Source organism: Klebsiella sp. CD33 (assembly GCF_051992865.1).
GTDB classification, from domain to species: domain Bacteria; phylum Pseudomonadota; class Gammaproteobacteria; order Enterobacterales; family Enterobacteriaceae; genus Klebsiella; species Klebsiella pneumoniae.
The window spans coordinates 4,201,694-4,258,508 of the sequence record NZ_CP197023.1 but is presented as its reverse complement, the minus strand read 5'-3'; the positions used below and the strand labels follow the sequence as shown (position 1 = coordinate 4,258,508).

Here is a 56,815-nt window from a genome sequence, read left to right as displayed (position 1 = left end):
GCATGAATATACGCTGTGGCTGGATGGCGAAGAGGTGATGATCCGCGCCAATCAGCTGGAGTTTTCCGGCGACGAAATCGAGGAGGGGATGAGCTACTACGACGAAGAAAGTCTCTCTCTGTGCGGTGTTGAGGATTTCCTGCAGGTGGTCGCCGCCTATCGTGAGTTTATGCAGCAGCGTTAATGACGCCTTTTATGTCGGGTGGCGCAGAACCGTAGCCCTGCAAAGTGTAGCGTGAGCAGGGGAAATCCCGGGAGCGGCTAGCGCCTGACCCGGTCTACCAGGCGGCGCAGAACTACAGGCCCGGCAAGCAAAAGCGCCGCCGGGCATTTCATAGATTACACGGCAGGAATATTGCGGCCGTAGTAAATCTCGCGCATCTCTTTCCATAGCAGGTCGGTAATGACCTTGCGCTCTTCGGCAGTCAACTCTTCCGGTCGGGTATGGAACATATAGTGCTTAAGGTCGAACTCCTTGAGCAACATTTTGGTATGGAAGATATTTTCCTGATAAACGTTGACGTCGACCATGTCATACAACGACTTCATATCGTCGGACATAAAGTTCTGAATCGAATTGATTTCATGATCGATAAAATGCTTCATCCCATTGATATCGCGGGTAAAGCCGCGCACACGGTAGTCAATGGTCACAATGTCCGATTCCAGCTGGTGAATCAGATAGTTCAGCGCTTTAAGCGGGGAAATGACGCCGCACGTTGAAACTTCGATATCGGCGCGGAAGGTGCACAGGCCGCCCTCCGGATGGCTCTCCGGGTAGGTATGCACGCAGATATGGCTCTTATCGAGATGGGCGACCACGGTTTCCGGTAGCGGGCCAGGATGTTCGGTCTGGTCAATCAGCTTGGGATCGACAGGCTCTTCGCTGACCAGAATGGTCACGCTGGCGCCCTGGGGTTCATAATCCTGACGGGCGATATTCAGGATATTGGCGCCAATAATAGAACAGGTTTCTGTCAGGATCTCCGTCAGGCGATTGGCATTATAGAGTTCGTCGATATAGGCGATGTAGCCGTCGCGCTCTTCTGCCGTTTTGGCGTAACAGATATCGTAGATACAAAAACTCAGGCTTTTGGTCAGGTTGTTAAAGCCGTGCAGCTTCAATTTTTTCAATTTAGTTCACCCCCTTATTTCGCGTCACGGTGCGGACAGAGCATCATGCAGATATTGTGGTAAGGCGAAGGCCGCCGTATGGATTGCCGGATTGTAGTAACGGCAGGTCAGGTTGGCTTTGTGAAAGCGCGCCTGAATGATTTCGCTGGAGAGATGGCGCAGCGCCTCATTGTCGCTCGCCCAGGCAAAGGTCATGATCCCGCCGTAATAGGTTGGAATTGCCGCCTGGTAGAAGCTGACGTCGCGAAAATAGTGGCTTAGCTTGCGATGGCTGCCTACCGCTTCATCCTGTTGCAGGAAGCAGACGCCATTCTGGGCAACAAAGATCCCACCCGGGTTCAGGCAGCGTTTGCAGCCTTCATAAAAAGCCGAGGTGAACAGGCTTTCTCCCGGGCCGATAGGGTCGGTACAGTCCGAAATGATCACGTCAAACGTTTGCGTCGTCTGATTAACAAAATTGACGCCATCATCAATCACCAGCGTAAAGCGCGGATCGTCATAGGCGCCGGCGTTATGGTTCGGCAGGTACTGGCGGCAGAATGAAACTACCCCGGCGTCGATTTCCACCATGGTGATGGTTTCGATGCTACGGTGACGAGAGACTTCGCGCAGCATCGCGCCATCGCCGCCGCCAATGATTAACACATGCTTCGCGTTGCCGTGAGCCAGCAGCGGCACATGGGTCATCATTTCGTGATAGATGAACTCGTCGCGTTCGGTGGTTTGTACGACGCCATCCAGCGCCATCACCCGGCCAAAAGCGCGGTTATCAAAGATGATCAGATCCTGATGATCGGTTTTTTCGTGGTACAGCACGTTATCAACGCTAAAATACTGACCAAAATGGTCATGCAGCGTTTCATGCCACAGTGGATTATCGGCCACGATAAGGCTCCTCCTTCGTTAACATCTGTTACACCCGTAAAACGAGTGCAACATCATAGACAACTATAGATGAGGATGCACGGCGGTTATTGCAGCAATGAGGCAGGAATAACAGCCACCGCCCCGGAAGGGCGGTGGAGAGGATGAGGCTATTTTGCCGGCTCGGGTTGGCTATCTACTATCCGCACGGAATAAACCATGGTGGCGCCTGGCGGGATTTTTGGCGGTAATCCTTTACTGCCATAGGCCTTTTCAGGCGGGACGACGAGCGTCACGGAGCCGTGGTTCTGTAGACGCTTCAGCGGTTCGCGAAACACCGGGGGATAGGCATCCAGCTTTTGCGTAAGCGCCTGATCTTTCGCTTCCATATCGTTGATCACCGTCCCGTCCGTCAGCATCTCTTTGATCACCACGGTAACCAGGTCATTACCGCTTATTTTTCCTTTACCCAGGTAATCGACGCGGCTGTAGACGCCCTCTTTAAAGACCACATCTTTTTTGCGCGCAAACGCCTGCTGATATTTCTTGCCGGCACTGATGTTTTTCTGCTCTATTTTATTCAGGTTCTGATAAACCTGCTGCGACACATCAAACAGCGCTTTGTTACGTTCCTGCTCTCCGAGACGAAGCTGGCCGCGAAAGGCATCTTCGATGCCCTGCAACACCAGGCCTGCGTCGACGGTAACTCCCTGAGTGCGACGGGTGGTAAGGACGTTGAGCGCCTCGCTTCCCATCGAGGCGCCGATCGCATAAGCCTGCTGTTCTCCCGATGCGCTGAGTTTGGCAGCGGCGCTCTCGCCGCTGCGCGTTTTGGACTGTACAGAAAGCTGCGTTCTCAGCAGTTCGATTTCATCTTCTTTCATCCGTAGCTGGGCGTTGTCTTTATCCGCCTGCAGGCGATAGGCTGCCACTATGGCCGCCATCTCTGGTTGCTCATTTTTTGGCGCAGCGGCGTCGTTAGCGGGGCCATGCGGCGCTTTATCCGCGGCGGCCAGCCGGGTGGACAGTGATTGTTTATCGGCGTTAAGGGCTTTGACCTGATCGAGGGCAGCCTGCTGCGTCTTTTCCGCAGCGGCGAGGCGAATAGTCAGCGACTGCTTATCGGCGTTAAGGGCCTTAACCTGCTCGAGGACGGCCTGTTTCTCTTTTTCCGCGGCGGCCAGCCGGGTAGCCAGCGGCTGTTTGTCAGCGTTAAGCTGGTCAAGAGCGGCCTGCTGCGCCTTCTCCGCAGCGGCGAGGCGAATAGTCAGCGACTGCTTATCGGCGTTAAGGGCCTTAACCTGCTCGAGGACGGCCTGTTTCTCTTTTTCCGCGGCGGCCAGCCGGGTCGTCAGCGGCTGTTTGTCAGCGTTAAGCGCTTTGACCTGCTCAAGAGCGGCATGTTTCTCTTTTTCCGTTGCGGCCAGTTGGGTCATTAGCGCGTGTTTATCTTTATTAAGCGTGGTAAAGCTGGCGCTGAGGCGTTTATTTTCAGCTTCGGCTTGCTGAATCTGCGTCGTTAATTGCTGGATCTGCTGACGCGCCGCGGCCTGGCTTTGCTGTAGATTATTATTCTGCACAACGCCTGCTTTTTTTATTAATGCCTCTTTTTCTGCAGTAGCGGCGCTTAAGGCGACCTGTAATTCATTAATTCTCTTATTCAACGCCGCTTGCTCATTCGCTCCGGCAGTATCCGTTTGCGGCGTAGCGGCAAGCTGTTTTTTTAATTGCTGTATAAGCTTATCTTTTTGTGCAATCGCCGCCTGCTGGCTGGTGATTCTTTTTTGTAATTGTGAGGTGTTGGTACCGGTTTTTTTATTATCTGCGCTCTGGCGGCTTTCTTGTGTTTGTTTTGCGCTTGCGGCATCGTTTTTTTCTTGCGCCTGAGATTGCTGGGTTTGCTGTTGGGCGTAATCAAGAAAGGCCGGCGCGGCGCCGGCGGTGAAGGGGGTTGAAAGCGCCAGCGCAGCGACGAGCATCAGCAGGGGCGCGTTGAGGGTCAGCGTGGCGGCTCTGTTCATGGCTGTTTGCTTTCACCACGCTGTACCAGGCTATCGATCAGCGTTTTCTGGATATCGGCGCACAGTTTGATGGATTTAAACTGATACATGGAGTCAATGCCAAGCCGGGTAGGATCCGCCACTTTCTCGCGCACGCTATTGTATTGTGACGCCGCGCGCACTAAAGCGTTAAAGTCATTGCTGAGTTTAGTGGCTTGCTGTGGGTTAACCTCTTTTAGCGAATCCAGCGCCTGGCGACAGGATTCAATGCGCGCTTGTTCGCTGGCCGCCCGCTCCTGCTCTGCCTGCTGCTGTGACGTCAGCGGCGTGGCGATCGGTTTAACCGGCTGGCGGGAAGAGGTATTGCTACAGCCGGCTACTAACAGCGCGGCGAGTGGGATAACACGAAGAGTCAGCGAGATATTCACAATTTCAGTCCATGAAGTAGGTATATTTTTACCGGATTCTAGAAGGGTGCTTTTTATTTTGCAATATATGAATAATGATATTTTATTAGTTTTTTAGTCATTCTTCATTATTATGGGTTTACTTTATTTGGCAAATTGATAGGTTCGCAATTAAATAAGGTTTGTTTATATACAATAATAAATATAAATATTTAAAGGGGGAAGTTGAAATGCTAAAGGCGCGGAGCGTTGCCGCCCGCGCAGGGAATTATTTAACGTAAGCCAGCAGGCTGAGCGAATCGCGGGCCAGCGCTTTACATTTTTTCGCCGTCGGAATGTTAATGCCGCTAAGATCGCGATAGCTGTCTTCGCCAAGCGCTTTCATGTTGTAGCTGTCATAGTTGCTCAGGTCCCACTGGTTCTGTTGGGCAAAGAACACCAGCGCGCGACGGATCTGCGTGTTGGGCAGGTTCTGGTAGCCACAGTCGTTTTTCAGAAACACAAAAACCGCGGTTAAATCAGCCATATCTTCCGCTTCGGATTCGCTGAGCGCGTAGCTGTTGGCGGAGAGAGCAAGCAGGCTGCCGAGTACCATTGTTCTGAAAAGCGTCTTCATTTTTTCTACCATTAGATCACCGACGCTTCAAATTAGCATACTTCTTTACACAGCGCCGATCTTTATTCTTACTCTTCTGCTTGACCTTCCCGTTACGGTAGGGTTTAAGCTCAAATATTCGCCCGCAGAATAAAAGGATGTGAATATGCAACGTAGAGACTTCCTCAAACTGACCGCCGCGGTCGGCATGGCCAGCGCATTGCCGTTATGGAGCCGGGCGGTCTTTGCCGCCAGTCGCCCGGCTCTGCCGATACCGTCGCTGTTAGCCGCCGATGCGCGCAACCGCATCGCGCTCAGGATCCAGGCGGGCAAAACGCGGTTTGGCGCCCTGAATGCCACTACCTGGGGCTACAACGGGTCGCTGCTGGGCCCTGCGCTGCAGCTCACGCAGGGGAAGACCGTCACGGTGGATATTACTAACCAGCTGGCGGAAGAGACCACGCTGCACTGGCATGGTCTGGAGGTACCGGGCGAGGTCGACGGGGGGCCACAGGGGGTTATCGCGCCGGGCGCCACCCGCACGGTAAGCTTCACGCCAACGCAGCGGGCGGCGACCTGCTGGTTTCATCCGCATCAGCATGGGAGCACCGGCCGGCAGGTGGCGATGGGGCTGGCCGGCCTGGTGCTGATCGAGGATGAAGAGAGCGGGCGCCTGCTGCTGCCTAAGCAGTGGGGAATCGATGATGTGCCGGTGATCGTCCAGGATAAGAAGTTCACCGCCGCCGGCGAGATCGACTATCAGCTGGATGTGATGAGCGCCGCCGTCGGCTGGTTTGGCGATACGCTACTGACCAATGGGGCCCTCTATCCCGAACATGCCGCGCCGCGCGGCTGGCTGCGCCTGCGCTTGCTGAACGGCTGTAATGCCCGTTCCCTCAATTTTGCCACCAGCGATAAGCGCCCGCTGTACGTAGTGGCCAGCGATGGCGGTCTGTTGGCCGAGCCGGTCAAGGTCGATGAATTGCCGGTCTTGATGGGGGAACGCTTTGAGGTGCTGGTGGACACCAGCGACGGTAAACCTTTCGATCTGGTGACCCTGCCGGTGAGCCAGATGGGCATGGCGATTGCGCCTTTTGATAAACCACAGCCGGTACTGCGCGTCCAGCCGCTGGTCATTCCCGCCTCCGGCAAGCTGCTGGATACTCTGGCCGCTCTCCCGGCGTTACCGTCCCTGACGGGGCTGACGCAGCGTCAGCTCCAGCTGTCGATGGATCCGATGCTCGACCGGATGGGCATGCAGGCGCTGATGGAGAAGTATGGCGACCAGGCGATGGCCGGAATGGATCACGGCATGATGGGGCATGGCGACATGAGCGACATGGGGAATATGCATCACGGCGACATGAGCATGAACCACGGATCCGGCATGGAGCATGGCATGTCGTCAGGCAAGGGCTTTGATTTCCATAACGCCAACCGCATCAACGGCAAAGCCTTCGACATGAATGAGCCGATGTTTGCCGCCGCCAGAGGCCAGTATGAGCGCTGGGTGATTTCAGGTAAAGGCGACATGATGTTGCATCCGTTCCATATCCACGGCACCCAGTTCCGTATCCTCTGCGAAAACGGCAAGCCGCCAGCGGCGCATCGTCGCGGCTGGAAAGACACCGTTCGTGTGGAAGGGGACGTGAGTGAAGTATTAGTGAAGTTTGATCATCCGGCGCCGAAGGAGTTTGCCTATATGGCCCACTGCCACCTGCTGGAACATGAAGACACCGGGATGATGTTGGGGTTCACGGTTTAAGTCTCTGCGACCTGCTGCCATCCCCTACGGGAAGAAGGACGGAACACCAAAAAAAACGGCAACTTTCGTTGCCGTTTTGCGTTTTATTTGGCGTCATCCGGGAGCGCATAGGCGACAATATAATCGCCCATTTTGGTACCGAACGAGCCGTGACCGCCGGCAGAGATGACAACATACTGTTTGCCATTCACTTCGTAGGTCATCGGAGTCGCCTGACCGCCGGCTGGCAGACGGGCTTCCCACAGCTTCTCGCCGTTGCTCATATTATACGCGCGCAGGTAGTTATCTGCAGTCGCGCCGATGAACAGGACGTTACCGGCCGTGGAGATCGGACCGCCCAGCATCGGTATCCCCATGGTAAACGGCAGTTTAACCGGCATCGGGAACGGCAGGCTGTCCTGCGGAGTACCGATACGTTTTTTCCATACCACTTCGTTGGTTTTCAGATCCAGGGCGGAGATATACCCCCAGGCCGGCTGTTTGCACGGCAGGCCGAACGGCGACAGGAACGGGTTCAGCGTTACGCCGTACGGGACGCCGTACTGCGGCTGCACGCCGGACTCGGTACCAGAGCCTTTCGCATCTTTCGGCGGCTCCATCGGATTGCCTGGCCCGCGCGGGATCAGTTTTGAGACGAAAGGCAGCGCCATCGGGTTGGCGATAGCCACCTGACGGTTCGGATCGACGGAGATACCGCCCCATTCAAACATCCCCAGGTTACCCGGGAACACCAGCGTGCCCTGCTCAGACGGCGGGGTGAAGATACCTTCATAGCGCAGCTGGTGGAAGATCACGCGGCACACCAGCTGGTCGAACATAGTGGCGCCCCACATGTCCGCGCCGGTCAGATCTTTCTTCGGACGGAAGCTCAGATCGGAGAAGGGCTGGGTTTTGGTAACGTAATCACCTTTGGCAGCGCCCTGCGGTACTGGTTTTTCCGGCGCCGGGACCACCAGCTCGCCGTTACGACGATCCAGCACGAAGATGTTGCCGGTTTTCGCCGGGGCATAGATGACCGGTACGGTTTTGCCGTTGACCTCAATATCAGCCAGCGTCGGCTGGGAAGGCATGTCCATATCCCACAGATCGTGATGGACGGTCTGATAGCTCCAGGCCAGCTTACCGGTGGTGGCGTTCAGTGCCACAATCGAGCTGGCATAACGCTCTTGCTCCGGCGTACGGTTGCCGCCCCAGATGTCCGGAGTGGTCACGCCCATCGGCAGATAGACCAGATCCAGCTTAGCGTCGTAGGCGGCAGGCGCCCATGAGTTCGGCGAGTTGAGCGTGAAGTGATGTTCATCGCTCGGGATGGCGTTCGGATCTTTCGCACCCGGATCGAAGGCCCACAGCAGTTTACCGGTATTCACATCAAAGCCGCGGATCACGCCTGACGGCTCGCGGGTAGAGAAGTTATCGGTGACCGCGCCGGCAATCACGATGGTTTTATCGGTGATGATCGGCGGTGAAGTGGGTTCATACATGCCCGGCGTGGTGACCGGCATGTTGGTCTGCAGATTGAGAATACCTTTATTAGCAAAGGTTTCGCACAGCTTACCGTTGTCGGCGTTTACCGCGAACAGGCGACCATCGTTCACCGGCAGGATAATGCGGCGCGGACAGTCGGCGACGACGTCGGCAGGGGCGTTATCCGCTTTCGCTTCGTGATAAGAAACACCGCGGCAGGTGACGTGCTGGAACGACGGATCGGCGTTCAGCTGCGGGTCAAAATGCCACTTCTCTTTACCGGTGGCGGCGTCCAGCGCAAACAGGCGCTGGTGAGCGGTACACAGGAAGAGCGTATCGCCGACTTTAATCGGCGTCACTTCGTTAGTGATTTCACCCGGATCGTTCGGCTGTTTCAGGTCGCCGGTGCGGAACACCCAGGCTTCCTTCAGGTTCTTCACGTTATCGGCGTTAATCTGCTTCAGCGGGGAGAAGCGCTGGCCTTCCTGGTTACGGCCATAGGCCGGCCAGTCGCCGTCGGCGACGGTGGAAATCGGTGCGGCCGGCGTAGCGTCGGCGCTCAGGGTGCCGTTGACTTCCTGCGGGTCGTTAAAACCAGCCCAGGTCAGCATGCCGCCGCTGATCAGCAGGGCGACGACCAGCGCGCCAACGGCGCCAGCGGAAGGCACCGGCAGACGACGCCAGACAAAGGGCAGGATCAGCCAGATGCCAAAGAAGACGAGGATATCGCTACGCGGCGTCAACGCCCAGAAGTCGAAACCAACTTCCCAGACGCCCCAGATCATGGTCGCCAGAAGCAGCGCGGCGTACAGCCACAGAGCAGCGCGCTTGCCGCGGAACAGCATTACGGTCACGCCCAGCATCACCAGCCCGGCGATAGGGTAGTACCAGGAGCCGCCAAGCACGACCAGCCATGCCCCGCCGATTAATAGATAGAGGCCGCAGAACGCTGCAAATAGCGCAGTCAGCGTCACCAGGAGCCTTGATTGTTGAGACTTTGTTTCAGCCATAAAAAGTTACTCATGTGTTTGTTAAATTTTTTAACTGCAATTAATTATAGGATTTAACAAGTGTGATCGGAATCACAAATATGGCTTTATTAATCCCTGCACCGAAGATTTCTTTTTGCTGGTATACTGGATGGCTTGCCGGTCATCGTCGGGGCGAAAGCAGCGGCTTTGATGATTTATATTTAGAATCAAATGGTTAGTATTATGAAACATACTGTAGAAGTGATGATCCCGGAATCCGAGATCAAAGCGCGTATCGCGGAACTGGGTCGTCAAATCAACGAACATTATCAGAACAGCGGCAGCGAAATGGTGCTGGTGGGGCTGCTGCGCGGCTCGTTTATGTTCATGGCCGACCTGTGCCGTGAAGTGCAGGTGCCGCATGAAGTCGATTTTATGACCGCCTCCAGCTACGGCAGCGGCATGTCCACCACTCGTGATGTGAAAATCCTTAAAGATCTGGATGAAGACATCCGTGGTAAAGACGTTCTGATCGTGGAAGACATCATCGATTCCGGCAATACCCTGTCTAAAGTTCGCGAAATCCTCAGCCTGCGCGAGCCGAAATCGCTGGCCATTTGTACGCTACTTGATAAACCCAGCCGCCGCGAAGTGAACGTCCCGGTTGAATACGTCGGTTTCGCGATTCCGGATGAGTTCGTGGTGGGCTACGGTATCGACTATGCTCAGCGCTACCGCCATCTGCCGTATATCGGCAAAGTCACCCTGCTGGACGAGTAAGGGGATATCCCACTCTGGACAGCGCGCGCCGCGCTCTCCAGGGTGGCGAAGTCTGAAGGCTATCTGTGGTTGATGTGCTTGATCTTGAGGTTGGAGATCCCGTGGCGATAGCGCTGTTCGAGGGTTTCCCTGCTCACAGCGGTGACATCCAGATCGCGCAGCAGTCCGTCGTGAATCCCGTAAGCCCAGCCGTGGATGGTCACCTTCTGTCCGCGCTTCCACGCGGATTGCATAATCGTCGAATGTCCCAGATTGTACACCTGTTCCATCACGTTCAGTTCACAAAGGGTATCCAGACGGCGCTCCTCTGGCATTTCACCGAGCAGCGAGCTGTGCTTAAACCAGATATCGCGGATATGCAGCAGCCAGTTGTCGATAAGCCCCAGCTCCGGGTTCTCCACCGCCGCCTGCACGCCGCCGCAGCCGTAGTGGCCGCAGATAATAATGTGCTCGACTTCCAGGACATCGACGGCATACTGCACCACCGACAGACAATTGAGATCGGTGTGGATCACCAGGTTCGCTACGTTACGATGCACGAACAGTTCGCCAGGCTCCAGGCCGGTGAGTCGCTCAGCGGGAACGCGGCTGTCCGAACAGCCAATCCACAGGAAGCGTGGTTTCTGCGTCTGCGACAGTTTCTCAAAAAAGCCGGGGTCCTCTTCCACCAGCATTTTTGACCATAGTGCATTGTTGCTGATGAGTGTATCTATATCATTCATGGACGTTATCGGCCTGTAACCAAGTAAGTGCGTTGCGCTAATATAGGGTAAGCTCACCTTTTTTAAAACCATCTTAACCCGTGATACTTCAGGCTGCAGATGCGTTGGCGGCGTCAGCGCCGGTCCAGCGCAAACGTGAGTCAGGCGGGTTAATGACGTGTCACGACACGAGAAGAGATATTTAATGACCATTGCTCTGGAATTAAAACAGCTCAAAAAAACCTATCCCGGCGGGGTTCAGGCGCTGCGGGGGATCGACCTGCAGGTCGAAGCGGGGGATTTTTATGCCCTGCTGGGCCCGAACGGGGCCGGAAAATCCACGACCATCGGCATCATCAGCTCGCTGGTGAACAAAACCTCTGGTCAGGTCAATGTCTTTGGCTACGATCTGGAGAAAGACGTCGTCAATGCCAAGCGCCAGCTTGGCCTGGTGCCGCAGGAGTTTAACTTCAACCCGTTCGAAACCGTGCAGCAGATCGTCGTTAACCAGGCGGGCTACTACGGCGTTGAGCGTAAAGAAGCCCTTTCCCGCAGTGAAAAGTATTTAAAACAGCTCGACCTGTGGGAAAAACGCAACGAACGCGCGAGAATGCTCTCCGGCGGGATGAAGCGCCGTCTGATGATCGCCCGCGCGTTGATGCATGAGCCGAAGCTGCTGATCCTCGACGAACCGACCGCCGGCGTCGATATTGAACTGCGTCGCTCGATGTGGGGCTTTCTCAAGGATCTCAACGATCGCGGAACCACCATTATCCTGACCACCCACTATCTCGAAGAGGCCGAAATGCTATGTCGCAACATCGGCATCATCCAGCACGGCGAGCTGGTGGAAAACACCTCGATGAAAGCGCTGCTGTCGAAGCTGAAGTCAGAGACCTTTATTCTTGACCTCGCGCCAAAAAGCCCGGTGCCGAAGCTCGAAGGCTACCAGTACCAGCTGGTCGATACCTCGACGCTGGAAGTGGAGGTTCTGCGTGAGCAGGGAATTAACAGCGTCTTCGCGCAGCTGAGCGCCCAGGGGGTGCAGGTACTGAGTATGCGTAACAAAGCTAACCGTCTGGAAGAGCTGTTTGTCACGCTGGTGCATGAGCGAAAAGGAGAATCAGCATGATGCAGCTTTATTGGGTCGCGCTGAAAAGCATCTGGACCAAAGAGATCCACCGTTTTATGCGCATCTGGGTACAGACGCTGGTGCCGCCGGTGATCACCATGACCCTGTATTTCGTGATTTTTGGCAACCTGATCGGCTCGCGCATTGGTGAGATGCATGGTTTTACCTATATGCAGTTTATCGTCCCGGGCCTGATCATGATGGCGGTGATCACTAACGCTTACGCCAACGTCGCCTCATCCTTCTTCAGCGCCAAGTTTCAGCGCAATATTGAAGAGCTGCTGGTGGCGCCAGTGCCGACGCATGTGATTATCGCCGGCTACGTGGGCGGCGGGGTAGCGCGAGGACTGTGCGTAGGTATCCTGGTGACCGCGGTGTCGCTATTCTTTGTGCCGTTCCAGGTTCACTCCTGGCTGTTTGTCGCCCTGACGCTGCTCCTCACCGCGGTGCTGTTCTCGCTGGCCGGGCTGCTGAACGCAGTGTTTGCCAAGACCTTCGATGACATTAGCCTGATCCCGACCTTTGTGCTGACGCCGCTGACCTATCTCGGCGGGGTGTTCTACTCGCTGACCCTGCTGCCGCCGTTCTGGCAGGGGCTGTCGCATCTGAACCCCATCGTCTACATGATCAGCGGTTTTCGCTTCGGCTTCCTCGGTATCAACGACGTCCCGCTGGCGACCACCTTCGCCGTGCTGGTGGTGTTCATTGTCGCCTTCTATCTGCTGTGCTGGTCGTTAATTCAGCGCGGTCGCGGCCTGCGTAGCTGATACTCATCATGGTTAGCGCTTCCTGAAGTAAATATGCGAAGCGCTAACCGCTTATCTTTGACTCCCATCACCGATACGTCATCTTCACCTTGCTACATTATTCGCTGGCTAAGGAGGGAAGCATGCTCGGATGGGTCATTACCTGTCACGATGAGCTGGCGCAGGAGATGCTGGATCGTCTTGAACAAAAGTTTGGTCCGCTGGCCCAGTGCCGGGCGGTCAATTACTGGCGCAATCTCAGCAGCAATATGTTGAGCCGGATGATGTGCGATGCGCTGCATGCCACCGACTCCGGGGACGGGGTCATTTTTCTCACTGACAAAACCGGTGCGGCGCCTTATCGGGCCGCGGCGCTGATGAGCCACAAACATACCCACTGCGAAGTGATCTCCGGCGTCAGCTATCCACTCCTTGAGCGAATGTATCTCCTGCGAGGCACGTTAAGCAGCGTGGCGTTTCGCCAGGCGATCGTCAGCGCGGGCGGGCCGATGGTGAGCAGCCTGTGGCATCAGCAGCAGAAGAACCCCCCGTTCCGGTTGCGCCATGATGCCTGGGGAAATTAAGCAGCGGGACAGATACCGCTTTTGTTACAATAACCGCCGTTGATGGTATAACGGTTTGATGCGTATGCTTGCCCGATTTTTGACCCTGCTTCTTTTCCTGACCTCACTCAGCGCCTCCGCCAGCCTGCTTAGCCAGCAGGGCAAGGCTGTGCGCTATATGCAAACCACCGAAGACGCGGTCATCTGGGCGCAGGTGGGAAACCATGTGGTCAGCGTCGGCAATGTTCGTGCCGGGCAGATCCTCGCAGTCGTCCCGACGGCGGCTGACTACTATGAGTTTCGTTTCGGCTTTGGCACCGGGTTTATTGATAAAGGGCATCTCGAGCCGGTGCAGGGCAAGCAGCGGGTGGAGGACCGTTTGGGGGATCTTAATAAACCGCTGAGTAACCAAAATTTACTCACCTGGAAAGATACACCGCTCTATGACGCTCCCTCGGTAAGCAGCGCGCCGTTCGGCACGCTGGCCAACAATCTGCGCTATCCGATCCTCAGCAAGCTGAAGGACCGGCTCAATCAGACCTGGTTTCAGATCCGCATTGGCGACCGGCTGGCGTGGGTCAGTAGTCTGGACGCGCAGGAGGATCACGGTATTCCCGTGCTGACCTATCACCATATTCTGCGCGATGAAGAGAACACCCGTTTTCGTCATACGTCGACCACCACCTCGGTTCGCGCCTTCACGAATCAGATGACCTGGCTGCGCGATCAGGGCTATACCACGCTGACCCTGTATCAGCTGGAAGGCTATGTGCGTAATAAAATCAATCTCCCGGCGCGGGCGGTGGCGATCACTTTCGATGATGGCTTGAAATCGGTGAACCGCTACGCCTATCCGGTGCTGAAACAGTACGGTTTCCATGCCACCGCGTTTATTATCTCCTCGCGTATTAAGCGCCATCCGCAGAAGTGGGATCCGAAATCCCTGCAGTTTATGAGCATTTCCGAGCTACGCCAGATCCAGGACGTCTTTGATATTCAGTCGCATACTCACTTCTTGCATCGGGTTGACGCCGGCCGGCGGCCGATTTTATTCAGTCGCAATTACCATAATATTCTGTTTGATTTCGCCCGCTCGCGCCGGGCGCTGAGCCAGTTTAATCCGCACGTTCTCTACCTTTCCTATCCCTTCGGCGGCTATAACGCTACGGCGGTGCAGGCGGCGAATGACGCCGGGTTTCATATGGCGGTAACGACGGTGCGTGGGAAGGTGAAGCCGGGGGACAATCCGTTTCTGTTAAAGCGGTTATATATCTTACGCACGGATTCGCTGGAGACGATGTCGCGGCTGATCAGTAACCAGCCGCAGGGGTAATACCGACGCTGCGCCTGAGCGCAGCGTCGCGGCCATCAGGCGACCTGTACCGGAATAGCTTTTGCCTGGCGCTTCATTTCGTTGTCGCCTTCGAAGTAGGCGATGTTAGGCTGCCAGCTGCGCGCCTCTTCGTCCGACATGGTAACGAAGCTGGCGATGATCAAAATATCGCCGACGCTGGCGCAGTGCGCGGCGGCGCCGTTAACGGAGATGATCCGGGAGCCCCGCTCGGCGGCAATGGCGTAGGTGGAGAAACGGTTGCCGTTGGTGACGTTCCAGAGGTGAATAGTTTCATTCTCCAGAATACCGGCCGCATCCAGGAAGTCCTGGTCAATGGCGCAAGAACCTTCATAGTGCAGGTCCGCCTGCGTGACTTTTACGCGGTGGAGCTTGCCCTGCAGCATATTACGCATCATAACTTCTACCCTTCAACCTTAATGTAGCAGAGCGGACACGGCGCCCGCCCTGAGAAAAGCCCGGGCAGTATTGCCCGATTTTTACCCGCTGTCTACTGAGCGAGCGTGACGATCCGGTTGTCGATCAGGCGGGCCTGCCCCAGCCAGGCGGCCATCAGGATCACCGCGCGCTGGCTGGCATCGGTCAGCTCAAGCAGGGTGTCGGCATCGCGGATCTGAATGTCGTCGGCGCGGAAGCCTTTCTCATTCAGCTCTTGTTCAGCGATAGCGATGATCTCATCGAGCTGCCGATCGCCGGCGGCCAGCTTTTCCGCCACCGCGCTCAGCACTTTATACAGACCAGGCGCGATTTTGCGCTGGTCGGCGGTCAGGTAGCCGTTACGCGAACTCAGCGCCAGGCCATCTTTCGCGCGGACGATCGGCACGCCGATGATCTCAATGTCGTAGCCCATGTCGGCGACCATCTTGCGGATCAGCGCCAACTGCTGGAAGTCTTTCTCGCCGAAGCAGGCGACGTCTGGTTGAACAAGGTTGAACAGCTTACTGACGATGGTCGACACGCCGCGGAAATGGCCCGGGCGGCTGGCGCCTTCGAGCATGGTGGATAATCCCGGAACGTCGACGTAGGTCTGGCCTTCAGTACCCTGGGGGTACACTTCCGCCGGCGTCGGCGCGAAGACAAAGTCGACATGACGTTTGTTCAGCTTTTCGCAATCATCCTGTAAGGTGCGCGGGTAGCGCGCCAGGTCGTCGACGCGGTCAAACTGCATCGGATTGACGAAAATACTGACCACCACCACGTCCGCACTGGCTTTGGCTTCATCAACCAGCTTCATATGACCATCATGCAGGTTGCCCATCGTCGGGACCAACGCGATACGCTTACCTTCCTGACGCAGACGGCGGATATGCTGCCGCAGCAGCAGTACGGATTCAATAATCAGCACAACAAGACTCCTTAATGGAAACTGTGTTCTTCGCCCGGATAGACTCCGGATTCGACTTCGGCAATATACTGCCGCACCGCGGCGCGGATGTCGCCCGCTTCGGCAAGGAAATTCTTGGCAAATTTAGGAATGTGGCCGCCGGTAATGCCGAAAGCGTCATGCATCACGAGGATTTGCCCGTCGGTGACGTTGCCCGCGCCGATGCCGATCACTGGAATGGTCAGAGCGTCGGTGATGCGCTTCGCCAGTTCAACCGGCACGCACTCCAGGACCAACAGCTGCGCACCCGCCGCCTCCAGCGCTAACGCGTCTTCAAACAGGGTCTGCGCCGCATCGCCGCGACCCTGCACTTTATACCCACCGAATACGTTCACCGACTGCGGCGTCAGGCCAAGATGGCCGCAAACCGGCACCGCGCGCTCCGCCAGCATCCTCACGGTGTCGGCCAGCCAGGCGCCGCCCTCGAGTTTGACCATATTGGCGCCAGCGCGCATCACGATGGCGGCATTTGCAAAGGTCTGCTCGGGGGTGGCATAGGCCATGAACGGCAGGTCGGCAAGCAGCAGGCTGTTTGGCGCGCCGCGGCGGACGGCGCGGGTGTGATAGGCGATATCTTCCACGGTAACCGGCAGGGTGGAGTCGTGACCCTGCACCGTCATTCCCAGCGAGTCGCCTACCAGCAGCACATTTATGCCTTCATCGGCGAACAGCTTCGCGAAGCTGTGATCGTAGGCGGTAATGGTGGCAAAGCGCTTCTTTTCCTGTTTGCATTTCTGCAGCAGGGCAATGGTGGTCGGTTTCATAACATTTCCTGATGATGAAAGTCATATTAACCGGCATTCTAACAGCAGCATTCAGAGGGGCAATGATTTTGGGCAACCGATTACGACGATCGCCGCAAATGCTAAAAAAGGAAGAGGGGATTACCAGCTGGCGGGCTTTTCCGCGCCGAGATTATCCAGCACGGCGCGCAGCGCCGGTCCGTCAGGAAAGTGAAGGTCCGGGGCGATCTCGAACAGCGGCCAGAGCATAAAGCCGCGGTTTTTCATATCGTAGTGCGGAACGGTCAGGCGCTCGCTGTTAATGACAGCATCGCCAAACAGCATGATATCGAGGTCCAGCGTGCGCGGCCCCCAGCGTTCGGCTTTGCGCACTCGCCCCTGCTGCAGTTCGATGCGCTGAGTATGATCGAGCAGCGTCTCGGGGGGCAGGGCGGTTTCCAGCGCAACGGCGGCGTTGAGATAGTCCGGCTGATCCTGCGGGCCCAGCGGCGGCGTGCGGTAGAACGAAGAGACGGCGACCACGCGGCTGTGCGGAATTTCGCCCAGGGCGCGGATAGCCGCCTGCGCCTGCTCCAGTGGAGAAGCAAGGTTGCTGCCAAGAGCGATATAGACCAGAGTCATGCGCTACCCTGGCGCGGCGCGCGCTTGCGCGGACGACGGTGACGACGGCGCGGCGCCGGATCGTCCCCGAGGTCGTTGAGCATATCTTTTTGCGCCGGCGGCGCGGCGACCTGGAATTCGCCCCACCATTTGGTCAGGCGCTGCAGTTCGTGGTTGTTCTCGGCGCCGGCGCGTAGCTCCAGCAGGTCATAGGCGGCGCGGAATTTCGGATGCTCCATCAGCTTCCAGGCGCGTTTGCCCTGACGACGGGACATGCGCAGCTGCAGCTGCCAGATATCACGAATAAGGGTGGTGATGCGCTTAGGGATCGCCAGCGTACGGCAGGCTTCGTCCAGCACATCGTTCATCGCCAGGGCGAAGGCGTCGTAGTACGCCAGGCCGCTCTCCTGAGCGATTTTTTGCGCCGTCTCCAGCAGCGGATACCAGAACATCACCGCGAAGAGGAAGGCCGGATTGACGCGCATATCGTTATGAATGCGGGTATCGGTATTCTTCAGCACCTGGCTGATGATCCGCTCCATCGGGCTGTCGCCGCGCTCGGTAAAGTAGCGGGTGATGGTCGGGAACAGCGGCTGGAACAGGCTGTATTCCCGCAGCAGCATGTAGGTCTGGTAGCCATACCCGGCCTGCAGCAGCTTGAGCACTTCTTCGAACAGACGCGCCGGCGGCACATCGTGGAGCAGGGCGGCCAGGCGCGGCAGCGGTTCAGCCGTTTCCGGGCTGATGGTCATATTGAGCTTGGCAGCAAAGCGCACCGCGCGCAGCATGCGCACTGGATCCTCGCGATAGCGGGTTTCCGGATTGCCGATCAGGCGGATCACGCCGTCCTGCAGATCCTTCATGCCGCCGACGTAGTCGCGAACGGTAAAGTCCGCCACGCTGTAATAGAGGCTGTTGATAGTGAAGTCGCGACGCTGGGCATCCTCCTCGATCGAGCCGAAGATGTTATCGCGCAGCAGCATGCCGTTCTGGCCCCGCTGGGAGGTGACGCGATCGGTGGTATGCCCTTCGTGATGGCCACGGAAGGTGGCGACCTCAATGATTTCCGGCCCGAACATCACATGCGCCAGGCGGAAACGTCGCCCAACCAGACGGCAGTTGCGGAACAGCTTGCGTACCTGATCCGGCGTGGCGTTGGTGGTAACGTCAAAATCTTTTGGCTTTTTGCCAAGCAGCAGGTCGCGGACGCCGCCGCCGACCAGCCAGGATTCGTAGCCCGCCTTGTTGAGGCGGTACATGACCTTGAGGGCGTTTTCACTGATATCTTTGCGGGAAATAGCATGCTGCTCACGCGGGATCACCGTCATAGGCGTTGGTTCGACGGCGGCTTCTGCCTCGCGCTCCTCACGGCTTAGCACCTTACGGCAAAAATTAGCGACTCGGGTAAAAATGGTGCACCTCGTAGTGTCAGACGGACTTCAGATCAACTGTACAGTGTAAAAATAGCGGCTAATCATAGCTCAGCGGGAGCCATTTGAGAATGCTCGATTTTCGCCGGCTGCCAGTTGGCGACGGCCTGGACGAGTAAATCATCGATGCTCAGGGCCTGCCACTCCTCGGGGATCGCCTGATTCAGAAAGCGGAGCGCCCGGACGATTTCGGGGCGCGGATCGCCTTCCGGCAGCGCCGGCGCGTGGTTTTGTTTAGAGAGTTTATTGCCGTCGCCATTGAGAGCCAGCGGCAGATGGAGGTAATCCGGCGCCTGCCAGCCAAAATGCTGATACAGCGAAATCTGCCGCACCGTCGGCTCAATCAGGTCTGCGCCGCGGACAATCTCGGTGATCCCCTGAAAGTGGTCGTCGACCACCACCGCCAGGTTGTAGGCGAACAGCCCGTCGCGACGGTGGATAATAAAATCCTCACACGCCAGCGGCTCATTGGCGATGAGCGTGCCGCGCAGACGGTCGCTAAACTGCAGCACCGGACGGGTTTGGCGCAGGCGCAGCGCGGCGTTTTCCGCCCCCAGCCCGAGATCGCGGCAGTGGCCGTCGTAGATCCCGCCCACGGCGTGGATCCGCGCGCGGGTGCAAGTGCAGTAATAGCTCAGCCCTTGCTCGCCCAGCCACGTCAGCGCCTCGCGGTAGGCTTCGTGCCGTTGCGACTGCCACAGCACGTCGCCATCCCAGTGCAGACCGTAGTGGTCAAGCTGGCGCAGGATGGTATCGGCAGCACCGGGGACTTCGCGCGGCGGGTCGATATCTTCAATACGAACACGCCAGATGCCCTGGTTCGCGCGGGCTTGCAGGTAGCTGCCGAGCGCGGCGATCAGAGAGCCGAAGTGGAGTTCGCCGGAGGGGGAGGGGGCGAAGCGCCCTATATAGCGTGAGTCAGTCATGGTACGGACAACAGAACCAGGCGGGAGAGACTCCCGCCAGAGAGTGAGGCAGCAGGGGATTAGCCCGCCATCTGTTTTTCGCGAATTTCCGCCAGGGTTTTGCAGTCAATGCACAGATCCGCTGTCGGACGCGCTTCCAGACGGCGAATGCCGATCTCCACGCCGCAGGATTCGCAGTAGCCGAAGTCTTCGTCTTCAACTTTTTTCAGCGTTTTCTCGATCTTTTTGATCAGTTTACGTTCGCGGTCGCGGTTACGCAGCTCCAGGCTGAACTCTTCTTCCTGGGCGGCACGGTCTACCGGGTCCGGGAAGTTAGCTGCTTCATCCTGCATGTGCGATACGGTGCGATCCACTTCATCCCTGAGTTGATTACGCCATGCTTCAAGAATACGCTTGAAGTGCGCCAGCTGGGCTTCGTTCATATACTCTTCGCCCTGTTTCTCTTGGTACGGCTCCACCCCAGCGATGGCGAGAATACTCAGGGACGATGTTTTACGGTTTTGCCCTTCTTGCATGTTGCTTCTCCTTAACACGCACTATCGATCCCCATGTGGGGGAAAATCAGGCCGCTATAAATAGCAGATGCTTTTCCGGATAGCAATTATCTAAACGTTACACTTGACAACCCTGTGAAGAAAAGCGTATTCGCGCTTGCGACCCGAACACTATTTAGCCACTTATTTACCGGGGTTTAACACCACGGCGATCGGCTTATTCAGAGTCATCCTCGTCGTAGAAAGTTCCGCTTTCCAGGCGAGAATTTCCACCCCCTTGTCCTGGGCTTCTGTTAACAGCTGTGCGTATCTGGCATCAATATGATGCGCGGGAGAAAAACGGTCAATTGCCGAATGCAGGACGGCAAATAAAATCACCGCGCGGTCGCCATTTGCCGCGACGGCCATCAGTTCCCGCAGGTGCTTCTGACCGCGCGTGGTCACCGCATCGGGAAAATAACCGTATTCTTTCTCCGCCAACGTAACCGATTTCACTTCAATATAGCAGTTTTGTCGGTCATCTGCCTGTAACATAATATCGATACGGCTATTCTCTTCGCCATATTTCACTTCGCTTTTCAGCTGGTTATAGCCTGAAAGTTCAGGAATTATTCCGGCGGAAATCGCCTCTTTCGCCAAAGAATTCGCGCGCAGCGTATTGACGCAAATAACTGCGCCCTGCTGGGTTTCAGTTAATTCCCAGGTGTGGGCATATTTGCGCTTCGCATTGTCTGAGGTGGAATACCAGACGGTGTCGCCCGGGGCGGCGCAGCCGGTCATCGCCCCGGTATTCGGGCAGTGGAGCGTCAGCTCGCGGCCATCGGGGGTGACCACGTCAGCAAGAAATCGTTTGTAACGTTTAAGCAAAATGGCGGGCTGCAACGGCGGATCAAACTGCATCAACTTTCCTTATCAAACGGATAACGTTCCAGCGCCGTGTAGCGCGTGCGCCCCCGGCTAAAGCTGGACTCATAGAGCACGAACTCGTTCACCGGAAACGTCCAGCGAAAGCCGGGGGCCGGGATCGGCACCGCCTGGCGAGCATCGCGCCACAGGGTAATATGCGGGTGAAACGGCTGCGGGCTCTGATAGCAGCCGCTGCGCGCCGCCTGAGCGCGCAACATGCTGGCGAGCTGCAGCAGGCCGCGCGGCGGCTGGCGGGTTCCGAGCCACACCACTCGCGAACGTAGCCACTGTCCGGCATCGTCCAGAGTCAGGGTAAAGCCCGGCTGGCGCAGGCGACCAGCGAGAGCGGCCAGCGCCCGCTGTTTTTCCGCGCTCACCTCGCCGAGAAACGCCAGCGTCAGATGAAGATTATCCGCCGCGACGGGCCTGCCGGCATCTTCGGGGAAGTGCGTTGCCCGCCACTGGACAATCTGCTTCTGGACGGCAGACGGCAGTTCAAGCGCAAAAAACAGCCTTTTCGGCTCAGACATGATAGAGACTCGGTAATGAATTAGGGGGATGCTACAATGCGAACCCCTGAATGTTAACCCCCGGAGCCTTTTGTGTCCTCATTGCCGGTTGCCGCTGTCCTTCCAGAACTGTTATCCGCCCTGCAGCATGCGCCGCAGGTTTTGCTCAACGCGCCGACCGGCGCCGGGAAGTCGACCTGGCTGCCGCTGCAGATCCTCGCCGAGGGCAACATCGCGGGACGCATTATCCTGCTCGAGCCGAGGCGCCTGGCGGCGCGTAATGTCGCGCAGCGGCTGGCTGAACTGCTTGGCGAAAAGCCGGGGGAGACCGTGGGTTTCCGCATGCGCGCCGAAACCTGCGTCGGACCGCAGACCCGCCTGGAGGTGGTTACGGAGGGGATCCTGACGCGCATGATCCAGCGCGATCCGGAGCTGACGGGCGTGGGGCTGGTGATCCTCGATGAGTTTCACGAGCGCAGCCTGCAGGCGGATCTGGCCCTGGCCCTGCTGCTCGACGTCCAGCAGGGGTTACGTGACGATCTCAAGCTGCTGATTATGTCGGCGACCCTCGATAACGATCGCCTGCAGCGTCTGCTGCCGGAGGCGCCGGTGGTGGTCTCGGAGGGGCGCGCTTATCCGGTGGAGCGTCGCTTCAGCCCGCTCTCCGCGCACCAGCGTTTTGATGAGGCGGTGGTGGTAGCGGCGGCGGAGCTCCTGCGGCATGAACAGGGATCGATGCTGCTGTTTCTGCCCGGCGTCGGCGAGATCCAGCGCGTTCAGGAACAGCTGACGGAGCGCGTGGCGGAGGATGTCATTCTCTGCCCGCTGTATGGCGCGTTGCCCTTAAGCGAACAGCGCAAAGCGATCCTCCCGGCGCCGGCCGGGAAGCGCAAAGTGGTGCTGGCCACCAATATTGCCGAGACCAGTTTGACCATCGAGGGGATCCGCCTGGTGGTCGACAGCGCCCAGGAGCGGGTCGCCCGCTTTGACCCGCGTACCGGCCTGACCCGGCTGGTGACGCAGCGCATCAGCCAGGCATCGATGACGCAGCGTGCCGGACGCGCCGGTCGTCTCTCCCCGGGGATCTGCCTGCATTTGCTCGGCAAAGAACAGGCGGAACGGGCGGCGGCGCAGAGCGAGCCGGAGATCCTGCACAGCGATCTGTCGGCGCTGTTGCTGGAGCTGCTGCAGTGGGGCTGCCACGATCCGGCCGCGCTGGCCTGGCTGGATCAGCCGCCCGCGGTCAATCTGGCCGCCGCGCGTCGCCTGCTGGAGGCGCTGTCGGCGCTGGACGGCGAGCGGCTGTCGGCGTTTGGCCGCAAAATGGCAGCGCTTGGCAACGAGCCGCGGCTGGCGGCGATGCTGGCCGCCGCGCAGACCGATGACGAGGCGGCGACAGCGGCAAAGCTGGCGGCGATCCTCGAGGAGCCGCCGCGCGGCGGACTGGTGGATTTGGGGGCCGTCTTTTCCCGTCAGCAGGCCAACTGGCAGCAGCGAGCGCAGCAGCTGATGAAACGCCTGGCCCGCCGAGGCGGCCAGCCCGATGCCGGGCTAATGGCGGGGCTGCTGGCGTCGGCCTTCGCCGATCGCATCGCCCGCCGCCGCGGTCAGGAGGGGCGCTACCAGCTGGCGAACGGCATGGGCGCGATGCTGGACGCCGACGACGCGCTGGGCCGTCATGAATGGCTTATCGCTCCGCTGCTGCTGCAGGGTAGCGCTTCGCCGGATGCCCGCATGCTGTTGGCTCTGCCAGTGGAAATCGGCGAGCTGATCGCCGCCCGCCCTGAACTGGCGAAAAGTTCCGACACGGTGGAGTGGGATGAAGCGCAGGGGACGCTAAAAGCCTGGCGGCGGACGGTGATCGGCCAGTTGGTGATCAAGACCCAGCCGCTGGCGAAGCCCTCTGAGGCAGAGCTGCATCAGGCGATGCTCAACGGTATTCGTGAGAAAGGCCTCGGGGTGCTCAACTGGACGCCAGAGGCTGAGCAGCTGCGCCTGCGGCTGCACTGTGCGGCGCAGTGGCTGCCGGAAGAGGCATGGCCCGCAGTGGATGACGCTTCGCTGCTGGCCTCGCTGGAGACATGGCTGCTGCCGCAGATGAACGGCGTTCATTCCCTGCGGGCGCTGAAGGCGCTGGATCTGCGTCAGGCGCTACAGGACTGGCTGCCATGGCCGCTGCGCCAGAAGCTGGATCGCGAGCTGCCGACGCACTATACCGTGCCGACCGGCAGCCGCCTGGCGATCCGATACCATGCGGAGAACCCGCCAGCGCTGGCGGTGCGTATGCAGGAGATGTTCGGCGAGGCCACGACGCCGGTGATCGCCGAGGGGCGGGTGCCGCTGGTGCTGGAGCTGCTGTCGCCTGCCCAGCGTCCGCTGCAGATCACCCGCGATCTGAGCGCCTTCTGGCAAGGGAGCTACCGCGAGGTGCAGAAAGAGATGAAGGGACGCTATCCGAAGCACGTCTGGCCGGACGATCCGGCCAACGCCGCCCCGACCCGCCGCAGCAAAAAATACTCGTAGCCGCCGCTGCCGGGCGGCATCCTGCCCGGCCAGTCGGATCGCAAACGCTAGACCATCTGCTGCCAGAGAAAAATACCCCCGCCGGCCAGCGCCAGCCAGGGACCGAAGGCCAGCGGCTGCTGCAGCGACTGCCGGGTCCACAGGCGTTGCAGCAGGGTCCACACCAGCCCGCTGGCCGAAGCGAGCAACAGCACCTGCGGCAGAACCTGCCAGCCGCACCAGGCGCCCAGCGCCGCCAGCAGCTTAAAATCGCCATAGCCCAGCGCCTCTTTCCCGGTCAGCAGGCGGAACAGCCAGTAGACCGACCACAGCGCCAGATAACCGGCCATCGCCCCGGCGACCGCATCCGGCAGGGCAATGTACACCTCGTTAAGATTGAACAGCAGCCCGGCCCACAGCAGGGGCAGAGTCAGGCGATCGGGCAGCAGCTGGGTCCGGGCGTCAATCCGCGCCAGTATCAGCAGGAACGAGAGCAGCACCAGGCCGCCCGCCAGCGGCAGGCCCGGCGCCAGCAAAGCTCCGGCGAGGATAAACAGCAGGCCGGTGGCCAGCTCGGTCAGCGGATAGCTCCACGCGATGGGCGCCTGACAGCAGCGGGCGCGACGGCCCAGCCAGAGGAAACTGAGCAGCGGGATATTGTCCCGCCAGGCGATCGGCTGGCGGCACTGCGGGCAGGAAGAGCCCGGGGTGCTGAGGGTTATCCGCTCGTCGTCCGCGGTCTGGGTCAACATGCGCGGCAGACGATAGATCACCACATTGTAAAAGCTGCCCAGCGCCAGGCCGAACAGCAGTAGAAAGCCATACCAGACAAAGGGAAAGTGCAGCGATAACGCGGCTAGTGTCGTCATTTTTGCTCCTGTGGTAACCATTTTCCCTGCAGCTGCCACGGCGTCGGGCCCGGGGCGTTATTCGCTGTCGGGCGCGTGACCAGCAGCGCCAGCAGCGGCGGCATCCCCTGCCGGGGCTGTAGCGTGCCGCGAAACAGATAGCGGCCATCGGGCGACAGAGTCCCCTGGCCGCTGAGGCTCAGCTGATGAGAGTCCTGACGGAGAGTCAGCGCCACGGCGCCGTCCACCGTACAGCGGAAGGTGCCATTAACCTGGGCCAGCTCCAGGCTGCCGACCGGGGAGTGCAATCGGGCCTGCCGCCACTGCGCGCCTCCGGCGATGATATGCCGGCAGCGTCCGTCGCTGAACCGCCCTTCGGTCAGGCTGAAGGTGACCTCCCCCGCGGCCTTGACGGGCATAGTCGACATCAACCAGCGGCTGAGCAGGCTGGCGGGGGCGGTGAGCCGCCCCTCCTGTAGGCGCAGATCGCGAAGGCCCCACAGCCGGGCCTGACCCATCACGCCGCGGGGATCGCTGAGAGAGACCTGCCAGCCCGCCAGGGTCAGCGACCACGCCAGTCGTTCAAGCCGTTCCCCATGCCAGTAGACCGGTTGCGCCGCGCCGCGCCAGACGCTGCCGCTAAACTGCCCCACCTGTACGCCGGGCGGCAGCATGGGAGCCAGCAGGCGCGCCGGAGCGGTGGCGGTGAGCCACAACAGATAGAGGACCAGCAGCAGTCCGCCCGCGATCCAGTTAGCCTTCATCGTCGCGCTCCAGCAGCAGATGGTTGACCGTGACCCAGCCGGGCCGCGACGGCTGCCCGGTCACGGACAGCGAGATCGCGTTGACGCCGCGCATCGCCGGAGCGTCCAGCCAGTCGATCAGCGCCTGGAAAGCGCAGGGCTGAAGGGTGATCTGCAGACGTTTTCCCTGCGGCTGCAGGCGGACGACCGTCAGTCCGTGGCTCGCCGCCTCGCGCATCACCAGCGCGGTGAGCGCCTCTTTTGCCGCCGGCGCGGGCTGCTGGCTGAGCTGCTGCAGGCGCGGAGCCTGCTCCGTCATCCAGCGCAGGCTGGCCTGCTCTTTCACCAGGGTTTGCCGCCACTGCGCCTCGCGGGCTCGCCAGGGCTGCCACAGCCCATACCAGAAGGCGCATGCCGCCAGCAGCCCTGTCAGACCAAGCAACAGGCGCTGCTCCGACGGCGTGCGCTGCCGCCACCAGATAAGCAGATTAGCCATCGTTTTCCTCCAGCGTCAGTTGTCCCTCAATGCCATCCGGTTTCGTGATCATGTCGCCCGGCCGGACGCGAAACCGCGGCTGCGCCCGCTGGGTAAACTGCTCCAGCGCCCGGGAAGAGACCGCGGCGATATCCAGCTGCAGACGATTGCCCGCGGCATCCCAGCTCAGCGCTCGCAGACGGATCCCCGGCGTTTCGCTGAGGATGTTTTGCAAGGCGCTGAGGCGGTCGACGAGGGGGGCATGCTGCGCCTGACGGGTGAGGGTTTGCAGGTGCTGCTGCATCTGCAGTCGCGGGTTAATCACCTTTTTCTCCGTCGGAAACCAGCGGTGATAGAAGGCCCGGCTGGCCTGTTGCGCCGCCTCGGCCTGACGCGCCAGATCGCGATGGTCCAGCACGCTGTTTGCCCCTGCCAGTAACGCCAGAGCCAGCGCGGCATACCGCGCCGGACGCCAGCTCGCCTGCGCAGACCGCCACCGGACGGCGAACTCCCCCTGCAGCAGACTGAGTTTCTGCGCTGCCGGATGGCGTGCGGCAAGTGTCAGCAATGTCTGCGCAGGCTGCTCCCGCCAGACGCCCGGCGCCGCGGGCGGCGGCGAATAGCTGTCGATGACGTGCTCTTCCGCCTCGCTCTGCAGCAGCTCCGTCAGCCAGACGTTTTCCGCCGCCATGCCGCCCCACGGCTGGTGGCGGATCAGCCACTGCTCGTCCACCTGCACCGCGCTCCACGCCGGCGGTTGCCAGGGCAGGGCCAGCACGTCGGGCGTCAACGCCAGGGGCTGTAAGGAGAGCGATTCGCAGCGCGCCAGCCAGTCGCGCATTTTTTGCCGCTGTACGGCGACGATCTCGCACTGGGCCTGCTGGCGGTGGAGCAGAGCAAAATGGGTGGCTTCCACATCGTCTGCCAGCTGCTCTTCCAGCAGAAACGGGGCCACCTGCAGCGGCGGTTTACGCAGGCCCGCCGGTAGGGTGAGCGAGTGAAACGCGCAGTCGCTGGCCGGGATCAGCACCCAGGCCGGGTACTGCTCAGCCAGCGCCGGGAAAGGGCTGGCGTCGTCAGTCGGCCACCGGCCGCTGGCCTCGTGGTGCGGCTCGCCGGGGGCGAAGAGTTGCCAGTGCAGCGGCGCCTGCGCGGCGGCGAGGCGCACGATCAGCATGGCCTGGGGAGAAGCATTAATCTTGTTCATCGACCACCATAGAGAGTCCATATCGCCGCTGGACGACGGTAAACGTGCGCCCCGATTGTTGCAGGACGCTGTGCAGCTGAAAGCGTAGATTGCCAGTCACCACGGTAAAAGCGGCGATAAAGCGTGCGCTGTGCACCGTCAGCCAGGGACGGGCAAGCGTGGTATCGGTTTTCTGCAGCGTCGGCTGCGCGAGAAAGGCGGCGACGCTGCTCCACCCGGTTCGCGGGCGGTTGTGCAGCAGCTGTTGCGCCTCCTGCAGCGTCAGATCGCCGGGAAAGAGGGCCACCAGCAGGGCGGCCTGGGAGGGGCGCAGGGTGTTGACATTGACCTGCAGCGCGTCATCCGGCTGGACGCAGACGAAGGGGAGCAGGCGCTGATAGAGCGCGGCGTCCATCCCGGCCAGCAGGCGCAACTCGCTGACATCCTGCATCGGCTGGTTGGCGGCGAGATAGCCCGGGGTTTGCGCCATATAGACCTCGTCCTCCGCCCCGTTCAGCCGCGGCTGGCCGTCGCTGTCCGTCCAGTCGCCAAGGGCGGCGGCGATCTGGCTGGCGCGCAGCGGCGGCTCGCCGAGCAGCGCCAGCAGCCGAACGAAGACGTCGGTCGGGTAGGGCGTTCCGTCGCCAGCCTCATCCGCGCGATGGTTGATGGCATTGAGGTTAAAGCAGGCGTGCCCGTCGCGGATCGTGGCGCGGATTTCGCCATCGTCGAGGGTAAAGCGGCGCCCCTCCTGCGCCCAGGTTTGCGCCAGGTTCGTTTGACTGGGCGAGTCCAGCGCATCGCGTTGCAGCAGCGCGGCGGCCATATTTTCCGCCGCCAGGGCGTACCATCTGGCCTGCAAATTATCGAGGGTCACGGCGGTATGCTGATACATGACCGCGGTGCGCTCGGTCATGGCGCTGGCGAGGATCATCATCAGGGCGAGGATGAACAGCACCATCAGGAGCGCGACGCCGCGTTGCCGATTTATCACTGGCCGCCTCCCGGGGTGAGTAAAAACAGGCGGGTTATTTCCCCGCTGTTCGCCAGCGTCAGGGTGATCTCCAGCCCCTGCGGCAGCCTCTGCGGGCGGTCCCAGGTTTCCTGCCAGCGCCCGTCGGCGTAAAACCGCAGGCGAAACGCGGTTACCTCGCGCAGCAGCACCCGGACCATCGGCTGGCTGCCGGTCAGCGGATCCTGCTGATCGAAGCTCAGACGCTCAAGCCGCTGCTGGCGCAGACGGTAGCTGACGTTCTGGATCTCCGAGCGCGGGAGGAGCCCCAGCGGGTTTGGCCAGCCGCTGCGGCTGAAGGCCAGTCCCCAGTCGTCGCTCTGCAACTGGAAACGTCCGGCGAAGAAAAACGTGTCGCTGTTTCTGGCGCGACGGGGAATGATGTGGGTGACATCGTCGGCTATCTGGCGAAAGGCGCGCTGGAGGGCCGCGATCTGCTGGCTTTTCTCGCGGGTCAGGCCATCGGCGCGGATGACGTTCTGCAGCACCATCACGGCGGCGGCGCTGAGGACGGCGAGGATAGCCAGCGCCAGCAGCGTTTCGATCAGAGTGAAACCGCGCATTTTCGTTATCATGGCGGCGTCACCCAGGTGCGCAGGGTGGCCAGCGGCGCGGGATCGCTTTTTTGCCGCCGGACCTCCACGTCCAGCGCCCGCAGCTGCGGCAGCGCGGTTTCCACTCCCTGCCAGCGGACAAACCAGCGCGTCCCGGCGGCCTCCACGGTGGTTTCAGACCAGCTGAGGGCAGGCCAGCGTTTCTCCAGCCGCAGCTGCACCAGCTGGTTATCCGCCAGCCAGCTGGCGAGGATTTTCTCTTCCATACGCCCGAGCTGGCGCGTTTGCTGCAGGGTGGACTGCATCACCGCCAGGCCGGCGAGGGCGAAAATCACCAGCGCGACCATCACTTCGATAAGCGTCATTCCGGCTTCACGCTTCATGGCTGCTCCCGCGCCGCCAGCGGCTGGCTGTCGCCCTGGGCGTCGACGTTGATGCCCGTCGCGGCGTCAATCCGCAGCTGAAACGGCGTGACTTCACCGCCGGGAAAAATAAGCACGTCGGGCTGCTCGCCCGGCGTCCACGCCTGGCCGTCGGGAAAGCGCAGCGTCAGCCTGGCCCGCGGGAGGGTTTCCGCCGTGGTGACGCGTCCGGCCTGCAGCGGCAGCCACTGCGCGTTGCCCCACCGGTCGTCAGCCGCCGCCGGGGCGCTATCGTCGGCAGGCTGCAGGCGCATAAACTGCCAGCGCTCAGGGTGGATGATAATGCCGAAGAGCTGACCGGTTTGCTGCCCGCGCTCGCGGACAAAATCCAGTTGCGCCTGAAAGCGCGCCAGGATCTGTGTGGCCTCCTGGGTGCGGGCGGAGGGAAACGCCAGCAGCACCATGCTGGCGCTGACGCCGATCAGCAGCAGGACCAGCATCATCTCCAGGAGGGTGAAACCGCGCTGAGACACTATTTCTTCCCGAGGGTCCAGTTGCCGATATCGTCATTGGTGTCGGGCATCCCGTCCGGGCCGACGCTGAAGACGTCGATGGCGCCATGCTGACCCGGGCTTAACAGCTGATACTCATTCCCCCACGGGTCCTGCGGCAGACGGCGGATATAGCCGCCTTCCGGGTAGTTGCGGGCATGCGGCTCGGCGGCCGGAGCGGTCACCAGCGCCTGCAGCCCCTGCTCGGTGTTGGGGTAGCGGCTATTGTCGAGTTTATACATGTCCAGCGCTCCCTCGAGCGCCACCAGATCGCTGACGACTTTCTGGCGGTCCGCTTTCTCCTTGTTGCCCATCAGGTTAGGCACCACCAGGCTGGCGAGAATGCCGAGAATGACGATCACCACCATAATTTCCAGTAACGTGAAACCGCGTTGCCGTTGCATAGTTTTCTCCATTAATACAGTTACATACTCATAAGGGTGTTCAGTTGCAGGATCGGCTGCAGGATGGCCAGCACGATAAACAGCACCATGCCGGCCATGGTGACCACCAGCAGAGGCTCAAACAGGCTGAGGGACATCTGGATCTGCGCGCTCAGCTCCCGGTCCTGGTTCTCCGCCGCGCGCTCCAGCATGGCGGTCAGTTCTCCGCTCTGTTCGCCGCTGGCGATCATGTAGCGCATCATCGGCGGAAACAGGGCGGTGGATTCCAGCGCCCGATGCAGACTGACGCCTTCGCGTACCGATTCGCTGGCCGCCGCCAGCTGGCTGCGCGCCCAGGCGTTGCTGAGGACGTCGGCGCTGATGCGCATCGACAGCAGCAGCGGCACCGCGCTGGCATTGAGAATGCTTAAGGTGCGGGCGTAGCGCGCGCTGTTGACGCTGCGGGCCACGCGGCCGATGACCGGCAGGCGCAGCAGCGCCCGGTCCCAGGCGAGCCGCCGGGCGGGCTGGCGCAGCAGATAGCGCAGCGCCAGCAGCGCCAGTAACGACAGCAGCGCCAGCCAGGGGCCCGCGCTGCGCACGATGTCGCTCAGGCTCATTAGCAGCCGGGTAGAGAAGGGCAGGGCCTGTTTAAGATGGACAAACTGCTCAACGACTTTCGGGACTACGGTGGAGAGCAGAATGGCGATCACGCTGATAGCGACCAGCGTCAGTACGATGGGGTAGATCATCGCCTGCAGCAGGCGGGCGCGGAGCTGCTGGCGCTGCTCGGTATAGTCAGCAAGCCGGTTCAGTACGCCGTCGAGATGGCCGGAGGTTTCGCCGGCCGCCACCATGGCGCAGAACAGCCCGTCGAAGCAGGCGGGATAGCCGCGCATCGCCTCCGCCAGCGAGTGGCCTTCGAGCACTTTGCTGCGCACCCCGGCCATTAACGTTCTTAGCGACGGCTTTTCGCACTGCTGGGCGACGGCATCGAGCGCCTTTTCCAGCGGGATCCCGGCGGCAACCAGAGTCGCCAGCTGGCGGGTGAGCAGGGCTAAATCACCGGCGCTGGTGCGCCGGGTAAGGGATCCGCCGGCCCACAGTCGGCGCGCCGGGTCGGCAGTTGTCACTTCCAGCGCCAGCCAGCCCTTGTCCCGCAGCAGCTGGCGGGCGTGGCGGGCGGAGTCGGCCTGCTGAAGGCCGCGGCGGGTTTTGCCCTGCGCGTCCAGCGCCTGATAGCGAAACAGGGCCATCTTAGACGCTTTCCGTCGTTTGCTGTTCGGTGACCCGCATCACCTCCTCCCAGCTGGTGATCCCCGCCAGCGCTTTGTCGCGTCCGGCATGGCGCAGGGTTTGCCAGGCTGGCCCCAGCTGCTGGATCAGGGTGATCTCGTTCTCGCCGCGGTGGATGGCGGCGCGCACGCGATCGTCGATTAGCAGCAGTTCATGGATCCCGGTACGCCCACGATAGCCGATGAAATTACACTCCGGACAGCCTTTGGGCTGCCACAGCCGCGCGCCGACCGGGACCGCCATCTGCCGGGCGGTGTTGGCATCCGCCTGCCAGGGCTGACGGCAGTGCGGGCACAGTTGGCGCACCAGCCGCTGCGACATCACCGCCAGCAGCGAGGTAGAGAGTAAAAAAGGCTCCACGCCCATATCCTGTAGACGGGAAATGGCGCCCAGCGCGCTGTTGGTGTGCAGGGTCGACAGCACCAGGTGCCCGGTCAACGAGGCCTGAACGGCGATCTGGGCGGTTTCGCCATCGCGGATTTCGCCCACCAGCACTACGTCCGGATCCTGGCGCAGGATGGCGCGCAGGCCGCGGGCGAAGGTCATCTCGACTTTGGCGTTGACCTGGGTCTGGCCTATGCCCTCCAGCTCATACTCCACCGGATCTTCAATGGTCATGATGTTGCGCTCCCGGGCGTCGAGGCGGCTGAGGGCGGCGTAGAGCGTCGTGCTTTTCCCGGAGCCGGTCGGACCGGTGACCAGGATGATGCCGTGCGGGCGGGCGATCAGCGCATCGACCCGATCGAGCAGGGCGGGCGGCATGCCCAGCGTCAGCAGATCCAGGTTGACGCTGTTTTTGTCCAGCAGACGCAGGACGACGCGTTCGCCGTGGCTGGAGGGCAGGGTGGAGACGCGCACGTCGATTGCTCGCCCGCCGATGCGCAGCGCCATGCGGCCATCCTGAGGGACCCGCTTTTCGGCAATGTCCAGGCTGGCCATCACCTTGATGCGCGAAATTAACAGGGCGGCCAGCCGCCGCTGCGGGCGCAGAATTTCGCGCAGCACGCCGTCGACGCGAAAGCGGATCTGCAGATGGCGCTCGTAGGTTTCGATATGAATATCCGAGGCTTTCTCTTTGATGGCCTCGGTGAGCATGGCGTTGATCAGGCGGATGATCGGCGCGTCGTCCTCGCTGTCGAGCAGATCGTCGGTGTCCGGCAGCTCTTCGGCGAGGGTATAGAGGTCGAGCTCATTGCCGATGTCGGCCATCATGCGGTGCGCCTCCGCCGAATCACGCTGATAGCTGAGCACCAGCACTTTCTCGAACGCGTCCGGCGCCAGACGGCTGACGCGCATCGGCCCGTCCGCCAGGCGGCGCGCTTCCAGCAGCGCCCGGGCGGCGGTATCGGGGCGGCACAGCGCTTCGCAGCGTTCACCGTCGCTGAGCAGCACAAGATGGTGCGCGCGGGCCCAGGCGAAGGGCAACAGCGGACGGCGTTCGGCGGCTGGCGTCATGGGCGGCCTCCGAGATTGAAGGCGTCAATGGCGGCGCTGACCTGGCGGAAGGCCTGGGTCTCCTGCTGCGGATAGATATGCAGCAGGTCGTTGCTGAGCGACGCTTCGCTGCTTTCTTTACCCCGCTGTTTAGTTTGCGCATTGTTGAAGGCGGTGTACTGGCCGGAAGAAGCCTGGCGGTACTCATCGCGATCGCGAATGATGGTCGGGCGGATAAACAGCATCAGGTTGCGTTTCGACACTTTCTTGCTGTCGGAGCGGAACAGGGCGCCGATCACCGGGATATCCCCGAGCAGCGGCACTTTGTCAGCGGTATCGGTGACGGTTTTATCCAGCAGCCCGCCAACCACCACCGTTTCGCCGCTGCCGACCAGCACGGCGTTATTCACCGTCCGGGTATTGAAGGTCGCCCCGAGATCGCTGCTGGTGCTGGAGGCCGAGTCGGCAACGCTCGATACCTCCTGCTCAATCTCCAGCAGCACCGCATCGCCTTCGTTAATCTGCGGTTTCACCTTCAGTTTAATGCCGACGGTTTTGCGCTCGACGGTATTGAAGATGTTGTCGCCTGAGGTGGTTTGCGAGCCGGTTAATACCGGAACTTCCTGGCCGACGTTAAAAGTGGCTTGCATGTTATCGAGGGTGACGATGCTGGGGGTGGCCAGAATATCGTTCTTGGTACTGCTGGAGAGGGCGGTGAGCAGCATCGCCCAGTTCCCCTGATAGAAGCCGGCGGCGATACCATTAAACGAGCCGAGGGCGCTGGCCAGCGAGCTGCTGATGGTACCGTCTTTGTTGTACTGGTTGGCGCCGGCGATAGCCGTCGATATCGGCAAACCGCTATTGGTGAACTGCGTCATGCCGGCGTTTTTGTTTGCCCACTGGATACCGAGATTAAGGCCATCGGCATCCTGCACTTCGGCAATAATCGCCTCCACCAGCACCTGCGGGCGGCGGATATCGAGCTGGGCGATCACCCGCTCAAGATCGTTCATCACGTCTGGCGCCGCGGTGACGATCAGGGCGTTGGTCTGGCCGTGGGCTTTGATAATAATATTTTTGTCGATCGCGGCCACTGGCCTGGCGCTTTGCTTGTCGCTCTGCAGCGAGCTGCTGATCCCGGTCAGAACTTCCACCAGATCGGCGGCTTTGGCGTACTTCAGGTAGATCACTTTGGTGTTACCCTGTACCGCCTGCTGGCGGTCGAGCTGTTTGATCATGGCGATAATGCGCTGGCGCGAGTTTGGTTCGCCGCTCACCAGTACCGCGTTGGTGCGCTCATCGGCCACCACGTTCGCCACCATCGAGCCCGGCAGCGCCGACTTGCTGGTATCTTTATTAAGCTCGGTAACCAGTTTGACTACTTCCGCGGCGGAGGCCCAGGAGAGGGGCACGGTCACCACGCTGCGATCCCCGGCGTTGTCGACGCGCTCGACAATGGTCAGCAGGCGTTTGATAACCGCCGCGCGGCCGGTCATCAGCAGTACGTTGGAGGGCTCATAATGGACCACGCTGCCGGCGCCAGCGTTATCGTTCAGCTGGCGGAGCAGCGGGGCGAGATCGCGGGCGGCGACGTTGGTCAGGGGCACCACCCGGGTGACCACTTCATCGCCTTCGCCCGGCGCGGCCGCGCTGGCGACCGGCACGGCCGAGGTCTTGGCGTCTTTGGCGCGGACCACTTTTAGCACGCCGTTATTCATATTGATCACGGCGAAGCCATATACATCCAGCACGCTGAGGAAGAATTGATAATATTGTTCTTCATTGAGCATATCGTAACTGCGCACGGTGATAGTGCCGCGTACGCTGGGATCGATAATCACCGTTTTATTCAGGTTTTTGCTGACGGTATTGATAAATTCCTGGATATCGGTGCCTTTAAAACTGGCGGAAAATTCCTCCGCGGCGGCCGGAGAAAATAGCAGCGGGGTTAATATCAGCAGCGCAGGCAGCATTTTTCGCAGGCGTTTCATGGTTGGCAATTATTCATCCCCCAGCGCGAAAGCAATATCGTGTCGTTGGCCTTCCCGCTCAACGGTTAGCGTTATTTCGGTCATGTCGGCCAGATTCTGCAGCGCCTGTTGCGCTTGCTCCTGGTCGCGTAAATCGATGCCATTTAAGGCAATCGCCAAATCATTTGCCTGCAGGCCGGACTGGCGAAACAGCGAGGCGTCTTTGCCTGGGTTTAGTCGATAACCCAGCAGTTTGTCGCCGCTGAGTACCGGCGAAATAGATAAATAAGTGAGGATATTTTGCGGCTGTTCGCGGAGTCGCTTCACGAGGGGCGGGTTGCCCGCGGCGGTGGGCGGCGGCGACGGCGCGCGACTGTCGTTAAATAATAAAATGGCCTCTTTGCGCCCCTGATAGTTGACAATGATCCGGTCAGGCAGAATGGCGGCGATCCGCGCATCATACCCTGGGAGGGGATCGCCCGTGCTAAGGCTAACCTGCTGATTTCCCTTTTCGATAATAGCGATGGAGCGCGCCGGGTTGCTGCTGGCGAGTAGCCCGGCCAGGCGTAGCTTCAGGCTGGAAACCGGCACCTGATTGAGACTGGCAGCATCCGTTGGCGTGGGGCTATTTTTCACCGCCAGGCCAAACAGGGTAAATGCGGGCCGCACATTTTTTAATTCCGGATCTGCCGCCGGAGGCATGGTTAACGGTAGGGCGGAAATATCCTCAGGACTCACAGGGAATACCACGCGCCAGGTTAATTTCGCCAGCTGTGGGATAGCGGTTATTAATATGATGAGCGTCACAATTTGTGGTAATAATTTAATTATCCCTTTATTTATATTTGTTAACCTCATCACAGAAACTGGCATTTTAATTCCTTTGCTAATTTATTTTTCTGCACGTTGGCGTAATACCCTACCGAAACAGGTAGGTGATTATTGGCTTTTGAATTATTTATTGCCGGAGAGTGGCGATAAGCGTGGCGAATCATAATCAGTTTGCGGTTTCGGGTCGTCATTCCCTTTATTGATTTACTCCCCCGGCTTCCTACGCCCCCCGCTCATTTGTGGGGGATGATTGCGCCTGGGAAAGCAAAAATATCTAATTAGCGCGCTGTAAAGATATTCATCCTTTCTTACCTTTTATAATTTAATAAGCATATTAGGGACTATCGAATGCTCAGATATACCTGTCATGCCCTATTTCTTGGATCGTTAGTATTATTGAGTGGCTGTGATAACAGCTCTTCCTCTTCTACCTCTGGCTCACCGGGTTCACCAGGCAATCCTGGCAACCCAGGCACTCCCGGCACGCCCGACCCGCAGGATGTCGTCGTCCGCTTACCGGACGTTGCCGTCCCAGGCGAAGCGGTGCAGGCTTCCGCCAGGCAGGCTGTCATTCATCTCGTCGATATCGCCGGCATCACCAGCAGCACGCCGGCCGACTATGCGACGAAAAACCTCTATTTATGGAACAACGAAACCTGTGACGCGCTGAGCGCGCCGGTGGCGGACTGGAATGATGTCAGCACCACGCCGACCGGCAGCGACAAATATGGCCCTTACTGGGTGATCCCGCTGACTAAAGAGAGCGGATGCATCAACGTTATCGTCCGCGATGGCACCAATAAGCTTATCGACAGCGACCTGCGCGTCTCTTTCAGTGATTTCACCGATCGGACGGTATCGGTCATCGCTGGCAACAGCGCGGTCTATGACTCCCGCGCCGACGCCTTCCGCGCCGCCTTTGGCGTGGCGCTGGCCGATGCGCACTGGGTCGATAAAACCACCCTGCTGTGGCCGGGCGGGGAAAATAAACCCATTGTGCGCCTCTATTACAGCCACAGCAGTAAGGTGGCCGCCGACAGTAACGGCGAATTTACCGATAAGTATGTCAAGCTGACCCCCACCACCGTCAGCCAGCAGGTGAGCATGCGCTTCCCGCATCTCGCCAGCTATCCTGCCTTTAAGCTGCCGGATGATGTCAACGTCGATGAATTGCTGCAGGGCGAGACGGTGGCGATATCCGCCGAAAGCGACGGGATCCTGAGCTCCGCCACCCAGGTACAGACCGCCGGCGTGCTGGACGATACCTATGCCGCCGCCGCCGAGGCGCTGAGCTACGGCGCCCAGCTAACCGATAGCGGCGTGACCTTCCGCGTCTGGGCACCCACGGCGCAGCAGGTCGAACTGGTGGTCTACAGCGCCGACAAGAAGGTGGTGGCCAGCCATCCGATGACCCGCGACAGCGCCTCCGGCGCCTGGTCATGGCAGGGGGGAAGCGACCTGAAGGGCGCGTTCTACCGCTACGCGATGACCGTTTACCACCCGCAGTCGCGTAAAGTCGAGCAGTACGAAGTGACCGATCCCTACGCCCATAGTTTGTCGACCAACTCGGAGTACAGCCAGGTGGTCGATCTCAACGACAGCGCGCTGAAGCCGGAAGGCTGGGACGGGCTGACGATGCCGCACGCGCAGAAAACCAAAGCCGACCTGGCGAAAATGACGATCCACGAGTCGCATATTCGCGATCTCTCTGCCTGGGATCAAACCGTTCCCGCCGAACTGCGCGGTAAGTATCTGGCGCTCACCGCCCAGGAGAGCAATATGGTCCAGCATCTGAAACAGCTGTCGGCCTCGGGCGTGACCCATATTGAGCTGCTGCCGGTCTTCGATCTGGCGACGGTCAATGAGTTCAGCGACAAAGTCGCCGATATTCAGCAGCCGTTCAGTCGCCTGTGCGAGATCAACAGCGCGGTGAAGAGCAGCGAGTTCGCGGGCTATTGCGACAGCGGTTCGACGGTCGAAGAGGTGCTGACCCAGCTGAAGCAGAACGACAGCAAGGATAACCCGCAGGTGCAGGCGTTGAATACGCTGGTGGCGCAGACCGACTCCTATAACTGGGGCTACGATCCGTTCCACTACACGGTGCCGGAAGGATCCTACGCCACCGATCCGGAAGGCACGGCGCGCATTAAAGAGTTCCGCACCATGATTCAGGCGATCAAGCAGGATCTGGGAATGAACGTCATTATGGACGTGGTGTACAACCACACCAACGCCGCCGGCCCGACCGATCGCACCTCGGTACTGGATAAGATCGTCCCCTGGTACTACCAGCGTCTGAACGAAACCACCGGCAGCGTGGAATCGGCTACCTGTTGCTCCGACTCGGCGCCAGAGCACCGGATGTTCGCCAAGCTTATCGCCGATTCACTGGCGGTATGGACCACCGATTATAAGATCGATGGCTTCCGCTTCGACCTGATGGGCTACCACCCGAAAGCGCAGATCCTCTCGGCTTGGGAACGCATTAAAGCGCTGAACCCGGATATCTACTTCTTTGGCGAAGGCTGGGATTCCAACCAGAGCGATCGCTTTGAAATTGCCTCGCAAATCAATCTCAAAGGCACCGGGATCGGCACGTTCTCCGATCGTCTGCGCGACGCCGTGCGCGGCGGCGGGCCGTTCGACTCCGGTGACGCATTACGCCAGAACCAGGGCGTGGGCAGCGGGGCCGGCGTTCTGCCGAATGAGCTGACCACCCTGACCGACGATCAGGCGCGTCACCTCGCCGATCTGACCCGTCTCGGCATGGCCGGTAACCTTGCGGACTTTGTGCTGATCGACAAAGACGGCGCGGTGAAGAGAGGCAGCGAGATTGACTATAACGGCGCGCCAGGCGGCTATGCGGCTGATCCGACGGAAGTCGTGAACTATGTGTCAAAACACGATAACCAGACGCTGTGGGACATGATCAGCTATAAAGCCGCTCAGGAGGCGGATCTCGATACCCGCGTCCGGATGCAGGCGGTGTCGCTGGCGACGGTGATGCTCGGCCAGGGGATCGCCTTTGACCAGCAGGGCTCGGAGCTGCTGCGCTCTAAATCCTTTACCCGCGATTCGTATGATTCCGGCGACTGGTTTAACCGCGTGGACTACTCCCTGCAGGACAACAACTACAACGTCGGTATGCCGCGCAGCAGCGATGATGGCAGCAATTATGACATTATCGCCCGGGTGAAAGACGCGGTGGCTACTCCGGGTGAAACGGAGCTCAAGCAGATGACCGCGTTTTATCAGGAGCTGACCGCGCTGCGTAAATCGTCTCCGCTGTTTACCCTCGGCGACGGCGCGACGGTGATGAAGCGCGTGGACTTCCGCAATACTGGCGCCGATCAGCAGACGGGTCTGCTGGTGATGACCATCGATGACGGGATGCAGGCTGGCGCCAGTCTGGACAGCCGTGTCGACGGCATCGTGGTGGCGATCAACGCCGCGCCGGAAAGCCGGACGCTGCAGGACTTCGCCGGCACATCGCTCCAGCTGAGCGCTATTCAGCAGGCGGCGGGCGACCGGTCGCTGGCGAGCGGCGTGCAGGTTGCCGCTGACGGTTCGGTCACGCTGCCGGCCTGGTCGGTTGCCGTTCTCGAGTTGCCGCAGGGCGAGTCGCAGGGCGCTGGCCTGCCGGTGAGCAGTAAATAACATAACGTAGGGCGCCCGTAAGGGCGCCTCTGGCTGATGACAAACCTGTTTCGTTATTGTGCTCGCCTTTCTGTCGGGTGGCGGCTTTCGCCTTACCCGGCCTACGAAAGATTACAATATCAAACAGTTATGCAGTTATCTGTAGGCCCGCGCAAGCGTAGCGCCGCCGGGCAATTCCTGAAGATTGCACTTTGTCAGCAGTCTGGGGCATCCGTAAGGGCGCCTTCTCGTTATCGTGAGGGAACAGGAGACGGTTGTGATTGTTCGTGATGACAGTGAAAGAGGCATCCCGCCGCTGGTGACGCATCAGCCGCCGTCCTCGATGGATGATGCGCCGGTGATCCGCGGACGGATGGTGCAGATCCCCGGCTGGATTATCCCGCTGTACGCCGGATTATTTATCGCGCTCGGCTGGTTTGGCGGCGAGCAGTGGCGTCACCCGGCACCGCCGCAAACGCTGCCCTTGCCGGTGGCGCATGCGGCGCTTCTGCCGTTAACCGCTGCCGGAGAGGCCGCGCCAAAGACGCCGCCGCCGGCGGCAAAAGCCAGCGCGCCCGCGGCGCCGGAAGTGGACAGCGATACGCTGCCGCCTCTGCGCTACAGCGCCCATGTCTATGCCTCGCTACCGGAAAAGCGCAGCATTGTGTTAAACGGCAAAGCGTGGACGGAGGGCGATTCACCCCTGCCCAATCTGGTGGTGGAGCAGATCCAGCAGGATGTGACGATCTTCAGCTTCAACGGCACGACCTTTACCCTCGCGGCGCTGGAGGACTGGCCGGGCGGAAAAATTGACGAGGAGCCGAAAGAGGAATAAAAGCGCGCACAATAACCGGCGCGCTGAGGATATTTCGCTTAGTCGCTGCGCAAGCTGGCAATAAATGGCGCGAGCTGACGATTAAATTGACTGCACTGTGTGGCTTCCGGGGTACTGTCCTGTAAAAGCTGTTGGTAAAGCCGGTCGCTATTTTGGCTTAACGTCGCCACGTCAATATTTCCCCATCCGCGCGCTTTACCGACATTCACCGCTGCCCGATATATCGTTTCATCGGCGGGGAGATCGCTACGATTACATTTATTCTTGAGATAGCGCGTCCCGGCCGCCACGGACGAGAGCTGCTCGAGCTGCGCCTGGCTGCTGATGGCCGGGCTGAGCGTTGAGGCAGGTTTTTGTTGGCAGCCAGAGAGAAGGGCTACCATGCAAAGCGGAAATATAAGCGGAATACGCATCATAGAGTAATCAAAATAATGAATCACTGGCCGCTAGTTTAACAAATATTTCCCTGGTGTCATCATAAAATATTATTCTGCATAAATGTTAACAGGCTCTCATTTTTATCAACGGAAAGGCGCTTAATCGACTTTACTTTTATCAATAATAAACGTTAGCGCTGGGAAAATATATTTTCATCTGCGGATGATGCCACTGCGTTGACCGGCAGGAAGCGCGCCGTTTTTTATGTTATTAAAAAACATACTCTTTCCCATCTTGTTACGTGCGCAGGAGGTAAAATGCTGGTTAAGAATGTCGCATTTTAGTGCTATCCTGTATGCCCTGAACATTACGTGCTATGTTCTGACTTATTCTGCCGATGATGCGTTTAACACAATGATTTTATGGTGAATTTTTATTGTTAGTATCATGTAACATGAAGCAAACCAACCCTCTGAAAGGCTGGCGGCGCGTCCTGCCTGCCAGCAGGTTGTCGTCCGAAGGATAAGCAGCCTGGACGTTAATTTGAGAGATTTCTTCTTCCTCTGAACAGGGGAAGTATTGAGAATCAGGCCTTTGCGCCTGAACGTTGCGGAGAAAAAGCATGGCGGGAGATGACCGCGAGCCTATCGGACGTAAGGGAAGACCCTCACGTCCGACTAAACAGAAAGTCACCCGTCGCCGGGTCCGGGAAGAGGACTACGACGACGAGTATGATGACGATGATTATGAGGATGAGAAACCGGTGCCGAGAAAAGCCAAAGGCAAAGGTGGCAAGCCTCGTCGGAAGCGCAGCTGGCTGTGGCTGCTGGTCAAGCTGGGGATTGTCTTCGCGGTGCTGATTGCCGCCTATGGCGTCTACCTCGACCAGAAAATCCGCAGCCGCATTGACGGTAAAGTCTGGGAGCTGCCGGCCGCGGTCTATGGCCGGATGGTCAACCTTGAGCCGGACATGCAGATCAGCAAAAACGAGATGGTGCGTCTGCTCAACGCCACGCAGTATCGCCAGGTCAGCGCGATGACGCGCCCCGGCGAATATACCGTGCAGGCTAACAGCATCGAGATGATCCGTCGTCCGTTCGATTTCCCGGACAGTAAGGAAGGGCAGGTGCGCGCGCGTCTTACCTTCGACGGCGACCATCTTGAGACCATCGAGAATATGGATAATAACCGCCAGTTCGGTTTCTTCCGCCTCGATCCGCGTCTTATCACCATGCTGCAGTCGCCGAACGGCGAGCAGCGCCTGTTCGTGAAGCGCAGCGGCTTCCCCGATCTGCTGGTGGATACCCTGCTGGCGACCGAAGACCGCCACTTCTATGAGCACGATGGGATCAGTCTCTACTCCATCGGCCGCGCGGTGCTGGCGAACCTGACGGCAGGCCGAACGGTGCAGGGGGCGAGTACCCTGACCCAACAGCTGGTGAAAAACCTGTTCCTCTCCAGCGAACGCTCCTACTGGCGTAAAGCCAACGAAGCGTATATGGCGCTGATCGTCGACGCCCGCTACAGCAAGGATCGCATCCTTGAGCTGTATATGAACGAGGTGTACCTCGGCCAGAGCGGCGATAACGAAATTCGCGGCTTCCCGCTGGCCAGCCTGTATTACTTCGGCCGTCCGGTGGAAGAGCTGAGCCTCGACCAGCAGGCGCTGCTGGTGGGGATGGTGAAAGGGGCGTCGGTCTATAACCCGTGGCGTAACCCGAAACTGGCCCTTGAACGACGCAATCTGGTGCTGCGTCTGCTGCAGCAGCAGCAGGTTATCGACCAGGAGCTGTACGACATGCTCAGCGCCCGTCCGCTGGGCGTGCAGCCGCGCGGCGGGGTGATTTCACCGCAGCCGGCGTTTATGCAGATGGTTCGTCAGGAACTGCAGGCGAAGCTGGGCGATAAAGTGAAAGATCTCTCCGGCGTGAAGATCTTCACCACTTTCGACTCGGTGGCGCAGGATGCGGCGGAAAAAGCGGCCTCCGAAGGGATCCCGGTTCTGAAGAAACAGCGTAAGCTGGCGGACCTGGAAACCGCCATGGTGGTGGTTGACCGCTTCACCGGCGAAGTGCGGGCGATGGTCGGCGGCGCGGAGCCGCAGTTCGCCGGTTATAACCGCGCGATGCAGGCCCGCCGATCGATTGGTTCTCTGGCCAAGCCGGCGACCTATCTGACCGCGCTGAGCCAGCCGAATCAGTATCGCCTGAATACCTGGATCGCCGATGCGCCGGTGACGATTCGCCTGTCCAACGGTCAGACGTGGTCCCCGCAGAACGACGATCGTCGTTTCAGCGGTCAGGTGATGCTGGTGGATGCCCTGACTCGCTCGATGAACGTCCCGACGGTTAACCTCGGGATGGCGCTGGGCTTGCCGGCGGTAGTCGATACCTGGACTAAACTGGGGGCGCCGAAGAATCAGCTCAACGCGGTGCCGTCGATGCTGCTTGGCGCGCTGAACCTGACGCCGATTGAAGTGGCCCAGGCCTTCCAGACCATCGCCAGCGGTGGGAACCGTGCGCCGCTTTCCGCGCTGCGGTCAGTGATTGCCGAAGATGGCACTGTGCTCTACCAGAGCTATCCGCAGGCGGAGCGCGCGGTGCCTGCCCAGGCGGCCTACATGACGCTGTGGACTATGCAGCAGGTGGTGCAGCGCGGTACGGGGCGTCAGCTGGGGGCGAAGTATCCGGGCCTGCATCTGGCGGGGAAAACCGGGACCACCAACAATAACGTCGATACCTGGTTCGCCGGCATCGACGGTAGTCAGGTGACCATCACCTGGGTGGGGCGCGACAATAACCAGCCGACCAAACTGTACGGCGCCAGCGGCGCGATGTCGATTTACCAGCGCTATCTGGCGAACCAGACGCCAACGCCGCTGGTGCTGACGGTGCCGGAAGACGTGGTTGATATGGGCGTGGACAGCAACGGCAACTTCGTCTGCAGCGGCGGTATGCGTTCGCTGCCGGTCTGGACCACGCAACCGGATGCGCTGTGCCGTCAGGGCGAAATGATGCAACAGCAGCAGTTGCAGCAACAGGAAGCGAAAAATCCGTTTAATCAGTCCGGGCAGCAGCAGCCGCCGCAGCAGCAACAGCAGCAACAGCCGCCGAAGCAGCAGGAAAAGAGCGACGGCGTCGCGGGCTGGATCAAGGATATGTTCGGCAGTAACTGATTTTGACCGCACGACCAGACCCCTTAATACGAAAGTATTAAGGGGTTTTTTTATGCCTGTAAAAAAGTTAACGGCTCTTTAACTCCATAATAACTATCTGGTTATTAATTCAGCCTTCGACCGGCGGCGACAGGCATATCGCTTGCCTTGCCTTCGACGTTTCGCCTATTATATCGCCCGTCATAATAATAATTCTCGTTTACGTTATCATTCACTTTCATCAGAGATATACCCATGGCGCGTCCAAAAACTGCTCAGCCAAATCACTCGCTGCGTAAAGTCGCAGCTGTAGTAGCCACGGCGGTTAGCGGCATGTCTGTCTACGCACAGGCAGCAGAACAACCGAAGCAAGAAGAAACCATCACCGTCGTTGCCGCCCCGGCCGCCCAGGAAAGCGCCTGGGGACCGGCGCCGACTATCGCGGCAAAACGCTCCGCCACGGCGACCAAAACCGATACCCCGATTGAAAAAACGCCGCAGTCTGTGTCGGTGGTCACGCGCCAGGAGATGGAGATGCGCCAGCCGACGACGGTAAAAGAGGCGCTCTCCTATACGCCAAGCGTCTTCTCCACTCGCGGCAGTTCGACCACCTATGACGTGGTCACCATTCGCGGCTTCACCACCTCGACGACCGTCAACACCAACCAGTATCTGGACGGCATGAAGCTGCAGGGGAATAACTACTCTGAAGTCTCCATGGATCCTTACTTCCTCGAGCGTGTGGAAGTGATGCGCGGGCCAACCTCGGTGCTGTACGGCAACAGCAACCCGGGCGGTATCGTCAGCATGGTCAGCAAGCGCCCGACTACCGAGCCGCTGAAAGAAGTGCAGTTTAAGATGGGCACCGACAATCTGTGGCAGACCGGGTTTGACTTTAGCGACGCCATTGATGATGCCGGCGTTTGGTCGTATCGCCTGACCGGCCTTGGCCGCAGTCAGGATGCCCAGCAGCAGATGGCGAAATCGACTCGCTACGCGGTGGCGCCCTCCTTTAGCTGGCGTCCGGACGATAAAACCGACTTCACCTTCCTGAGCAACTTCCAGAATGACCCGGATGCGGGCTACTACGGCTGGCTGCCGCGCGAAGGCACCGTGGTGCCGTATTACGACGCCAACGGTAAGGCGCACAAGCTGCCGACCGATTTCAACGAAGGCGAGTCCGATAATAAAATCTCCCGCCGCCAGAAGATGGTGGGCTACAGCTTCTCCCATCAGTTCGATGACACCTTTACCGTGCGGCAGAACCTGCGCTATGCCGATGTGCATACGCTCTATCGTTCCGTATACGGCAACGGCTATGTCGCGCCGGGCTACATGAATCGCGCCTACGTGCGCTCCGACGAGCACCTGAACACCTTCACCGTCGATACCCAGCTGCAGTCTGATTTCGCCACCGGCGCGGTCAGCCATACGCTGCTGACCGGCGTGGACTACTCGCGGATGCGTAACGATGTGGATGCCGACTACGGGACGGCGGATCCTATCAGTATGAGCAATCCGCAGTACGGCAATCCGAATATTCAGGTCACCTTCCCGTACGCGGTCCTCAACCGGATGGAGCAGACCGGCCTGTACGCGCAGGATCAGATGGAGTGGGATAAATGGGTGATGACCCTGGGCGGCCGTTACGATTACGCCACGACCTCAACGTTAACCCGCGCCACCAACAGCCTGGCGGAGAATCACGACCAGCAGTTCAGCTGGCGCGGCGGCATCAACTACCTGTTCGATAACGGCATCTCTCCGTACTTCAGCTACAGCGAATCGTTTGAACCGGTATCGGGTTCCAACAGCCGCGGCCAGCCGTTCGATCCGTCGCGCGGTAAGCAGTATGAAGCCGGCGTGAAATACGTGCCGAAAGATATGCCGGTGGTGGTCACCGCGGCGGTCTATCAGCTGACCAAAGACAAGAACCTGACGGCTGATCCGGCTAACCAGGCGTTCAGCATCCAGACCGGCGAGATCCGCTCCCGCGGCCTTGAGCTGGAGGCGAAGGCGGCGGTGAACGCCAATATTAACGTCACCGCAGCCTACAGCTACACCGATGCGGAGTACACTCACGATACGGTGTTCAACGGCAAACGTCCGGCGGAAGTGCCGCGTAACATGGCCTCCCTGTGGGCGGATTATACCTTCCACGAAACCGCGCTGAGCGGTCTGACGATTGGGGCCGGGGCGCGCTATATCGGTTCAACGGTCAGCTACTACAAAAATGACACCAGCACCGGTAAGAAAAATGATGCCTTTAGTGTGGCCGGTTATGCGCTGATGGATGCGACGGTGAAATACGATCTGGCGCGCTTTGGCCTGCCGGGATCGTCGGTCGGCGTCAACGTCAACAACCTGTTCGACCGCGAATATGTCTCCAGTTGCTACAGCGAATACGCCTGCTACTGGGGCGCCGGACGTCAGGTCGTCGCCACCGCCACCTTCCGTTTCTAACCACCTACGGGCGCGGTTCGCCGCGCCCTCTATCAGGTTATCGCTATGCAGGAACAGACTCCGCACGCAGAAACCACCTTCGCGCTGGATCGCGTCACTTTCCGTGTGCCTGGCCGCACATTGCTCCATCCGCTCTCGCTCACCTTCCCGACCGGAAAAGTCACAGGCCTGATCGGCCATAATGGCTCCGGCAAATCGACGTTACTGAAAATGCTTGGCCGTCATCAGCCGCCCTCCGCAGGCGAAGTGCTGCTGGACGGGCAGCCGCTGGAGAGCTGGGGCAGCAAAGCCTTTGCCCGCAAAGTGGCCTATCTGCCGCAGCAGCTGCCGCCGGCCGAAGGTATGACGGTGCGCGAGCTGGTGGCGATCGGCCGCTATCCATGGCACGGCGCGCTGGGTCGCTTTGGCGCAGCGGACCGTGAGAAAGTAGAAGAGGCGATTGCGCTGGTGGGGCTGAAGCCGCTCGCTCATCGTCTGGTGGACAGCCTCTCCGGCGGTGAACGCCAGCGGGCGTGGATCGCCATGCTGGTGGCGCAGGACAGTCGCTGCCTGCTGCTCGATGAACCCACCTCGGCGCTGGATATTGCTCATCAAGTCGATGTTCTGGCGCTGGTGCATCGTCTCAGCCAGCAGCGCGGCCTGACGGTGATCGCCGTCCTGCACGATATTAATATGGCGGCCCGCTATTGCGACTATCTGGTGGCCCTGCGCGGCGGAGAAATGATTGCTCAGGGGACGCCGGCGGAACTGATGCGCAGCGACACTCTGGAACAGATCTATGGCATCCCGATGGGGATCCTGCCACACCCGGCCGGTGCGGCGCCGGTAAGCTTTGTCTATTGATGATGAACCCAACTCTGATAACCCGACGCCGCCTGCTGATCGCGATGGCGCTCTCGCCGCTGCTGTGGCAGATGCGCGGCGCGCAGGCGGCCGACGTCGACCCGCAGCGCGTGGTCGCCCTGGAGTGGCTGCCCGCGGAGCTGCTGCTGGCGCTCGGCGTGACGCCCTATGGCGTGGCCGATATTCCCAACTATCGCTTGTGGGTGAACGAACCCGCGCTGCCCGACTCGGTGATCGATGTTGGTCTGCGTACCGAACCCAACCTTGAACTGCTGACGCAGATGAAACCGTCGTTTATCGTCTGGTCGGCGGGCTACGGCCCGTCGCCGGAGAAGCTGGCGCGTATCGCGCCCGGCCGCGGTTTCACCTTCAGCGACGGCAAACGGCCGCTGGCGATGGCCCAGCGTTCGCTACTGGAAATGGCCGATCTGCTGGGCAAAACGCAGCAGGCGAAGCGCCATCTGGCGGAGTTCGACGCGCTGATGGAGAGCCTGCGTCCGCGTTTTGCCGGGCGCGGCGATCGTCCGCTGCTGATGATCTCTCTGCTCGATCCCCGGCACGTGCTGGTGTTTGGCGAAAACTGCCTGTTCCAGGAGGTGCTTGATCGCTTTGGTATTAAAAACGCCTGGCACGGCGAAGCGGCATTCTGGGGAAGCGTTAGCGTTGGCATCGACAGGCTGGCGGCATTTAACGAAGCCGATGTCATCTGTTTCGACCATGGCAATGAGCGAGATGTGGCTCAACTGCTGGCGACGCCGCTATGGCAGGCGATGCCCTTCGTGCGCGCGGGCCGCTTCCAGCGCGTTCCGGCGGTTTGGTTCTACGGCGCGACGCTGTCAGCGATGCATTTTGCCCGCGTGCTGGCTGATGCCCAGGGGAGTCCGGCATGAATACGCGTCTCTCGCCGTTAGCTATTATCCTGCTGGCCGGGCTGCTGGGCGTCGCCTTCGCGCTGAGCATCGTCAACCTCAATGTCGCCTTGCCCTATGCGCAGTGGCGGCAGGCGCTGTGGCAGCCGGATGTCGATGATATCGCCCAAATGCTGTTTCATTACAGTTTGTTACCGAGACTGGCTGTTGCGCTGCTGGTGGGCGCCGGGCTGGGACTGGTTGGCGTCCTGTTCCAGCAGGTGCTGCGTAATCCGCTGGCGGAACCGACCACCCTTGGCGTCGCCACCGGCGCGCAGCTGGGGATAACGGTCACCACGTTATGGGCTATTCCCGGCGTGCTGGCGTCGCAATTCGCCGCGCTGGCCGGGGCCTGTCTGGTGGGCGCGCTGGTGTTTGGCGTCTCGTGGGGCAAGCGCCTGTCGCCGGTAACGCTGATCCTGGCGGGGCTGGTGGTCAGCCTTTACTGTGGCGCGCTTAACCAGCTGATGGTGATTTTCCATCACGACCAGCTGCAAAGCATGTTCCTGTGGAGCACCGGGACGCTGACGCAGACCGACTGGAGCGTGGCGCAGCGCCTGTGGCCGCAGCTGCTTGGCGGGGCAATACTCACCTTGCTGCTGCTGCGGCCGCTGACCCTGATGGGGCTCGATGACGGGGTGGCGCGTAACCTCGGGCTGGCGCTGTCCCTGGCGCGCCTCGGCGCCCTGACGCTGGCGATCGTCATCAGCGCGCTGCTGGTGAACGCGGTAGGGATTATCGGCTTTATCGGCCTGTTCGCGCCGCTGCTGGCGAAAATGCTTGGCGCCCGTCGGCTGCTGGCGCGGCTGCTGCTGGCGGCGCTGATCGGCGCGCTGCTCCTGTGGCTTTCCGATCAGGTGATCCTCTGGCTGAGCCGGGTATGGCGGGAAGTCTCCACCGGCTCGGTCACCGCCCTGATTGGCGCGCCGCTGCTGCTGTGGCTGCTGCCGCGGTTGCGCAGCATCAGCGCCCCGGTGATGAACGGCGGCGATAATGTGCAGCCTGAGCGCTATCATGTGCAATGGTTTGTTCTCGCAGGCGTCGCGTTGCTGCTGCTGGCGGTGAGCGTGGCGCTGGCCTTTGGTCGCGATGCCCACGGCTGGCTGTGGGCCCACGGCGATCTGCTGGAGCAACTGCTGCCCTGGCGCTGGCCGCGGGTGCTGTCGGCCCTGTTCGCCGGGGTCATGCTGGCGGTTGCCGGCTGTATTATCCAGCGCCTGACCGGCAACCCGATGGCCAGCCCGGAAGTGCTGGGCATCAGCTCCGGCGCGGCTTTTGGCGTGGTGCTGATGCTGTTCTTCGTGCCTGGCGACGCCTTTGGCTGGCTGCTGCCGGCCGGCAGCCTTGGCGCGGCGGCCACCTTGCTGATCATTATGCTCGCCGCCGGGCGCGGCGGCTTCTCGCCGCATCGGATGCTGCTGGCGGGGATGGCGCTGAGCACCGCCTTCACTATGCTGCTGATGATGCTGCAGGCCAGCGGCGATCCGCGTATGGCGCAGATCCTGACGTGGATCTCGGGGTCGACATATAGCGCGACGCCGGAGAGGGTGGTGCGTAGCGGCGCGGTAATGCTGGCGCTGCTGGCGCTGGCGCCGCTCTGTCGTCGCTGGTTAACCATCCTGCCGCTGGGCGGGGAGGCGGCGCGAGCGGTGGGCATGGCGCTGACGTCATCGCGGATTGTTCTGCTGCTGCTGGCGGCCTGCCTGACGGCGGCGGCGACGCTGACCATCGGCCCGCTGAGCTTTGTCGGGCTGATGGCGCCGCATATCGCGCGGATGATGGGCTTCCGGCGAACCCTACCGCATATGGTGATTTCAGGGCTGACTGGCGGGCTGCTGCTGGTCTTCGCCGACTGGTGCGGACGGATGATGATGTTCCCGTATCAGATCCCGGCGGGGCTACTGTCGACCTTTATCGGCGCGCCTTACTTTATTTATTTGCTGAGAAAGCAGAGTCGCTAACGGTCCTGGATGGCTTCAACATCCCCGGTGGCGCTATCGCTTACCGGGGCTACAGCGCTGTGCGATTTGGTAGCCCGGATAAGGCGCAATGCGCCTCCTCCGGGAAAATCCCTGCGCCACCAGGCATTCAAGCACCTTACAGCTTGGCAAATACCCGACGCGCGGCGTCGATGGTGTTGTCGATATCTTCTTCGCTGTGGGCCACGGACATAAAGCCGGCCTCAAACGCTGACGGCGCCAGGTACACGCCTTCCTCCAGCATCAGATGGAAGAAGCGCTTGAAGCGTTCAACGTCGCACTTCACCACGTCCTGATAGCAGGTGACGGTTTCGGCATCGGTAAAGAAGATGCCGAACATGCCGCCGACGTTATTGACCACCAGCGGGATCCCGGCGTCACGCGCCGCGTCCAGCAGGCCTTGCGCCAGCTGGTTAGTCAGTTCAGTCAGGGTTTCATGGACCCCCGGCTGCGCCACTTCGTTCAGGCAGGCGAAGCCAGCCGCCATGGCGATCGGGTTGCCGGAGAGGGTGCCCGCCTGATAGACCGGACCGGTGGGCGCCAGGGCGTCCATCACCTCACGGCGGCCGCCGAAGGCGCCTACCGGCATCCCGCCGCCGATGATTTTCCCCAGACAGGTCAGATCCGGCTCCACGCCGTAGTAAGCCTGAGCGCCTGCCAGCGCCACGCGGAAGCCGGTCATCACTTCGTCGATAATCAGCAGGGCGCCAAATTCGTCGCACAGGGCGCGCAGGCCCGGCAGGAATTCCGGCTGCGGCGGAATGCAGTTCATATTTCCGGCCACCGGCTCGACGATGATGCAGGCGATCTCCTGCGGATACTGCTCGAACGCCGCGCGCACCGAGGCGAGGTCGTTATAAGTGCAGGTCAGGGTATGTTTGGCGAAATCGGCCGGGACGCCCGGCGAGTTCGGCTGGCCGAGGGTCAACGCGCCGGAACCGGCTTTCACCAGCAGGCAGTCGGCATGGCCGTGGTAGCAGCCTTCGAACTTAATGATTTTGTCGCGCCCGGTGAAGCCGCGCGCCAGGCGAATGGCGCTCATGGTGGCTTCGGTACCGGAGTTCACCATCCGCACCATATCCATGGTCGGCACCAGCTCGGTCACCAGGGCCGCCATTTTCACTTCCATTTCGGTCGGCGCGCCAAAGCTCAGGCCGCGGGATGCCGCCTCGATCACCGCATTGCGGATAGCCGGGTGGTTGTGGCCCAGCACCATCGGACCCCAGGAACCGACATAATCGATATAGGCTTTCCCATCCACGTCATAGAGGTAAGCGCCATCCGCGCGTTCGATAAACAGCGGTGTGCCGCCGACGCCGGTGAAAGCGCGCACCGGCGAGTTAACGCCGCCGGGGATCAGTTCGCGCGCAGCGTGATACAGATTTTCAGATTTGCTCATGGCCAGGGTCCTGGTTCGTGAAAAATGTTTTATCGGCTATTCTAAGTTATTCCAGGATGGTTATGAAAGTTTTGCCCAATTGAAACAATGTGCCGCAAGGGCATTTTTTTGACGACGCAGCGCGCCGGGACGGCTAAAATGCCGCTCTCTTCATTTGTATTACCAATAATTGATAACGGCATGAAAGCAGAAACTCCCTCTTTTGAAGCACATCAGTTTGTGCGGGTGCGTCGCGGCGATGCGGTGCGCCGTCTGATTCAACGCGATAAAACGCCGCTGGCGGTGCTGTTTATGGCGGCAGTGGTCGGCACGCTGGCGGGGCTGGTGGGCGTCGCCTTTGAAAAGAGCGTGAACTGGGTGCAGAACCAGCGGATCGGCGCGCTGGCGCAGGTGGCGGACCACTGGTATCTGGTCTGGCCGCTGGCGTTTATCCTGTCGGCGCTGCTGGCGATGGTCGGCTATTTTCTGGTGCGTCGCTTTGCGCCGGAGGCCGGCGGCTCCGGGATTCCGGAAATTGAGGGCGCGCTGGAGGAGCTGCGGCCGGTGCGCTGGTGGCGCGTGCTGCCGGTGAAATTCGTTGGCGGCATGGGGACCCTTGGCGCCGGGATGGTGCTGGGTCGTGAAGGACCGATGGTACAGCTTGGCGGCAACATTGGGCGCATGGTGCTGGACGTTTTCCGCATGCGCAGTCCGGAAGCGCGGCATACGTTGTTGGCGACCGGTGCGGCGTCGGGGCTTTCGGCGGCCTTTAATGCGCCGCTGGCCGGTATTCTGTTTATCATCGAAGAGATGCGCCCGCAGTTCCGCTACAATCTGATCTCCATTAAAGCGGTGTTTACCGGCGTGATCATGTCGAGCATTGTGTTTCGCATTTTCAACGGCGAAGCGGCGATCATTGAGGTGGGTAAACTAAGCAACGCCCCGGTAAATACCCTATGGCTGTATCTGGTGCTGGGCATGCTGTTTGGCTGCTTTGGCCCGCTGTTTAATTTTCTGGTGCTGCGCACTCAGGATCTGTTCCAGCGCATCCACGGCGGCAACATCAAAAAATGGGTGTTTATTGGCGGATTAATCGGCGGGCTCTGCGGTCTGCTGGGGCTGATGCAGCCCTCCGCGGTGGGCGGTGGCTTTAACTTGATCCCTATCGCAGCTGCCGGTAACTTCTCCGTCGGACTGCTGCTGTTTATCTTTATTGCCCGCGTGGTGACCACGCTGATCTGCTTCTCTTCCGGCGCGCCAGGGGGCATTTTCGCGCCTATGTTGGCGCTCGGCACGCTGCTGGGCACGGCGTTCGGCATGGCGGCTATTCCGCTGTTTCCGGCCTACCATCTCGATGCCGGCACCTTCGCGATTGCCGGTATGGGGGCGCTGCTCGCCGCCTCGGTGCGTGCGCCGCTGACCGGGATCGTGCTGGTGCTGGAGATGACCGATAACTATCAGCTCATTTTGCCAATGATTATTACCTGCCTTGGCGCAACACTACTGGCGCAATTCCTCGGCGGTAAGCCTTTGTATTCGACCATTCTGCAGCGTACTCTGGCGAAGCAGGAAGCCGAGCAGGCGGCAAAAGCGCAGCAGGCTCCCCGGGAGAATACTTGAACGATTTACCAGGGTATTAGATAATGGCTCAAAAGGTCCGGTTATTCTTTAACCGGCCGGAAGTATCAATGGGAGCAGAAAATGAGTGATGACGTAGCGTTGCCGCTGGAGTTTACCGAAGCCGCAGCCAATAAAGTAAAACACCTGATTGCGGATGAAGATAATCCGAACCTGAAACTGCGCGTGTATATCACCGGCGGCGGTTGCAGCGGTTTCCAGTATGGCTTCACCTTTGACGATCAGGTGAACGAAGGGGATATGACCATTGAGAAACAGGGCGTCGGCCTGGTGGTTGACCCGATGAGCCTGCAGTATCTGGTCGGCGGCTCGGTCGACTATACCGAAGGGCTGGAAGGTTCGCGCTTTATCGTGACCAATCCGAACGCGAAAAGCACCTGCGGCTGCGGCTCCTCGTTCAGCGTTTAAAGCGAGTTCTCCCCCAGCGGGAGGGAGCAAACCCTAAAAACGGTAACCTTAAGGTTACCGTTTTGCTTTTATTACCGACCGTTATCGTCCAGGGCAAACGTCGGCAGCTTCAGATGCCAGCGAATAGCCGCCAGACGAATTACCAGGGTGACCACCATCCCCATCATTGCCGAATTCTCCAGCGGGAGATGAAAGGTGTCGTGTGCCGTGGCGTGGACAATACCGCCGACGATACAGGCGGTGGCGTAGATTTCGGTACGCAGAATCATAGGAATTTCCCGCGCCAGCACGTCGCGAATAATCCCGCCGCCGACGCCGGTCACCACCCCCATGCACACCGCGACCAGCGGGCCGCTGCCAGCGAGAAAAGCTTTATTGACGCCAATGCCGACAAACACCGCCAGACCGACGGCATCAAGAACGGGCAGGATCCATTTCGGCAGCCGGCGAGGCTGGCGGACCAGCAGGATGGTCAGCATGCTGGTGACCATCGCCACCACCAGATCGGTGGGATCTTTGACCCAGAATACCGGGCCATTCGCCAGCGCCATGTCGCGGATGGTCCCGCCGCCTACCGCCGTCACTACCCCTAACACCAGCACGCCGAATGGGTCCATACGCAGTTTTCCGGCCAGCAGTACGCCGGAGATCGCGAAGACAGCTGTGCCAATAATATCCAGCCAATAGACAAGCATCGTTGATTCCCACTGAACATCCGGTGTGCCGGATGATTATTTTACCTGGTCAAGCGCCGCACAAAGTTGTTTGGCGGCGAGGATAATACGTGGGCCGGCGCGTTCAAACCAGTCGCTGTGTAACGCAATCAACGAAATGGTGAGCTGATGTTGCCAAAAGCGCTGCGCTTCGGCAATGCGGCTGGCATCCCCGGTCACCACGATCGCCTGCGGCTGGCGGGCCAGCACCTGTTCGCGGCTCACCTGCGGCCAGGGAACGCGGCTGGTGGCGAAGATATTCTCGCCGCCGCAAAGCCTTAGCACCTGATCCTGAATCGAACCGGGGCCGCTGGTGAACAGCGGTGCGGAGCCGAACTGCAGGAAGACGCGTTTCTTCGGCGCGTTGGCATAGCGCGCTTTCAACGCATCGTATTCCTGCTGCATCGCCTGCGCCGCCTGCTGTGCTTTTTCCGGCTGCGGGCTCCACTGCGCCAGCTCACGCAGGGTAGCGATGATCTCTTCTATGGTCGAGGTCTGTACCCACAGGACGTGAATACCCAGAGACTGCAGCTGGTTAACCTGGCGTTCGGCATTGCCCCCGCGCCAGGCCAGCACCACGTCTGGCTTGAGCGCCACGATGCGTTCCAGGTTCATTCCCTGCCAGCTGGCAACCTGTTCGATCGTTTTGGCCTGCGAAGGATAATCGGAATAGCTGCTGACGCCGACCGGCGTGATCCCGGCGGCAAAGGCCAGTTCGGTATTGGCGGGGGAGAGGGTGATCACCCGCGGCGCGGCCAGCAGCCACGCCGGGGCGAGTAACAGCAGCGCGGCAAGCGCGAAGGATAGCGACTTAGCCACGTGCCAGGTTCTGTACCAGATTCTCCACCATCAGGGTGGACTGTCTGGCGGCGACCGCAAGGAACTCCTCAAAGCTGAGGTGGGACTGCTGGTCGGCCACGTCGGAGATAGCGCGAACCACCACGAAGGGAACCTTAAAGTTATGGCAGACGTGGGCGATGGCGGTCGCTTCCATTTCCACGGCGATCGCCTGCGGGAAATTATGGCGGATCTTCGCCAGACCGACAGAGCCGTTAATGAAGGCATCCCCGCTAACGATGAGGCCGCGAACGGCGTTGAGATCTAACGCTTTAATGCAGCTCTCTGCGGCGGCCACCAGTTTTTCATCCGCCTTAAAACCCGCCGGGCAGCCAGGGAGCTGGCCGTATTCATAGCCGAAGGCGGTTACGTCGGCGTCGTGGTAGCGCGCTTCATCGGAGACGACGATATCGCCGACCTTCAGCGTCGACGCCAGGCCGCCGGCAGAACCGGTATTAATGATCACGTCAGGCTGGCAGCGCTCCAGCAGCAGGGTCGCGCCCATCGCCGCCGCTACTTTTCCGATACCAGACTTCAGCAGAGCGACGTCAACGCCGTGAAGTTGGCCGGTATAGATTTCGCTTCTGCCAATGGTGATGGTCTGGCGGTTTTCGATTTTGTCGCGCAGAAGGGTAACTTCCTCTTCCATAGCGCCAATAATGCCAATTTTCATAGATTTACTCGCGATGTGTCAGGTTTAGTTGCATAGTCTATCATGCGCTTAAGGGGAAGCGTATTGCTCGCGCGGGAGAGGCTATGGCAAAGATTGATTTTCGCAACAAGATAAACTGGCGTCGACGCTTCCGTTCGCCGCCGCGGGTGGAGACGGAGCGCGACATCCTGCGGATCTTTGAAAGCGATCGGGGACGGATCGTCAACTCGCCGGCAATCCGCCGCCTGCAGCAAAAAACTCAGGTCTTCCCGCTCGAGCGCAACGCGGCGGTGCGCACTCGCCTGACCCACTCGCTGGAGGTGCAGCAGGTGGGGCGCTATATCGCCAAAGAGGTGCTGAGCCGGCTGAAAGAGCTGAGGCTGCTGGAAGAGTATGGCCTGGAAGAGCTGACCGGGCCATTCGAGAGCGTGGTGGAGATGGCCTGCCTGATGCACGATATCGGCAATCCCCCGTTTGGCCATTTTGGCGAAGCGGCGATTAACGACTGGTTCCGTCAGCGCCTGGCGCCCGGCGATGCGCTCGGGCAGCCGCTGACCGACGATCGCTGCGAAGTGCAGGCCTTACGACTGCATGACGGAGAGACATCGCTTAATGCGCTGCGCCGTAAAGTGCGCCAGGATCTCTGCAGCTTTGAGGGCAACGCGCAGGGCATTCGTCTGGTCCATACGCTAATGCGTATGAACCTGACCTGGGCGCAGGTGGGATGTATCCTGAAATATACTCGTCCGGCGTGGTGGTCTGAGGAGACGCCGGCCAGCCACAGTTATTTAATGAAGAAACCTGGCTATTATTTAGCCGAAGAAGAGTATGTCGCGCGTTTGCGTAAAGAACTGGATCTCGCGCCTTACAATCGGTTTCCATTAACCTGGATTATGGAGGCTGCGGATGACATCTCATATTGCGTCGCGGATCTCGAGGACGCGGTGGAAAAACGTATTTTTAGCGCAGAACAGCTCTATCAGCATCTTTACGACGCCTGGGGCAGTCATGAAAAAGGCTCGTTATTTTCGCAGGTAGTAGAAAATGCCTGGGAGAAATCGCGAGCCAATTATCTGAAGCAGAGCGCGGAAGATCAGTTTTTTATGTATTTGCGGGTGAATACGCTGAATAAGCTGGTGCCCTACGCGGCGCGCCGATTTATTGACAACCTGCCGGCAATCTTCACGGGGGACTTTAATCATGCGTTGCTGGAGGACGACAGCGATTGCAGTCAGCTACTGGAGCTCTATAAAAATGTGGCGATGAAACAGGTCTTTAGCCATCCGGATGTTGAGCAGCTGGAATTGCAGGGCTACCGGGTGATCAGCGGCCTGTTGGATATCTATCAGCCGCTGCTGAAATTATCGCTGGAGGATTTCAG

54 protein-coding genes and 1 pseudogene (2 of these 55 cut by a window edge) are annotated in these 56,815 nt (G+C 59.9%); 19 read left to right on the top strand and 36 right to left on the bottom strand.

The genetic code is table 11. The features are described from left to right. Positions 1 to 184 carry the 3' portion of a protein YacL gene (yacL, locus tag ACR809_RS20955; RefSeq protein WP_016531441.1) on the top strand. Its footprint begins 179 nt before the window's first position, so only the last 184 of its 363 coding nucleotides appear in the window; its start codon lies beyond the left edge, outside the window; its stop codon occupies positions 182 to 184. Positions 185 to 339: 155 nt separating this feature from the next. Here yacL and speD read toward each other — a convergent pair whose 3' ends face one another. The 5 genes from speD to ACR809_RS20930 form a co-directional block, all read right to left on the bottom strand. Then, positions 340 to 1,134, bottom strand: coding sequence for an adenosylmethionine decarboxylase (gene speD, locus ACR809_RS20950; RefSeq protein WP_002888739.1), 795 nt, complete (start codon positions 1,132 to 1,134; stop codon positions 340 to 342). A gap of 24 nt (positions 1,135 to 1,158) precedes the next feature. Then, a complete protein-coding gene (gene speE / locus ACR809_RS20945) occupies positions 1,159 to 2,019 on the bottom strand; it encodes a polyamine aminopropyltransferase (RefSeq protein ID WP_002888741.1) in 861 nt (286 codons plus the stop codon). Positions 2,020 to 2,168: 149 nt separating this feature from the next. Beyond that, complete coding sequence (locus ACR809_RS20940) at positions 2,169 to 3,578, bottom strand: FKBP-type peptidyl-prolyl cis-trans isomerase (RefSeq protein ID WP_227542367.1); 1,410 nt, start codon at positions 3,576 to 3,578, stop codon at positions 2,169 to 2,171. Between the two features lie 437 nt (positions 3,579 to 4,015). Further along, the gene (locus tag ACR809_RS20935) at positions 4,016 to 4,426 is read right to left on the bottom strand and encodes a hypothetical protein (RefSeq protein ID WP_004145917.1); all 411 of its coding nucleotides are present in this window, start codon (positions 4,424 to 4,426) and stop codon (positions 4,016 to 4,018) included. A gap of 247 nt (positions 4,427 to 4,673) precedes the next feature. Further along, positions 4,674 to 5,021: a YacC family pilotin-like protein gene (locus ACR809_RS20930; protein ID WP_002888808.1), complete on the bottom strand. Its 348-nt coding sequence runs from the start codon at positions 5,019 to 5,021 to the stop codon at positions 4,674 to 4,676. A 145-nt stretch (positions 5,022 to 5,166) separates the two neighbouring features. Between ACR809_RS20930 and cueO the strand changes: the two genes are divergently transcribed. Beyond that, complete coding sequence (cueO, locus tag ACR809_RS20925) at positions 5,167 to 6,765, top strand: multicopper oxidase CueO (RefSeq protein ID WP_108452649.1); 1,599 nt, start codon at positions 5,167 to 5,169, stop codon at positions 6,763 to 6,765. Positions 6,766 to 6,848: 83 nt separating this feature from the next. Here cueO and ACR809_RS20920 read toward each other — a convergent pair whose 3' ends face one another. Then, positions 6,849 to 9,239 (bottom strand): glucose/quinate/shikimate family membrane-bound PQQ-dependent dehydrogenase, encoded by a 2,391-nt coding sequence (locus tag ACR809_RS20920; protein ID WP_122051550.1) that lies wholly within the window; start codon positions 9,237 to 9,239, stop codon positions 6,849 to 6,851. Between the two features lie 80 nt (positions 9,240 to 9,319). On the opposite strand from ACR809_RS20920, the gene ACR809_RS20915 reads away from it, so the two are divergent. Both ACR809_RS20915 and hpt read left to right on the top strand, forming a co-directional pair. Then, positions 9,320 to 9,439 carry a hypothetical protein gene (locus ACR809_RS20915; RefSeq protein ID WP_012542835.1) on the top strand — a complete coding sequence of 40 codons (120 nt, stop codon included), beginning with the start codon at positions 9,320 to 9,322 and terminating at the stop codon, positions 9,437 to 9,439. A 4-nt stretch (positions 9,440 to 9,443) separates the two neighbouring features. After that, the gene (hpt, locus tag ACR809_RS20910) at positions 9,444 to 9,980 is read left to right on the top strand and encodes a hypoxanthine phosphoribosyltransferase (RefSeq protein ID WP_002888819.1); all 537 of its coding nucleotides are present in this window, start codon (positions 9,444 to 9,446) and stop codon (positions 9,978 to 9,980) included. Positions 9,981 to 10,039: 59 nt separating this feature from the next. Here hpt and can read toward each other — a convergent pair whose 3' ends face one another. Further along, positions 10,040 to 10,702, bottom strand: coding sequence for a carbonate dehydratase (gene can, locus ACR809_RS20905; RefSeq protein ID WP_002888821.1), 663 nt, complete (start codon positions 10,700 to 10,702; stop codon positions 10,040 to 10,042). A 184-nt stretch (positions 10,703 to 10,886) separates the two neighbouring features. Between can and ACR809_RS20900 the strand changes: the two genes are divergently transcribed. From ACR809_RS20900 to ACR809_RS20885, 4 genes are all read left to right on the top strand, one after another. Further along, positions 10,887 to 11,813, top strand: coding sequence for an ABC transporter ATP-binding protein (locus tag ACR809_RS20900; RefSeq protein WP_002888823.1), 927 nt, complete (start codon positions 10,887 to 10,889; stop codon positions 11,811 to 11,813). Beyond that, positions 11,810 to 12,580 carry an ABC transporter permease gene (locus tag ACR809_RS20895; protein WP_002888827.1) on the top strand — a complete coding sequence of 257 codons (771 nt, stop codon included), beginning with the start codon at positions 11,810 to 11,812 and terminating at the stop codon, positions 12,578 to 12,580. Before ACR809_RS20900 ends, ACR809_RS20895 begins: the two co-directional genes overlap by 4 nt. A gap of 122 nt (positions 12,581 to 12,702) precedes the next feature. Beyond that, complete coding sequence (locus tag ACR809_RS20890; RefSeq protein WP_004177394.1) at positions 12,703 to 13,143, top strand: PTS sugar transporter subunit IIA; 441 nt, start codon at positions 12,703 to 12,705, stop codon at positions 13,141 to 13,143. A 58-nt stretch (positions 13,144 to 13,201) separates the two neighbouring features. Then, positions 13,202 to 14,455 carry a polysaccharide deacetylase family protein gene (locus ACR809_RS20885; RefSeq protein WP_004145907.1) on the top strand — a complete coding sequence of 418 codons (1,254 nt, stop codon included), beginning with the start codon at positions 13,202 to 13,204 and terminating at the stop codon, positions 14,453 to 14,455. Positions 14,456 to 14,490: 35 nt separating this feature from the next. Here ACR809_RS20885 and panD read toward each other — a convergent pair whose 3' ends face one another. From panD to thpR, 9 genes are all read right to left on the bottom strand, one after another. Beyond that, the gene (gene panD / locus ACR809_RS20880) at positions 14,491 to 14,871 is read right to left on the bottom strand and encodes an aspartate 1-decarboxylase (RefSeq protein WP_002888834.1); all 381 of its coding nucleotides are present in this window, start codon (positions 14,869 to 14,871) and stop codon (positions 14,491 to 14,493) included. Positions 14,872 to 14,963: 92 nt separating this feature from the next. Continuing rightward, on the bottom strand, positions 14,964 to 15,818 hold the full coding sequence (panC, locus tag ACR809_RS20875) for a pantoate--beta-alanine ligase (protein WP_002888835.1): 855 nt from the start codon (positions 15,816 to 15,818) through the stop codon (positions 14,964 to 14,966). A gap of 11 nt (positions 15,819 to 15,829) precedes the next feature. Beyond that, positions 15,830 to 16,621 (bottom strand): 3-methyl-2-oxobutanoate hydroxymethyltransferase, encoded by a 792-nt coding sequence (gene panB, locus ACR809_RS20870; RefSeq protein WP_002888841.1) that lies wholly within the window; start codon positions 16,619 to 16,621, stop codon positions 15,830 to 15,832. 120 nt (positions 16,622 to 16,741) lie between these two features. Further along, entirely contained in the window at positions 16,742 to 17,221 is a 480-nt protein-coding gene (gene folK, locus ACR809_RS20865) for a 2-amino-4-hydroxy-6-hydroxymethyldihydropteridine diphosphokinase (protein ID WP_004145905.1), read from the bottom strand. Next, entirely contained in the window at positions 17,218 to 18,612 is a 1,395-nt protein-coding gene (gene pcnB, locus ACR809_RS20860; RefSeq protein ID WP_071526609.1) for a polynucleotide adenylyltransferase PcnB, read from the bottom strand. The genes folK and pcnB overlap by 4 nt, the downstream gene beginning before the upstream one ends. Before the next feature lie 62 nt (positions 18,613 to 18,674). Then, complete coding sequence (gene gluQRS / locus ACR809_RS20855) at positions 18,675 to 19,556, bottom strand: tRNA glutamyl-Q(34) synthetase GluQRS (protein ID WP_023316458.1); 882 nt, start codon at positions 19,554 to 19,556, stop codon at positions 18,675 to 18,677. Between the two features lie 59 nt (positions 19,557 to 19,615). Then, a complete protein-coding gene (gene dksA, locus ACR809_RS20850; RefSeq protein ID WP_104158837.1) occupies positions 19,616 to 20,071 on the bottom strand; it encodes an RNA polymerase-binding protein DksA in 456 nt (151 codons plus the stop codon). Positions 20,072 to 20,233: 162 nt separating this feature from the next. Then, positions 20,234 to 20,950 carry a DNA/RNA nuclease SfsA gene (gene sfsA, locus ACR809_RS20845; protein ID WP_002888848.1) on the bottom strand — a complete coding sequence of 239 codons (717 nt, stop codon included), beginning with the start codon at positions 20,948 to 20,950 and terminating at the stop codon, positions 20,234 to 20,236. Then, positions 20,950 to 21,486 carry an RNA 2',3'-cyclic phosphodiesterase gene (gene thpR / locus ACR809_RS20840; protein ID WP_004177389.1) on the bottom strand — a complete coding sequence of 179 codons (537 nt, stop codon included), beginning with the start codon at positions 21,484 to 21,486 and terminating at the stop codon, positions 20,950 to 20,952. Before thpR ends, sfsA begins: the two co-directional genes overlap by 1 nt. 72 nt (positions 21,487 to 21,558) lie before the next feature. Between thpR and hrpB the strand changes: the two genes are divergently transcribed. Further along, a complete protein-coding gene (gene hrpB, locus ACR809_RS20835; protein WP_122051549.1) occupies positions 21,559 to 23,988 on the top strand; it encodes an ATP-dependent helicase HrpB in 2,430 nt (809 codons plus the stop codon). A 47-nt stretch (positions 23,989 to 24,035) separates the two neighbouring features. Here hrpB and ACR809_RS20830 read toward each other — a convergent pair whose 3' ends face one another. From ACR809_RS20830 to ACR809_RS20765, 14 genes are read right to left on the bottom strand one after another with little or no spacing between them, the layout of a single operon-like run. Then, positions 24,036 to 24,836 (bottom strand): prepilin peptidase, encoded by an 801-nt coding sequence (locus ACR809_RS20830; RefSeq protein WP_004145898.1) that lies wholly within the window; start codon positions 24,834 to 24,836, stop codon positions 24,036 to 24,038. Next, positions 24,833 to 25,579, bottom strand: coding sequence for a type II secretion system protein N (locus tag ACR809_RS20825; RefSeq protein WP_004145897.1), 747 nt, complete (start codon positions 25,577 to 25,579; stop codon positions 24,833 to 24,835). Before ACR809_RS20825 ends, ACR809_RS20830 begins: the two co-directional genes overlap by 4 nt. Continuing rightward, a complete protein-coding gene (locus ACR809_RS20820) occupies positions 25,569 to 26,054 on the bottom strand; it encodes a type II secretion system protein M (protein WP_004145896.1) in 486 nt (161 codons plus the stop codon). The genes ACR809_RS20825 and ACR809_RS20820 overlap by 11 nt, the downstream gene beginning before the upstream one ends. Further along, positions 26,047 to 27,240, bottom strand: coding sequence for a type II secretion system protein GspL (gene gspL / locus ACR809_RS20815; protein WP_012737412.1), 1,194 nt, complete (start codon positions 27,238 to 27,240; stop codon positions 26,047 to 26,049). The genes ACR809_RS20820 and gspL overlap by 8 nt, the downstream gene beginning before the upstream one ends. Then, entirely contained in the window at positions 27,227 to 28,213 is a 987-nt protein-coding gene (gene gspK / locus ACR809_RS20810; protein ID WP_021467522.1) for a type II secretion system minor pseudopilin GspK, read from the bottom strand. Before gspK ends, gspL begins: the two co-directional genes overlap by 14 nt. Continuing rightward, a complete protein-coding gene (gene gspJ, locus ACR809_RS20805) occupies positions 28,210 to 28,806 on the bottom strand; it encodes a type II secretion system minor pseudopilin GspJ (protein ID WP_023286045.1) in 597 nt (198 codons plus the stop codon). The genes gspK and gspJ overlap by 4 nt, the downstream gene beginning before the upstream one ends. Beyond that, positions 28,803 to 29,168, bottom strand: a complete 366-nt coding sequence (gene gspI, locus ACR809_RS20800; protein WP_002889025.1) for a type II secretion system minor pseudopilin GspI — start codon at positions 29,166 to 29,168, stop codon at positions 28,803 to 28,805. Before gspI ends, gspJ begins: the two co-directional genes overlap by 4 nt. Beyond that, on the bottom strand, positions 29,165 to 29,680 hold the full coding sequence (gene gspH, locus ACR809_RS20795; protein ID WP_004191951.1) for a type II secretion system minor pseudopilin GspH: 516 nt from the start codon (positions 29,678 to 29,680) through the stop codon (positions 29,165 to 29,167). The genes gspI and gspH overlap by 4 nt, the downstream gene beginning before the upstream one ends. Then, complete coding sequence (gspG, locus tag ACR809_RS20790) at positions 29,680 to 30,102, bottom strand: type II secretion system major pseudopilin GspG (protein WP_002889054.1); 423 nt, start codon at positions 30,100 to 30,102, stop codon at positions 29,680 to 29,682. The genes gspH and gspG overlap by 1 nt, the downstream gene beginning before the upstream one ends. A 20-nt stretch (positions 30,103 to 30,122) precedes the next feature. Then, positions 30,123 to 31,337, bottom strand: coding sequence for a type II secretion system inner membrane protein GspF (gene gspF / locus ACR809_RS20785; protein WP_122051548.1), 1,215 nt, complete (start codon positions 31,335 to 31,337; stop codon positions 30,123 to 30,125). A 1-nt stretch (position 31,338) separates the two neighbouring features. Continuing rightward, complete coding sequence (gspE, locus tag ACR809_RS20780; RefSeq protein ID WP_004145888.1) at positions 31,339 to 32,832, bottom strand: type II secretion system ATPase GspE; 1,494 nt, start codon at positions 32,830 to 32,832, stop codon at positions 31,339 to 31,341. Then, complete coding sequence (gene pulD / locus ACR809_RS20775; RefSeq protein WP_004194880.1) at positions 32,829 to 34,802, bottom strand: GspD family T2SS secretin variant PulD; 1,974 nt, start codon at positions 34,800 to 34,802, stop codon at positions 32,829 to 32,831. The genes gspE and pulD overlap by 4 nt, the downstream gene beginning before the upstream one ends. A 9-nt stretch (positions 34,803 to 34,811) precedes the next feature. Then, a complete protein-coding gene (gene gspC / locus ACR809_RS20770; RefSeq protein WP_004177377.1) occupies positions 34,812 to 35,654 on the bottom strand; it encodes a type II secretion system protein GspC in 843 nt (280 codons plus the stop codon). Then, positions 35,639 to 35,776, bottom strand: coding sequence for a hypothetical protein (locus tag ACR809_RS20765; RefSeq protein WP_004219434.1), 138 nt, complete (start codon positions 35,774 to 35,776; stop codon positions 35,639 to 35,641). The genes gspC and ACR809_RS20765 overlap by 16 nt, the downstream gene beginning before the upstream one ends. Before the next feature lie 184 nt (positions 35,777 to 35,960). Between ACR809_RS20765 and pulA the strand changes: the two genes are divergently transcribed. Together pulA and gspB are read left to right on the top strand one after the other, a co-directional pair. After that, positions 35,961 to 39,269: a pullulanase-type alpha-1,6-glucosidase gene (gene pulA / locus ACR809_RS20760; protein ID WP_023286046.1), complete on the top strand. Its 3,309-nt coding sequence runs from the start codon at positions 35,961 to 35,963 to the stop codon at positions 39,267 to 39,269. 256 nt (positions 39,270 to 39,525) lie between these two features. Then, complete coding sequence (gene gspB, locus ACR809_RS20755; protein ID WP_004151934.1) at positions 39,526 to 40,083, top strand: type II secretion system assembly factor GspB; 558 nt, start codon at positions 39,526 to 39,528, stop codon at positions 40,081 to 40,083. A 38-nt stretch (positions 40,084 to 40,121) separates the two neighbouring features. Here the strand turns inward: gspB and gspS are convergent, their stop codons facing one another. Both gspS and ACR809_RS20745 read right to left on the bottom strand, forming a co-directional pair. Then, positions 40,122 to 40,496 (bottom strand): type II secretion system pilot lipoprotein GspS, encoded by a 375-nt coding sequence (gspS, locus tag ACR809_RS20750; protein ID WP_004194926.1) that lies wholly within the window; start codon positions 40,494 to 40,496, stop codon positions 40,122 to 40,124. A 62-nt stretch (positions 40,497 to 40,558) separates the two neighbouring features. Beyond that, positions 40,559 to 40,693: pseudogene (locus ACR809_RS20745) on the bottom strand (hypothetical protein). 390 nt (positions 40,694 to 41,083) lie between these two features. On the opposite strand from ACR809_RS20745, the gene mrcB reads away from it, so the two are divergent. The 5 genes from mrcB (at position 41,084) to fhuB (ending at position 49,790) form a co-directional block, all read left to right on the top strand. Beyond that, positions 41,084 to 43,636: a bifunctional glycosyl transferase/transpeptidase gene (mrcB, locus tag ACR809_RS20740; protein ID WP_004213431.1), complete on the top strand. Its 2,553-nt coding sequence runs from the start codon at positions 41,084 to 41,086 to the stop codon at positions 43,634 to 43,636. Between the two features lie 234 nt (positions 43,637 to 43,870). Further along, on the top strand, positions 43,871 to 46,078 hold the full coding sequence (fhuA, locus tag ACR809_RS20735; protein ID WP_004178624.1) for a ferrichrome porin FhuA: 2,208 nt from the start codon (positions 43,871 to 43,873) through the stop codon (positions 46,076 to 46,078). A 45-nt stretch (positions 46,079 to 46,123) separates the two neighbouring features. Further along, complete coding sequence (gene fhuC, locus ACR809_RS20730) at positions 46,124 to 46,921, top strand: Fe3+-hydroxamate ABC transporter ATP-binding protein FhuC (protein WP_002889212.1); 798 nt, start codon at positions 46,124 to 46,126, stop codon at positions 46,919 to 46,921. Then, the gene (fhuD, locus tag ACR809_RS20725) at positions 46,921 to 47,811 is read left to right on the top strand and encodes a Fe(3+)-hydroxamate ABC transporter substrate-binding protein FhuD (protein WP_071081180.1); all 891 of its coding nucleotides are present in this window, start codon (positions 46,921 to 46,923) and stop codon (positions 47,809 to 47,811) included. Before fhuC ends, fhuD begins: the two co-directional genes overlap by 1 nt. Next, positions 47,808 to 49,790 (top strand): Fe(3+)-hydroxamate ABC transporter permease FhuB, encoded by a 1,983-nt coding sequence (gene fhuB, locus ACR809_RS20720; RefSeq protein WP_004147134.1) that lies wholly within the window; start codon positions 47,808 to 47,810, stop codon positions 49,788 to 49,790. The genes fhuD and fhuB overlap by 4 nt, the downstream gene beginning before the upstream one ends. Before the next feature lie 136 nt (positions 49,791 to 49,926). Here fhuB and hemL read toward each other — a convergent pair whose 3' ends face one another. Next, positions 49,927 to 51,207 (bottom strand): glutamate-1-semialdehyde 2,1-aminomutase, encoded by a 1,281-nt coding sequence (gene hemL / locus ACR809_RS20715; RefSeq protein WP_002889272.1) that lies wholly within the window; start codon positions 51,205 to 51,207, stop codon positions 49,927 to 49,929. Between the two features lie 180 nt (positions 51,208 to 51,387). Here hemL and clcA point away from each other — a divergent pair, with 180 nt between their 5' ends. After that, on the top strand, positions 51,388 to 52,806 hold the full coding sequence (gene clcA, locus ACR809_RS20710) for a H(+)/Cl(-) exchange transporter ClcA (protein ID WP_004191940.1): 1,419 nt from the start codon (positions 51,388 to 51,390) through the stop codon (positions 52,804 to 52,806). A gap of 81 nt (positions 52,807 to 52,887) precedes the next feature. Continuing rightward, on the top strand, positions 52,888 to 53,232 hold the full coding sequence (gene erpA, locus ACR809_RS20705; protein WP_002889275.1) for an iron-sulfur cluster insertion protein ErpA: 345 nt from the start codon (positions 52,888 to 52,890) through the stop codon (positions 53,230 to 53,232). A gap of 71 nt (positions 53,233 to 53,303) precedes the next feature. On the opposite strand, the gene ACR809_RS20700 is transcribed toward erpA, so the two are convergent. Genes ACR809_RS20700 through mtnN form a run of 3 tightly spaced genes read right to left on the bottom strand, consistent with a single transcriptional unit; the run spans position 53,304 to position 55,455 of the window. Beyond that, positions 53,304 to 53,927, bottom strand: a complete 624-nt coding sequence (locus ACR809_RS20700) for a TRIC cation channel family protein (RefSeq protein ID WP_002889277.1) — start codon at positions 53,925 to 53,927, stop codon at positions 53,304 to 53,306. 36 nt (positions 53,928 to 53,963) lie between these two features. Then, positions 53,964 to 54,764 (bottom strand): vitamin B12 ABC transporter substrate-binding protein BtuF, encoded by an 801-nt coding sequence (btuF, locus tag ACR809_RS20695; protein WP_002889279.1) that lies wholly within the window; start codon positions 54,762 to 54,764, stop codon positions 53,964 to 53,966. Beyond that, positions 54,757 to 55,455, bottom strand: a complete 699-nt coding sequence (mtnN, locus tag ACR809_RS20690; protein ID WP_122051547.1) for a 5'-methylthioadenosine/S-adenosylhomocysteine nucleosidase — start codon at positions 55,453 to 55,455, stop codon at positions 54,757 to 54,759. Before mtnN ends, btuF begins: the two co-directional genes overlap by 8 nt. Before the next feature lie 83 nt (positions 55,456 to 55,538). Here mtnN and dgt point away from each other — a divergent pair, with 83 nt between their 5' ends. Next, positions 55,539 to 56,815 carry the 5' portion of a dGTPase gene (gene dgt / locus ACR809_RS20685; protein ID WP_004145871.1) on the top strand. 238 nt of this gene lie beyond the right edge of the window, so 1,277 of the gene's 1,515 nt are visible here — the first part of the coding sequence; it begins with the start codon at positions 55,539 to 55,541; its stop codon lies off the right edge, out of view.

Excerpts from the sequence above, each read along its gene's own strand:
- panD (WP_002888834.1), bottom strand. The coding sequence starts at position 14,871 with ATGATGCGTAATATGCTGCAGGGCAAGCTCCACCGCGTAAAAGTCACG.
- ACR809_RS20765 (WP_004219434.1), bottom strand. The coding sequence starts at position 35,776 with ATGATTCGCCACGCTTATCGCCACTCTCCGGCAATAAATAATTCAAAA.
- mrcB (WP_004213431.1), top strand. The coding sequence starts at position 41,084 with ATGGCGGGAGATGACCGCGAGCCTATCGGACGTAAGGGAAGACCCTCA.
- gspJ (WP_023286045.1), bottom strand. The coding sequence starts at position 28,806 with ATGATAACGAAAATGCGCGGTTTCACTCTGATCGAAACGCTGCTGGCG.
- ACR809_RS20930 (WP_002888808.1), bottom strand. The coding sequence starts at position 5,021 with ATGAAGACGCTTTTCAGAACAATGGTACTCGGCAGCCTGCTTGCTCTC.
- gspG (WP_002889054.1), bottom strand. The coding sequence starts at position 30,102 with ATGCAACGGCAACGCGGTTTCACGTTACTGGAAATTATGGTGGTGATC.
- ACR809_RS20915 (WP_012542835.1), top strand. The coding sequence starts at position 9,320 with ATGGCTTTATTAATCCCTGCACCGAAGATTTCTTTTTGCTGGTATACT.
- ACR809_RS20885 (WP_004145907.1), top strand. The coding sequence starts at position 13,202 with ATGCGTATGCTTGCCCGATTTTTGACCCTGCTTCTTTTCCTGACCTCA.
- ACR809_RS20920 (WP_122051550.1), bottom strand. The coding sequence starts at position 9,239 with ATGGCTGAAACAAAGTCTCAACAATCAAGGCTCCTGGTGACGCTGACT.
- fhuC (WP_002889212.1), top strand. The coding sequence starts at position 46,124 with ATGCAGGAACAGACTCCGCACGCAGAAACCACCTTCGCGCTGGATCGC.
- thpR (WP_004177389.1), bottom strand. The coding sequence starts at position 21,486 with ATGTCTGAGCCGAAAAGGCTGTTTTTTGCGCTTGAACTGCCGTCTGCC.
- fhuD (WP_071081180.1), top strand. The coding sequence starts at position 46,921 with ATGATGAACCCAACTCTGATAACCCGACGCCGCCTGCTGATCGCGATG.
- gspL (WP_012737412.1), bottom strand. The coding sequence starts at position 27,240 with ATGAACAAGATTAATGCTTCTCCCCAGGCCATGCTGATCGTGCGCCTC.
- ACR809_RS20900 (WP_002888823.1), top strand. The coding sequence starts at position 10,887 with ATGACCATTGCTCTGGAATTAAAACAGCTCAAAAAAACCTATCCCGGC.
- gspF (WP_122051548.1), bottom strand. The coding sequence starts at position 31,337 with ATGGCCCTGTTTCGCTATCAGGCGCTGGACGCGCAGGGCAAAACCCGC.
- gspI (WP_002889025.1), bottom strand. The coding sequence starts at position 29,168 with ATGAAGCGTGAAGCCGGAATGACGCTTATCGAAGTGATGGTCGCGCTG.
- pulA (WP_023286046.1), top strand. The coding sequence starts at position 35,961 with ATGCTCAGATATACCTGTCATGCCCTATTTCTTGGATCGTTAGTATTA.
- ACR809_RS20820 (WP_004145896.1), bottom strand. The coding sequence starts at position 26,054 with ATGGCTAATCTGCTTATCTGGTGGCGGCAGCGCACGCCGTCGGAGCAG.
- cueO (WP_108452649.1), top strand. The coding sequence starts at position 5,167 with ATGCAACGTAGAGACTTCCTCAAACTGACCGCCGCGGTCGGCATGGCC.
- hpt (WP_002888819.1), top strand. The coding sequence starts at position 9,444 with ATGAAACATACTGTAGAAGTGATGATCCCGGAATCCGAGATCAAAGCG.
- hemL (WP_002889272.1), bottom strand. The coding sequence starts at position 51,207 with ATGAGCAAATCTGAAAATCTGTATCACGCTGCGCGCGAACTGATCCCC.
- clcA (WP_004191940.1), top strand. The coding sequence starts at position 51,388 with ATGAAAGCAGAAACTCCCTCTTTTGAAGCACATCAGTTTGTGCGGGTG.
- ACR809_RS20825 (WP_004145897.1), bottom strand. The coding sequence starts at position 25,579 with ATGAAGGCTAACTGGATCGCGGGCGGACTGCTGCTGGTCCTCTATCTG.
- pulD (WP_004194880.1), bottom strand. The coding sequence starts at position 34,802 with ATGAAACGCCTGCGAAAAATGCTGCCTGCGCTGCTGATATTAACCCCG.
- ACR809_RS20830 (WP_004145898.1), bottom strand. The coding sequence starts at position 24,836 with ATGACGACACTAGCCGCGTTATCGCTGCACTTTCCCTTTGTCTGGTAT.
- gspE (WP_004145888.1), bottom strand. The coding sequence starts at position 32,832 with ATGACGCCAGCCGCCGAACGCCGTCCGCTGTTGCCCTTCGCCTGGGCC.
- fhuB (WP_004147134.1), top strand. The coding sequence starts at position 47,808 with ATGAATACGCGTCTCTCGCCGTTAGCTATTATCCTGCTGGCCGGGCTG.
- gspC (WP_004177377.1), bottom strand. The coding sequence starts at position 35,654 with ATGCCAGTTTCTGTGATGAGGTTAACAAATATAAATAAAGGGATAATT.
- ACR809_RS20700 (WP_002889277.1), bottom strand. The coding sequence starts at position 53,927 with ATGCTTGTCTATTGGCTGGATATTATTGGCACAGCTGTCTTCGCGATC.
- dksA (WP_104158837.1), bottom strand. The coding sequence starts at position 20,071 with ATGCAAGAAGGGCAAAACCGTAAAACATCGTCCCTGAGTATTCTCGCC.
- can (WP_002888821.1), bottom strand. The coding sequence starts at position 10,702 with ATGAATGATATAGATACACTCATCAGCAACAATGCACTATGGTCAAAA.
- sfsA (WP_002888848.1), bottom strand. The coding sequence starts at position 20,950 with ATGCAGTTTGATCCGCCGTTGCAGCCCGCCATTTTGCTTAAACGTTAC.
- ACR809_RS20890 (WP_004177394.1), top strand. The coding sequence starts at position 12,703 with ATGCTCGGATGGGTCATTACCTGTCACGATGAGCTGGCGCAGGAGATG.
- gspS (WP_004194926.1), bottom strand. The coding sequence starts at position 40,496 with ATGCGTATTCCGCTTATATTTCCGCTTTGCATGGTAGCCCTTCTCTCT.
- gluQRS (WP_023316458.1), bottom strand. The coding sequence starts at position 19,556 with ATGACTGACTCACGCTATATAGGGCGCTTCGCCCCCTCCCCCTCCGGC.
- folK (WP_004145905.1), bottom strand. The coding sequence starts at position 17,221 with ATGACTCTGGTCTATATCGCTCTTGGCAGCAACCTTGCTTCTCCACTG.
- mtnN (WP_122051547.1), bottom strand. The coding sequence starts at position 55,455 with ATGAAAATTGGCATTATTGGCGCTATGGAAGAGGAAGTTACCCTTCTG.
- fhuA (WP_004178624.1), top strand. The coding sequence starts at position 43,871 with ATGGCGCGTCCAAAAACTGCTCAGCCAAATCACTCGCTGCGTAAAGTC.
- panB (WP_002888841.1), bottom strand. The coding sequence starts at position 16,621 with ATGAAACCGACCACCATTGCCCTGCTGCAGAAATGCAAACAGGAAAAG.
- ACR809_RS20895 (WP_002888827.1), top strand. The coding sequence starts at position 11,810 with ATGATGCAGCTTTATTGGGTCGCGCTGAAAAGCATCTGGACCAAAGAG.
- erpA (WP_002889275.1), top strand. The coding sequence starts at position 52,888 with ATGAGTGATGACGTAGCGTTGCCGCTGGAGTTTACCGAAGCCGCAGCC.